Annotated in this window: 50 protein-coding genes, 4 tRNA genes and 2 rRNA genes (1 of these 56 running past the window's edge); 24 read left to right on the top strand and 32 right to left on the bottom strand. The window is 54.7% G+C overall.

Going from position 1 to position 57,671, the window contains the following annotated elements; all coding sequences use genetic code 11:
* The 11 genes from ACVLVH_RS16545 to nnr all read right to left on the bottom strand — a co-directional run.
* On the bottom strand, positions 1-1,241 hold the 5' portion of the coding sequence (locus tag ACVLVH_RS16545; RefSeq protein WP_192412263.1) for an adenylosuccinate synthase. Its footprint begins 58 nt before the window's first position; 1,241 of the gene's 1,299 nt are visible here — the first part of the coding sequence; its start codon is at positions 1,239-1,241; its stop codon lies off the left edge, out of view.
* A 180-nt stretch (positions 1,242-1,421) separates the two neighbouring features.
* Positions 1,422-1,619, bottom strand: coding sequence for a DUF2065 domain-containing protein (locus tag ACVLVH_RS16540; RefSeq protein WP_008103612.1), 198 nt, complete (start codon positions 1,617-1,619; stop codon positions 1,422-1,424).
* A 57-nt stretch (positions 1,620-1,676) separates the two neighbouring features.
* The gene (gene hflC, locus ACVLVH_RS16535) at positions 1,677-2,681 is read right to left on the bottom strand and encodes a protease modulator HflC (protein WP_101762865.1); all 1,005 of its coding nucleotides are present in this window, start codon (positions 2,679-2,681) and stop codon (positions 1,677-1,679) included.
* Positions 2,682-2,684: 3 nt separating this feature from the next.
* The gene (gene hflK, locus ACVLVH_RS16530; RefSeq protein ID WP_101762864.1) at positions 2,685-3,920 is read right to left on the bottom strand and encodes an FtsH protease activity modulator HflK; all 1,236 of its coding nucleotides are present in this window, start codon (positions 3,918-3,920) and stop codon (positions 2,685-2,687) included.
* A gap of 227 nt (positions 3,921-4,147) precedes the next feature.
* Positions 4,148-5,428 (bottom strand): ribosome rescue GTPase HflX, encoded by a 1,281-nt coding sequence (hflX, locus tag ACVLVH_RS16525; RefSeq protein WP_007892011.1) that lies wholly within the window; start codon positions 5,426-5,428, stop codon positions 4,148-4,150.
* An 80-nt stretch (positions 5,429-5,508) separates the two neighbouring features.
* Positions 5,509-5,826 carry an RNA chaperone Hfq gene (hfq, locus tag ACVLVH_RS16520; RefSeq protein WP_101762863.1) on the bottom strand — a complete coding sequence of 106 codons (318 nt, stop codon included), beginning with the start codon at positions 5,824-5,826 and terminating at the stop codon, positions 5,509-5,511.
* A gap of 110 nt (positions 5,827-5,936) precedes the next feature.
* Positions 5,937-6,878, bottom strand: a complete 942-nt coding sequence (gene miaA / locus ACVLVH_RS16515) for a tRNA (adenosine(37)-N6)-dimethylallyltransferase MiaA (protein WP_110867436.1) — start codon at positions 6,876-6,878, stop codon at positions 5,937-5,939.
* Positions 6,871-8,724, bottom strand: coding sequence for a DNA mismatch repair endonuclease MutL (mutL, locus tag ACVLVH_RS16510; RefSeq protein WP_498949776.1), 1,854 nt, complete (start codon positions 8,722-8,724; stop codon positions 6,871-6,873). Before mutL ends, miaA begins: the two co-directional genes overlap by 8 nt.
* Before the next feature lie 43 nt (positions 8,725-8,767).
* The gene (amiB, locus tag ACVLVH_RS16505) at positions 8,768-10,426 is read right to left on the bottom strand and encodes an N-acetylmuramoyl-L-alanine amidase AmiB (RefSeq protein WP_280172135.1); all 1,659 of its coding nucleotides are present in this window, start codon (positions 10,424-10,426) and stop codon (positions 8,768-8,770) included.
* Positions 10,423-10,899, bottom strand: coding sequence for a tRNA (adenosine(37)-N6)-threonylcarbamoyltransferase complex ATPase subunit type 1 TsaE (gene tsaE / locus ACVLVH_RS16500; protein WP_192236117.1), 477 nt, complete (start codon positions 10,897-10,899; stop codon positions 10,423-10,425). Before tsaE ends, amiB begins: the two co-directional genes overlap by 4 nt.
* A 3-nt stretch (positions 10,900-10,902) precedes the next feature.
* Positions 10,903-12,420 carry a bifunctional ADP-dependent NAD(P)H-hydrate dehydratase/NAD(P)H-hydrate epimerase gene (gene nnr / locus ACVLVH_RS16495; protein ID WP_498949773.1) on the bottom strand — a complete coding sequence of 506 codons (1,518 nt, stop codon included), beginning with the start codon at positions 12,418-12,420 and terminating at the stop codon, positions 10,903-10,905.
* On the opposite strand from nnr, the gene queG reads away from it, so the two are divergent.
* Entirely contained in the window at positions 12,419-13,558 is a 1,140-nt protein-coding gene (gene queG / locus ACVLVH_RS16490) for a tRNA epoxyqueuosine(34) reductase QueG (RefSeq protein ID WP_137386612.1), read from the top strand. The two genes, nnr and queG, sit on opposite strands and share 2 nt — an antisense overlap.
* Positions 13,559-13,993: 435 nt before the next feature.
* On the opposite strand, the gene ACVLVH_RS16485 is transcribed toward queG, so the two are convergent.
* The 4 genes from ACVLVH_RS16485 to orn form a co-directional block, all read right to left on the bottom strand.
* Positions 13,994-14,069: transfer RNA gene (locus ACVLVH_RS16485), tRNA-Gly, on the bottom strand.
* Between the two features lie 197 nt (positions 14,070-14,266).
* A tRNA-Gly gene (locus tag ACVLVH_RS16480) sits at positions 14,267-14,342 on the bottom strand.
* Between the two features lie 27 nt (positions 14,343-14,369).
* A tRNA-Gly gene (locus ACVLVH_RS16475) sits at positions 14,370-14,445 on the bottom strand.
* Positions 14,446-14,744: 299 nt separating this feature from the next.
* A complete protein-coding gene (orn, locus tag ACVLVH_RS16470; RefSeq protein WP_101762856.1) occupies positions 14,745-15,293 on the bottom strand; it encodes an oligoribonuclease in 549 nt (182 codons plus the stop codon).
* Positions 15,294-15,396: 103 nt separating this feature from the next.
* Here orn and rsgA point away from each other — a divergent pair, with 103 nt between their 5' ends.
* The 3 genes from rsgA (at position 15,397) to mscM (ending at position 20,781) form a co-directional block, all read left to right on the top strand.
* Positions 15,397-16,440 (top strand): small ribosomal subunit biogenesis GTPase RsgA, encoded by a 1,044-nt coding sequence (gene rsgA / locus ACVLVH_RS16465; RefSeq protein WP_101762855.1) that lies wholly within the window; start codon positions 15,397-15,399, stop codon positions 16,438-16,440.
* 93 nt (positions 16,441-16,533) lie between these two features.
* Positions 16,534-17,430: an archaetidylserine decarboxylase gene (asd, locus tag ACVLVH_RS16460; protein ID WP_101762854.1), complete on the top strand. Its 897-nt coding sequence runs from the start codon at positions 16,534-16,536 to the stop codon at positions 17,428-17,430.
* Positions 17,431-17,445: 15 nt separating this feature from the next.
* Positions 17,446-20,781 carry a miniconductance mechanosensitive channel MscM gene (gene mscM / locus ACVLVH_RS16455; protein ID WP_101762853.1) on the top strand — a complete coding sequence of 1,112 codons (3,336 nt, stop codon included), beginning with the start codon at positions 17,446-17,448 and terminating at the stop codon, positions 20,779-20,781.
* 52 nt (positions 20,782-20,833) lie between these two features.
* Here the strand turns inward: mscM and mdh are convergent, their stop codons facing one another.
* A complete protein-coding gene (gene mdh / locus ACVLVH_RS16450; protein WP_217549775.1) occupies positions 20,834-21,769 on the bottom strand; it encodes a malate dehydrogenase in 936 nt (311 codons plus the stop codon).
* A 424-nt stretch (positions 21,770-22,193) separates the two neighbouring features.
* On the opposite strand from mdh, the gene argR reads away from it, so the two are divergent.
* From argR to yhcN (ACVLVH_RS16430), 4 genes are all read left to right on the top strand, one after another.
* Positions 22,194-22,664: a transcriptional regulator ArgR gene (gene argR, locus ACVLVH_RS16445; protein ID WP_008101964.1), complete on the top strand. Its 471-nt coding sequence runs from the start codon at positions 22,194-22,196 to the stop codon at positions 22,662-22,664.
* Positions 22,665-23,153: 489 nt separating this feature from the next.
* Positions 23,154-23,417: a peroxide/acid stress response protein YhcN gene (yhcN, locus tag ACVLVH_RS16440; RefSeq protein WP_498949768.1), complete on the top strand. Its 264-nt coding sequence runs from the start codon at positions 23,154-23,156 to the stop codon at positions 23,415-23,417.
* A gap of 90 nt (positions 23,418-23,507) precedes the next feature.
* The gene (locus tag ACVLVH_RS16435) at positions 23,508-23,774 is read left to right on the top strand and encodes a YdgH/BhsA/McbA-like domain containing protein (RefSeq protein ID WP_007891990.1); all 267 of its coding nucleotides are present in this window, start codon (positions 23,508-23,510) and stop codon (positions 23,772-23,774) included.
* A 101-nt stretch (positions 23,775-23,875) separates the two neighbouring features.
* A complete protein-coding gene (gene yhcN / locus ACVLVH_RS16430) occupies positions 23,876-24,142 on the top strand; it encodes a peroxide/acid stress response protein YhcN (protein ID WP_008101968.1) in 267 nt (88 codons plus the stop codon).
* 50 nt (positions 24,143-24,192) lie between these two features.
* Here yhcN (ACVLVH_RS16430) and ACVLVH_RS16425 read toward each other — a convergent pair whose 3' ends face one another.
* The 5 genes from ACVLVH_RS16425 to aaeX form a co-directional block, all read right to left on the bottom strand.
* The gene (locus tag ACVLVH_RS16425; RefSeq protein ID WP_271461398.1) at positions 24,193-24,462 is read right to left on the bottom strand and encodes a barstar family protein; all 270 of its coding nucleotides are present in this window, start codon (positions 24,460-24,462) and stop codon (positions 24,193-24,195) included.
* A 25-nt stretch (positions 24,463-24,487) separates the two neighbouring features.
* Entirely contained in the window at positions 24,488-25,942 is a 1,455-nt protein-coding gene (locus tag ACVLVH_RS16420) for an NAD-dependent succinate-semialdehyde dehydrogenase (RefSeq protein WP_498949765.1), read from the bottom strand.
* 111 nt (positions 25,943-26,053) lie between these two features.
* A complete protein-coding gene (aaeB, locus tag ACVLVH_RS16415) occupies positions 26,054-28,006 on the bottom strand; it encodes a p-hydroxybenzoic acid efflux pump subunit AaeB (RefSeq protein WP_498949763.1) in 1,953 nt (650 codons plus the stop codon).
* 11 nt (positions 28,007-28,017) lie between these two features.
* Positions 28,018-28,947, bottom strand: a complete 930-nt coding sequence (gene aaeA / locus ACVLVH_RS16410; RefSeq protein WP_101762847.1) for a p-hydroxybenzoic acid efflux pump subunit AaeA — start codon at positions 28,945-28,947, stop codon at positions 28,018-28,020.
* Positions 28,948-28,957: 10 nt separating this feature from the next.
* Positions 28,958-29,161 carry a p-hydroxybenzoic acid efflux pump operon protein AaeX gene (gene aaeX / locus ACVLVH_RS16405; protein WP_021508145.1) on the bottom strand — a complete coding sequence of 68 codons (204 nt, stop codon included), beginning with the start codon at positions 29,159-29,161 and terminating at the stop codon, positions 28,958-28,960.
* Positions 29,162-29,419: 258 nt separating this feature from the next.
* On the opposite strand from aaeX, the gene aaeR reads away from it, so the two are divergent.
* On the top strand, positions 29,420-30,337 hold the full coding sequence (gene aaeR / locus ACVLVH_RS16400; RefSeq protein ID WP_101762846.1) for an HTH-type transcriptional activator AaeR: 918 nt from the start codon (positions 29,420-29,422) through the stop codon (positions 30,335-30,337).
* A 41-nt stretch (positions 30,338-30,378) separates the two neighbouring features.
* Here aaeR and tldD read toward each other — a convergent pair whose 3' ends face one another.
* The 8 genes from tldD to csrD all read right to left on the bottom strand — a co-directional run bounded on the left by tldD (position 30,379) and on the right by csrD (position 42,791).
* Positions 30,379-31,824 (bottom strand): metalloprotease TldD, encoded by a 1,446-nt coding sequence (gene tldD, locus ACVLVH_RS16395; RefSeq protein WP_110867445.1) that lies wholly within the window; start codon positions 31,822-31,824, stop codon positions 30,379-30,381.
* A gap of 64 nt (positions 31,825-31,888) precedes the next feature.
* Entirely contained in the window at positions 31,889-35,707 is a 3,819-nt protein-coding gene (yhdP, locus tag ACVLVH_RS16390) for an AsmA2 domain-containing protein YhdP (RefSeq protein ID WP_498949759.1), read from the bottom strand.
* Positions 35,708-35,753: 46 nt separating this feature from the next.
* Positions 35,754-37,223, bottom strand: a complete 1,470-nt coding sequence (gene rng, locus ACVLVH_RS16385) for a ribonuclease G (RefSeq protein WP_101762841.1) — start codon at positions 37,221-37,223, stop codon at positions 35,754-35,756.
* Entirely contained in the window at positions 37,213-37,806 is a 594-nt protein-coding gene (locus ACVLVH_RS16380) for a Maf family protein (protein WP_192412295.1), read from the bottom strand. Before ACVLVH_RS16380 ends, rng begins: the two co-directional genes overlap by 11 nt.
* A gap of 8 nt (positions 37,807-37,814) precedes the next feature.
* Positions 37,815-38,303 (bottom strand): rod shape-determining protein MreD, encoded by a 489-nt coding sequence (mreD, locus tag ACVLVH_RS16375; protein ID WP_101762839.1) that lies wholly within the window; start codon positions 38,301-38,303, stop codon positions 37,815-37,817.
* Complete coding sequence (mreC, locus tag ACVLVH_RS16370; RefSeq protein WP_008101989.1) at positions 38,300-39,334, bottom strand: rod shape-determining protein MreC; 1,035 nt, start codon at positions 39,332-39,334, stop codon at positions 38,300-38,302. Before mreC ends, mreD begins: the two co-directional genes overlap by 4 nt.
* A gap of 156 nt (positions 39,335-39,490) precedes the next feature.
* The gene (mreB, locus tag ACVLVH_RS16365) at positions 39,491-40,534 is read right to left on the bottom strand and encodes a rod shape-determining protein MreB (protein WP_007891976.1); all 1,044 of its coding nucleotides are present in this window, start codon (positions 40,532-40,534) and stop codon (positions 39,491-39,493) included.
* Positions 40,535-40,844: 310 nt separating this feature from the next.
* A complete protein-coding gene (gene csrD, locus ACVLVH_RS16360; protein ID WP_192412297.1) occupies positions 40,845-42,791 on the bottom strand; it encodes an RNase E specificity factor CsrD in 1,947 nt (648 codons plus the stop codon).
* A 324-nt stretch (positions 42,792-43,115) separates the two neighbouring features.
* On the opposite strand from csrD, the gene msrP reads away from it, so the two are divergent.
* From msrP to ACVLVH_RS16285, 15 genes are all read left to right on the top strand, one after another.
* Entirely contained in the window at positions 43,116-44,120 is a 1,005-nt protein-coding gene (msrP, locus tag ACVLVH_RS16355) for a protein-methionine-sulfoxide reductase catalytic subunit MsrP (RefSeq protein WP_101762837.1), read from the top strand.
* The gene (gene msrQ, locus ACVLVH_RS16350) at positions 44,121-44,723 is read left to right on the top strand and encodes a protein-methionine-sulfoxide reductase heme-binding subunit MsrQ (protein WP_192412299.1); all 603 of its coding nucleotides are present in this window, start codon (positions 44,121-44,123) and stop codon (positions 44,721-44,723) included.
* Between the two features lie 232 nt (positions 44,724-44,955).
* The gene (aroQ, locus tag ACVLVH_RS16345; RefSeq protein ID WP_192412301.1) at positions 44,956-45,408 is read left to right on the top strand and encodes a type II 3-dehydroquinate dehydratase; all 453 of its coding nucleotides are present in this window, start codon (positions 44,956-44,958) and stop codon (positions 45,406-45,408) included.
* 21 nt (positions 45,409-45,429) lie between these two features.
* Positions 45,430-45,900, top strand: a complete 471-nt coding sequence (gene accB, locus ACVLVH_RS16340; RefSeq protein ID WP_101762834.1) for an acetyl-CoA carboxylase biotin carboxyl carrier protein — start codon at positions 45,430-45,432, stop codon at positions 45,898-45,900.
* An 11-nt stretch (positions 45,901-45,911) separates the two neighbouring features.
* Positions 45,912-47,261, top strand: a complete 1,350-nt coding sequence (gene accC, locus ACVLVH_RS16335; RefSeq protein ID WP_008101999.1) for an acetyl-CoA carboxylase biotin carboxylase subunit — start codon at positions 45,912-45,914, stop codon at positions 47,259-47,261.
* Between the two features lie 72 nt (positions 47,262-47,333).
* The gene (locus ACVLVH_RS16330; protein ID WP_192412303.1) at positions 47,334-47,576 is read left to right on the top strand and encodes a YhdT family protein; all 243 of its coding nucleotides are present in this window, start codon (positions 47,334-47,336) and stop codon (positions 47,574-47,576) included.
* Positions 47,566-49,011: a sodium/pantothenate symporter gene (panF, locus tag ACVLVH_RS16325; protein ID WP_192412305.1), complete on the top strand. Its 1,446-nt coding sequence runs from the start codon at positions 47,566-47,568 to the stop codon at positions 49,009-49,011. The genes ACVLVH_RS16330 and panF overlap by 11 nt, the downstream gene beginning before the upstream one ends.
* An 11-nt stretch (positions 49,012-49,022) precedes the next feature.
* Entirely contained in the window at positions 49,023-49,904 is an 882-nt protein-coding gene (gene prmA, locus ACVLVH_RS16320; protein WP_110867451.1) for a 50S ribosomal protein L11 methyltransferase, read from the top strand.
* A 241-nt stretch (positions 49,905-50,145) separates the two neighbouring features.
* Positions 50,146-50,835, top strand: a complete 690-nt coding sequence (locus tag ACVLVH_RS16315; RefSeq protein WP_192236094.1) for a carbonic anhydrase — start codon at positions 50,146-50,148, stop codon at positions 50,833-50,835.
* A gap of 364 nt (positions 50,836-51,199) precedes the next feature.
* On the top strand, positions 51,200-52,165 hold the full coding sequence (dusB, locus tag ACVLVH_RS16310; protein ID WP_101762829.1) for a tRNA dihydrouridine synthase DusB: 966 nt from the start codon (positions 51,200-51,202) through the stop codon (positions 52,163-52,165).
* Positions 52,166-52,189: 24 nt separating this feature from the next.
* On the top strand, positions 52,190-52,486 hold the full coding sequence (fis, locus tag ACVLVH_RS16305; RefSeq protein WP_007891954.1) for a DNA-binding transcriptional regulator Fis: 297 nt from the start codon (positions 52,190-52,192) through the stop codon (positions 52,484-52,486).
* Between the two features lie 542 nt (positions 52,487-53,028).
* Positions 53,029-54,054 carry an amino acid ABC transporter substrate-binding protein gene (locus ACVLVH_RS16300; protein ID WP_101762828.1) on the top strand — a complete coding sequence of 342 codons (1,026 nt, stop codon included), beginning with the start codon at positions 53,029-53,031 and terminating at the stop codon, positions 54,052-54,054.
* A 66-nt stretch (positions 54,055-54,120) separates the two neighbouring features.
* The gene (locus ACVLVH_RS16295) at positions 54,121-55,299 is read left to right on the top strand and encodes an amino acid ABC transporter permease (RefSeq protein WP_101762827.1); all 1,179 of its coding nucleotides are present in this window, start codon (positions 54,121-54,123) and stop codon (positions 55,297-55,299) included.
* A 15-nt stretch (positions 55,300-55,314) separates the two neighbouring features.
* Positions 55,315-56,415 carry an amino acid ABC transporter permease gene (locus ACVLVH_RS16290; RefSeq protein WP_498949750.1) on the top strand — a complete coding sequence of 367 codons (1,101 nt, stop codon included), beginning with the start codon at positions 55,315-55,317 and terminating at the stop codon, positions 56,413-56,415.
* Positions 56,416-56,423: 8 nt separating this feature from the next.
* A complete protein-coding gene (locus tag ACVLVH_RS16285) occupies positions 56,424-57,185 on the top strand; it encodes an amino acid ABC transporter ATP-binding protein (protein WP_061720213.1) in 762 nt (253 codons plus the stop codon).
* A gap of 155 nt (positions 57,186-57,340) precedes the next feature.
* Here the strand turns inward: ACVLVH_RS16285 and rrf (ACVLVH_RS16280) are convergent.
* From rrf (ACVLVH_RS16280) to rrf (ACVLVH_RS16270), 3 genes are all read right to left on the bottom strand, one after another.
* A 5S ribosomal RNA gene (gene rrf, locus ACVLVH_RS16280) occupies positions 57,341-57,456 on the bottom strand.
* A gap of 36 nt (positions 57,457-57,492) precedes the next feature.
* Positions 57,493-57,568: transfer RNA gene (locus ACVLVH_RS16275), tRNA-Thr, on the bottom strand.
* Positions 57,569-57,583: 15 nt separating this feature from the next.
* Positions 57,584-57,671: ribosomal RNA gene (rrf, locus tag ACVLVH_RS16270) — 5S ribosomal RNA — on the bottom strand; the annotation flags it as partial.

Here is a 57,671-nt window from a genome sequence, read left to right as displayed (position 1 = left end):
ATAATATCAATCGGCACACCGGTCACTTCTTCTACACGTTTGATGTAGTCACGTGCAGCTTGCGGCAGACCTTCCAGCGTCTTAACGCCGAATGTGGTCTCGCTCCAGCCTGGCATGGTTTCGTAAATCGGCTCAATGCCTTCCCAGCCTTCAGCTGCCAGCGGCGTGGTGGTCATTTCGCGGCCATCTGGCATGCGATAAGCCACACAGATTTTCACTTCTTTCAGGCCATCCAGCACGTCCAGTTTGGTCATGCAGAAACCTGACAGGGAGTTGATCTGTACGGCACGGCGAACGGCAACCGCATCCAGCCAGCCGGTACGACGACGACGACCGGTGGTCGCGCCGAACTCGTTACCTTGAGCACACAGGAACTCGCCGGTTTCATCGAACAGTTCGGTCGGGAATGGACCGGCACCCACGCGCGTTGAGTAGGCTTTCACGATACCCAGCACGTAATCAACATAGCGTGGACCAATACCTGAACCCGTCGCTACGCCACCTGCGGTGGTGTTTGAGGAGGTCACGTATGGATAGGTACCGTGGTCGATATCCAGCAGCGTACCCTGCGCACCTTCAAACATGATCAGGTCGCCACGCTTGCGCGCGCCGTCCAGCAGATCAGACACATCAACCACCATGCTGGTAATGATATCGGCCACCGCCAGCGTATCACTCAGCACTTTTTCGTAGTCAACTGCGTCGGTTTTGTAATAGTTAACCAGCTGGAAGTTGTAGAAATCGACGATCTCTTTCAGCTTCACCGCAAAGGTTTCTTTGTTGAAGAGATCGCTCACGCGCAGACCGCGACGTGCCACTTTATCTTCATAGGCAGGACCGATACCGCGACCGGTGGTGCCGATAGCTTTAGCGCCACGCGCTTTTTCGCGCGCCACATCCATTGCTACGTGGTACTGCAGAATCAATGGGCAGGCTTCAGAGATCAACAGACGTTCACGTACCGGCACACCGCGCTCTTCCAGACCTTTCATCTCTTTCATCAGCGCTTCAGGCGACAGGACAACGCCGTTACCAATGATGCTGATAACGTTTTCACGCAGAATGCCAGATGGAATTAAGTGGAGGACGGTTTTTTCACCGTTGATGACAAGTGTGTGGCCTGCATTATGGCCACCTTGGTAACGCACGACGTAATTCGCGCGCTCTGTCAGAAGGTCTACGATCTTACCTTTACCTTCGTCACCCCATTGGGTGCCCAGTACGACGACGTTCTTACCCATTTTTTCAAAATCACCGATTGCTTAAAAATGGATTCTACCACCTGACTTTTACTCTTTCAGCACTTTTAGCATACGATTGCGCTGTTTTTTGCCTGAGTTTTGCTCAGCTCACAACATGTTGGGGGAACAGCGGCCAACAGACACAATTGAGTCGGGCGGCCTCACATAATTTCAGGCTGATTAACGCGCATGCATGCTGATCATGGCGTAAATCACCACGCCGGCCACCACTAAACCGCCACCAAAACGATGCAAGAGACGATCGGGCAACTGCGTCATCGCCAGAATCATCCGCCGCCACGCACGTGGCATAAACATCGGTCCAAGTCCTTCCAGCACCAAAACCAAAGCCAGCGCCATCCAGATGGTTGAGTTCATGATTTTTTCCCAAAAAAAAGGCCGACAACATTGTCGGCCTGGACTTTATATCAGTTCTTAACGCGTGGCGTTAGAGGGCGCTTTCATATAGCGGAAGAAATCGCTATCCGGGCTCAGCACCAGCACATCCTGATTGTCTGAGAAGCTATTCTCATAGGCGCGCAGGCTGCGGATAAAGGCATAGAAATCCGGATCCTGGCTGAAGGCATCAGCAAACAGTTTTGCCGCTTCACCATCACCTTCACCGCGCGAAATCAGCGCTTCACGCTGTGCTTCTGCCAGCGTGCGCGTAACCTGATAATCGGCCTGTGCACGCAGTTTCTCTGCCTCTTCCTGACCTTGTGAACGCTGACTACGCGCTACCGCTTCACGCTCGGCGCGCATACGGTTGTAGATCGCGTCAGACACTTCAGTCGGCAGGTTGATCTGTTTGATGCGCACGTCGACAACTTCAATACCTAACGCAGCCATGCTGTTCGGGTTTGGTGCCGGCTCACTGCTGTTGGTTTCACGTTCTACACGTGCTGCCGCACTCGCAATCGCATCATCCGCTGCTGGCGTCTGAACGTCATCATCATTGCCAGCGCTGCCGGTGTTCAGGGCATCACGCACGTCGGTGGTTAAACGGCCACGTGAATCGGTCACGATGTCTTTCACATCCAGACGACCCATTTCAGAACGCAGACGGTCACTGAACTTACGTTTCAGCAGCACTTCTGCCTGAGAAACGTCGCCACCACCGGTTGCCAGGTAGTAACGGCTGAAGTCACTGATGCGCCACTTGATATAAGAATCAACGATCAGGTCTTTTTTCTCTTTGGTAACAAAGCGGTCAGCCTGGTTATCCATGGTCTGAATGCGCGCATCCAGTGATTTCATGGTTTCGATAAACGGAATTTTGAAATGCAGACCCGGTGCGTACACCAGCGGTTTGTTTTCGTCATCACGCAGAACCTTACCAAAGCGCAGCACGATGCCGCGTTGGCCTTCCTGCACCACGAACAGTGACGCGTAAAGCACCACCAGCACTACAATAATTACGGCGATGATTGGCTTACGCATCGATTACTCCCTCCCCTGGCGCTGGGTATCGTTGCGCAGCGCATTGGCGCGACGCTGATCCATGATGCTGTCTGGACTGTAAGATGAAGAATCTCCACGGCTCGCATTACTATCGGACGACGAAGGAGACTTCATTAGATTCGTCATTTTCTGACCGCCCTGGCCAGATGCCTGACCACCGCGCATCAGTTGATCCAATGGCAGGACCGTCAAATTATTACCACGATCGCTGATCAATACCTTGCGGGTATGACTCAGCACACGTTCCATGGTTTCAATATAGAGACGCTCTTTCGTGATTTCTGGTGCAGCTTTATATTCAGGCAGCAAGCGAGCAAAACGCGCCACTTCACCCTGCGCTTCTAACACCGTACGTTCTTTGTAAGCACGACCCTCTTCGAGGATACGTTGCGCCTGACCATTAGCACGCGGCTGAACTTCGTTCGAATAAGCTTCAGCTTCACGAACATACTGTTCACGGTTTTCACGCGCGGCAATCGCATCATCAAACGCGGCTTTTACTTCTTCTGGTGGGCGTGCCGCCTGGAAGTTTACGTCCAGCAGGGTAATTCCCATGTTGTACGGACGGATGGTCTCGTCAAGCTCACGCTGAGTTTCGCTACGTACCACGGTACGACCTTCCGTCAGGATGCGGTCCATAGTTGAGCGACCAATCACGCCACGCAAGGCGCTGTCGGTGGCCTGACGCAGGCTGTCGTCGGCACTGGTCACGGCATACAGATAACGCTCAGGATCCGTCACGCGATACTGCACGTTCATCTCAACGCGCACTACGTTCTCATCCGACGTCAACATCACGCCAGACGCCGCCAGTTCACGTACGGCTTCTACGTTTACGGCGCGAACCTGATCGACGAAAGTCGGTTTCCAGTTGAGGCCTGGCTCAACCAGATGGCTAAATTTGCCAAAGCGCGTGACGACGCCACGTTCCGCTTCTTTGATGGTGTAGAAACCGCTAGCCGCCCAGATAACGACTGCCGCTACGGCAACAATGCCAACCACTTTGCCACCGCTACCGCCGCTGCGCTGGCCATTGTCATTCTGTTTGCCACCGCCCAGTCCGCCGAGTTTTTTACTCAACTTTCGGAAGATATCATCCAGATCAGGTGGTCCCTGATCGCGACCTCCTTTATTTCCCCCAGAGTTGCCGCCTTGATTATTGCTGCTTCCCCACGGGTCGCGGTCCTGTCCGTTATTTCCGGGCTGATTCCACGCCATGTTTCTACTCCATTTATTGTATTTACGTTTTTTACCCTTCATCTTTCGGATTGCAGCTTCGTTGGCTGCCTTCGTTCACCCCAGTCACTTACTGATGTAAGCTCCTGGGGATTCACTCAGTTGCCGCCTTGCTGGAATCCGAAATATTCGGGTAAATCCTGCACATACGGCCTGCAACGATAATGACGACAATCTAAAAGATATTGAGTAAAGGCGTTTGGGCAATTTCAAACAATATAACTGGCTAGCGACGGCTCTTGTTTACACAGACGACGCCAATCAACTATCGGCATACGCACGTGCAAACTCACACAGCCATCATCTTCATTCCATTCTTTTTCTATAGCATGCAACTGATAAAAACGACTGCGCAAACGGCCCGCTTCCGGCGGCAGACGTAAATCGTACTGCGCGATTTCACCGGCTAAACGCTCAGAGAGCGCCTGCCACAGCAACGGCAGACCCACGCCGCTCTGTGCAGATAACCACACACGAATCGGCTGGTTCTCTTCGTTGCGATCGATACGCGGCACAAAGTCCTCAAGCATATCGATTTTGTTCATGATCAACAGCGCCGGAATTTCGTCAGCTTCAATCTCTTCCAGAACTTCATTTACTGCATCAATGTTGTCATTCACACGCAAATCGGCGGCGTCAATCACATGCAGCAGCAATGTCGCCTGACGCGTTTCCTGCAGCGTGGCTTTAAACGCCGCGACTAAGTCGTGCGGCAAATGACGGATAAAACCAACGGTGTCTGCTAAAACCACTTCACCTACATCCGCCACATTCAAACGACGCAATGTCGGATCAAGTGTCGCGAACAGTTGATCCGCTACGTACACATCCGCAGAGGTAATCGCGTTGAACAGGGTGGATTTACCGGCGTTGGTGTAACCCACCAGCGAAACGGTTGGCACGTCAGCTTTGGCACGCGCTTGTCTGCCCTGATCGCGCTGTTTTTCGACGCGTTCAAGACGGGAGAGAATCTGACTGATACGGCCACGCAGCAAGCGTCGGTCCGTTTCCAGCTGAGTTTCACCCGGACCACGTAAACCGATACCGCCTTTCTGGCGTTCAAGGTGTGTCCATCCGCGAACCAAACGGGTTGCTAAATGGCGTAGTTGTGCCAGCTCGACCTGCAATTTACCCTCATGGGTGCGGGCGCGCTGGGCGAATATATCGAGAATTAAGCCGGTGCGATCGATTACGCGACATTCGCACAGCCGTTCAAGATTACGTTCCTGAGCAGGAGTTAAGGCATGATCGAATAAAACGACCGATGCTCCACTCGCTTTTACCGCATCGGCAATTTCAACTGCCTTTCCTTCACCGACAAAATATTTGGGATGTGGCGCTTTACGGCTGCCCGTAATGACTTGCAGCGCTTCAACGCCCGCAGAAGAGACAAGAGTTTCAAACTCCTGCAAATCTTCCAGCTCTTTGTCTTGGGAGAACCAGATGTGTACCAGTACGGCCTGCTCACCGGCATCATAACGGTCAAACAAGCTATAACCTCGCTAAAATAAAATAACCAGGACAGGAAAACGTGCTCGTTCTCCAGCCCTGGCTTTACGGCAGCGCAAAATTATTCTGCGTTATCGCCGTCTTGTTGTGGCTGCGACTGAGCGCTTTGATTGCTTCCGCTGTGATGATAGTTGCTGCTACCACCGCTGCCGCCCGCGTTATTGCTATGGTGCGACACTGGACGAGAAGGAACCACTGTAGAGATGGCGTGTTTATACACCATCTGGCTGACCGTGTTTTTTAACAGAATGACGAACTGATCAAAGGATTCAATTTGCCCTTGCAGCTTAATACCATTCACCAAATAGATCGAAACCGGTACACGTTCACGACGCAATGCGTTCAAAAACGGGTCTTGTAAAGATTGCCCCTTAGCCATTCTATCTTTTCCTTATATGCTTGTTGTTTGTTGCTTTAAGAACCGTGGTTCAGAAAAACTGCGTAAAAATTTGCGCACGATAACGGACCAATTGTACACAATCATCCCTGCTACGCACTAACTACCTTAAGCACCGCATTACGCGCTAACTCTGGCTCATCACTGTTTAACCAGTGTACTTCAGGCCAGCCACGTAACCAGGTCATCTGGCGTTTAGCGAGCTGCCGAGTGGCGCAAATTCCCCGATAAACCATTTCGTCGTAATCGATTTCACCCGACAAATAAGACCACATCTGGCGATAACCGACACAACGAATGGAAGGCATGTCCGTATGCAAATCACCTCGCGCAAACAGTGCACGAGCCTCCGCTTCAAATCCTGACGCTAGCATCTGGTCGTAACGCAACGCAATGCGTTGATGTATCAGTTCACGACTCGCAGGTGCGATAGCAAACTGGTACACGTCGTAGGGTAACGCTTCGCCGGAGGTTTTTGTCAGTTCCGTTAAAGTTTTACCCGAAATAAAAAAAACTTCCAGTGCTCGCGAAAGTCTCTGCGGATCATTCGGATGAATACGACTACCGGCGACCGGATCGATTTCACACAGCTGACGGTGCAAGGCTTCCCACCCTTTCTCCGCCGCCATTTGCTCTATTCGCTGACGCACCTCGGGATCGGCCGAGGGCAACGGCGACAATCCTTCAAGTAATGCCTTGAAGTAGAGCATGGTTCCACCAACAAGCAACGGAATCTTCCCCTTCCGGGTGATATCCGCCATTTCTGCCAACGCATCGCGACGAAATTCTGCGGCGGAATACGCTTCCGCCGGATCGCGAATGTCCAGCAAACGATGGGGCGCCAGTGCTAACTCTTCTGCCGACGGTTTCGCCGTGCCAATATCCATCCCGCGATAGATTAAGGCAGAGTCAACGCTAATAAGTTCCACCGGAAGTTGCTGACGCAGCGAAATCGCTAATGCCGTCTTACCGGAGGCGGTAGGCCCCATCAAAAAAATTGCCTTTGGCCGGCTAGCCTGGTTTAGTTCACTCATGCTTCAACGCGTTTAGCGCGCTCTCAATCTCAATGGTCTGCAACAGACCTGAAGGCGGCGACTTAAGCAGTTGCGGACAAAGCCTTTCCAGCTCTGCCAGCAGTGCAATCGCCTGCGAGTGATTCCAGTGAGCGTCTTCTGCATCATCTCGACGCGCCAGCCATTGGGCCAACGTGGATGCAGAAACCTCTTGCTGCCGGGCCAGGTAGCCTAACAGTTCTGGAATCAAGATTTGTAAATTTTGTGTTCGTAACGGTAAAGGCACCGCGCGCAGCGTCACGTGCTGCCCTTCTCGTTGTAAATCAATGCCCATCTGGCTCAGCAGCGCGGCATGAACGGCGATGGCAGCCAGCTCGGGCGCAGCAATTTTCAGGCGCACCGGGATCAGCAGCGGCTGCGGTTTTAAACCCTCTTCCCCTGGTTCAAGCTGGGCCTGTTTTAGCCAGCGCGCCGCCACGGCCAGCGATAACAATTGCAATGCGCTACCACGTTCCAGCAGCGCATAACGATCCTGCAAAACGCTTAACACGCGGCCAAAACTTTGCGCATGAGCGGCCAGCGGCGCTTCACGCTTTTCCGGCAAACGCACCGGAGCCACGGCAGGAACTGGCGCCGCGCGCGGCGTTTCTACCATCGGCGTTTTCATCAACTGCTTATAGGCATTACCTTCACGCGCACTGTAAACCGGCTCTTTATTCTGCCAATTCGCATTCGCGGCCGCAGAAGCCCCGCCGCTGCGTGGCGTGTTGCTGGGTTGTGCAAAGTGGTTCGCGCCTGCCGCCTGACGGTTTTCTGGCTGCCACTTCGGCGCAGGTTCTTCGGCGTGGGCGATGGGCAATTCCGGCGCGCGGCTGGCTTGCAGCGCACTCATCACGCCTTGCCAGATAAAATCATGTACCAGACGCGACTGATGAAAACGCACCTCGTGCTTAGCCGGATGGACGTTGACATCCACCTGATGCGGGTCGATCTCCAGATAGAGCACGTAAGCTGGCTGCTGATCGTCACCAAGCTGCGTTTGATAAGCCTGACGAATCGCGTGATTGATGAGCTTGTCGCGCATCATGCGTCCGTTGACGTAGCAATATTGCAGATCGGTAACCTGGCGCGAACCGTGAGGATCGGCGACCCAACCGCGCAGCGCTAAATCATCGTGCTGCCACTCAATGCGTAAAGCGTGCTGCATAAACGTGGTGCCGCAAATGGCCCCTAAACGCCGCTCCCGCTGCGCATCTTCACTGACCGCGCGATACTGACGCATTAACTTACCGTTGTGGCTAAGCGAAATAGCGACGTCAAAGCGTGCCAGCGCAATACGACGAATCACCTCATCGATATGGGTAAACTCGGTCTTTTCAGTGCGCATGAATTTGCGGCGAGCGGGCGTGTTATAGAACAGGTCGAGCACTTCCAGCGAGGTGCCCACCGGATGCGCAGCCGGTTTCACCGTCACATCCATGTCGCGCCCTTCCGCGTAGGCTTGCCAGGCTTCGCTTTGGTCGGCGGTGCGTGAAGTCAGCGTTAAACGAGAAACGGAACTGATACTGGCGAGCGCTTCGCCACGAAAGCCGAGGCTCATGATCGCCTCAAGGTCATCAAGCGAAGCAATTTTGCTGGTCGCATGCCGCGCCAATGCCATTGCAAGCTCGGCTTTGGCGATGCCGCAGCCGTTGTCGCGAATGCGGATGAGCTTCGCGCCACCTTTCTCAATATCGACGTCAATGCGCGTGGCGCCGGCATCAAGGCTGTTTTCCACCAGCTCTTTTACGACCGACGCCGGGCGCTCAACCACTTCGCCTGCGGCAATCTGGTTCGCCAACTGCGGCGGTAAAATCTGTATTGGCATGGTGGTGATCCTTCTGGCTGGTTGGCTCACGGGGAGCCAACAATCAGGATTGCGGAATTTTTAAGTTTTGCCCCAGCATCACATTGCTCGACTTCATATTATTCGCCTGCATGATGGCTTTTGAGCTCACGCCATAGTGCGCGGCAATCGCCGTGAGGGAATCACCGCGCACCACTTTATGCCGGGTTGGACGACTCGCCGCCACGCTGACGCTGGATTTCGCGGGCACCTTCAGGCGCTGTCCCACCCAAACCACATCGCGCTTCAGGCTATTCATCTCACGTAACGTCGCCATGCTCACGCCATATTTTGCCGCGATGCCCGACAGCGTTTCGCCACGCGTGACGGTATGACGCTGCGTTGCGCCGGTATATTGCACCGTACCGGTCGCCGGGTTGCTGGCGACGCTAACCGCTGGTGCGCTGTCCAGCGGCCGGTTTTCCTCCTTTGGGATCGATTGCAGCGGATGCGTAAGGAAATAATTGCGCAGGCCTTTATAAATCGACTGAGCAATCTTCTCCTGATACGCGCTGCTGCCAAGCAGCCGCTCCTCCGCGGCATTACTAATAAAGCCGGTTTCGACCAGTAAAGAGGGAATATCCGGGGAACGTAAAACGCCAAGGCTGGCATGTTCCGGCAGACGCTTATGCAGCGGCGTAATACCGCGCAACTGCTGCAGGACTTTGACGGCGACGTCATAACCTACACGCTGTGAATGACCAAACTGCAAATCCAGCACTGCCTGGCTAAGATAGGGATCGGCCTGGCTGTTCGCCAGCAGATCCCCTGCGCCGCCCAGCAGCTCAGATTGTTTCTCTTTCTGTTCCAGCCAGTTCGCCATTTCGTTATTGGCGCGGCGGTTAGACAGCACCCAAACCGATGCGCCGGTTGCCGAGTGATTTGGCGCGGCGTCGGCGTGAATGGATACCAGCAGGTTCGCGTTCTCTTTACGCGCCACTTCTGAGCGGCCCATTACCGAGATGAAATAGTCGCCGTTACGCGTCAGCACCGGTTTGAACATCGGATCCTGATCCATCAGCGCTTTCAACTTACGCGCAATTGAGATGGTGACATTTTTCTCGTGCAAACCGTGCTGGCCGGATGCGCCGGGATCCTGACCGCCGTGCCCGGCATCAATCGCCACAATTACCACATCGTTGCGACTAACCGAGTTGCCGGGACGCACGGTGGTATTGCTGCTGGTCACCGCTGTCACCTGATTGGCGTTGAACGGATTGCCCTGGCTGCTGCTGCTCGGCTGGCTTTCACGCGCGGTGGTAACAGGCGCGGCAGCGGCCGGGCGCTTCGCTGGCTGCGTCCCACGAATGGTGAACACCACGCGATAATTACTGCCATCGCGCTGCGTGCTGGCGCGCGTCTGCGCGGGCTGCGTCAGTTCGAATACCAAACGCAGGCTTTGCTTATCCTTCGGCTGGCTATGGCGAATGCGCTGCACAATATTTTCGCCGCTAAAATTGAGCGGCAATCCTTTAATCGCGCCGCTTTGACGAATATCCAGCACTACACGATTGGGATTGTGCAGCGGAAAAAAGCCATACACGGGCTGACCGTTAAAACTCAGAGTAACGGTGGCCTGGCTATCGCCATTCTCGACTTTGATATCTGATAACGTTGCAGACAACGCCGAGGCAGAAAACAGGCACAGCAAGCTCAGTACAATGATTTTCATCCGTGACATCATGCCGGATCCCTGCCTTGCTGGAATTGGGTTAACAGCGCTTCGCCCGTGGCGGAAATCGCGCTTATTTCGGCTTCACGCGCCGCATCCACGTAGCGCAACGTCAGCGCTAAATCGGGCTCAGGCAGCACGCCAGTACCCTGCTGCGGCCACTCCACCAGACAGAGCGCATCGCCGGTGAAATAGTCGCGGATGCCCATGAACTCTAGCTCTTCGGGATCGGCAAGACGATAAAGATCGAAATGGTACAGCGTGCGAGAGCCGAGCTCGTAGGGCTCGACCAGCGTATACGTTGGGCTTTTTACATTGCCTTGATGGCCGAGCGCCTGCAGAAAACCACGGCTAAAGGTGGTCTTACCGGCACCCAAATCGCCATAAAGATAGATCACCAGCGCGCTGTTGCAGACGCGCGCCAATTGCGCACCCAGATTCAGGGTTGCCGCCTCATCGGGCAAAGGGATAACACAGGTCTTCATGCTTTATTGTTGGATCATCTCTGGATTAACAAACTGCCACAGCAGCTCGAACAAATCAGTAGCTAACATGCCGCGAGTACCGCGCTGACGCGCGACGGCATCGGCTGTTGCCCCATGCGCGACACAGCCTGCGCAGGCTGCATCAAGTAATGTCAGTTTCTGGCCGAGCAGAGCGGCAATAATCCCGCTCAGCACATCGCCCATGCCGCCAGACGCCATGCCCGCGTTGCCCACATCGGCAATGGCGATGTCACCCGCCGCGCTGGCAATCACCGTGCCCGCGCCTTTCAGAACCACCACGCCGCCGTAGCGTTTCGCCAAGGCGCGCGCAGCGTGTAAGCGGTCACTCTCAATCTCGCTAGTTTTCACCCCCAGCAAGCGCGCAGCTTCGCCGGGATGCGGCGTAATGATGCGATTCTGACGGTTATCCTGCTTGATTGCCAGCAGGTTAAGCGCATCCGCATCCCAAAGCATCGGCTTTTCACTGGCCGCGATCTTTTTCAGTGCCTTCTGAGCCCAATCGCGCTGGCCGAGCCCCGGCCCAACGGCGATCACATCCGCCCACTCCAGCGCCTGATCCAGCCGTTCATCGCTCAGCGCGTCAACCATTAACTCCGGTCGCGCGGTGAGAATCGGGCCAATATTACCTTCATGTGTCAGCACGCGCACAAGTCCGGCGCCGGTTCGCAGGGCGGCTTCACCGGTCATGCGAATCGCGCCCGCCGTGCCGCTGTCGCCGCCGACCACCAATAGCCGCCCCTGATCACCTTTATGAGAGGTAGCGCGACGTGGTTTCAGCCAGCGCGTTAAATCCCCGGCGTCATAGCGTGAAATCGGTGCCTGCTCAGCGGCAAGATATGCCGACAAGCCCAACTCATGGTTGTGCAGAACGCCAACGTAATCGCGCGCCTTGCCGGTCAGTTGGCCGGGTTTCAGCGTAATCATGCTCAACGTGTGATCGGCGATGACCGTTTTGCCCGGCGCCGTGCCATTAGCCGCCAGCAAACCAGAGGGAATATCGATCGCCAGCACCGGTGCGGCATGCGCGTTGATGAGTGCGATCAGGCGATCGTAGGGATCGGCGGGCGCGCGAGTCAGGCCGGTGCCGAGCAGCGCATCGACAATCACCTCAACCTGCTCCGGCCAGGGCGCATCCGCCGCGTGAATCACACCGCCCGCCGCCAGCCATGCGTCTTGCGCCTGCTGCGCCTCTTCTGGCAGAGCTTTACTGCCCGCACACGCCAGCAGCGTCACGTTCAATCCTGCTGCCTGCGCCAGTCGCGCCACCACATAACCATCGCCGCCATTGTTGCCGTGCCCGCACAGGATCAACCAATGCTGCGCCTGCGGCCACAGCTGGCGGCCTAATTCATAGCTGGCTTGGCCCGCACGTTGCATCAGCTCAAACAGCGTTAAGCCCAGGCTATCGGCGGCATCGCGTTCCAGTTGCGCCATCGCCTGCGCAGGCCAGACAGAGTGTGTTAAACTGCGCGCGTTTGCTTCAATTGCCTGGTTTCTCATGTCATATCCTCTCGATCTTCAACAGCTCGCTGAACAAATTAAACAGTGGGGACGCGACCTCGGCTTCCAACAGGTCGGTATTTGCGATACCGATCTGAGCGCCGAAGAGCCCAAACTGCAGGCGTGGCTGGATAAGCAATATCACGGCGAGATGGATTGGATGGCGCGCCACGGCATGATGCGTGCGCGGCCGCATGAGCTGCTGCCTGGCACGCTGCGCGTGATTAGCGTACGCATGAATTACCTTCCAGCTAAAGCCGCCTTTGCCAGCACCTTAAAAAATCCGCAGTTGGGCTATGTAAGCCGCTATGCGCTGGGCCGCGACTATCACAAAGTATTGCGCAATCGACTGAAAAAGCTCGGAGAAATGATTCAGGCGCACTGTGGCGAACGCAATTTTCGTCCGTTCGTCGATTCCGCGCCAATTCTGGAACGCCCGATTGCCGCTAAAGCCGGTTTAGGCTGGACCGGCAAACATTCGCTGATCCTCAACCGCGAAGCGGGTTCGTGGTTCTTCCTCGGCGAACTGCTGATTGATCTGCCGTTACCGGTCGATCAGCCCCAGGAAGAGCAGTGTGGACGCTGTGTCGCCTGTATCACTATCTGCCCCACTTCCGCCATCGTCGAACCTTACGTGGTCGATGCGCGTCGCTGCATCTCCTATCTCACCATCGAGTTGGAAGGCGCAATTCCTGAAGAGTTCCGTCCGCTGATTGGTAATCGAATTTATGGCTGTGACGATTGCCAGCTGATCTGCCCGTGGAATCGTTACGGCCAGTTAACCGATGAAGATGATTTCTCGCCGCGCGCGGTGCTGCATGCGCCGCCGCTCACCGATCTGTTCAAATGGGATGAAGCCAAATTTCTGCGTATCACCGAAGGTTCAGCGATTCGGCGTATTGGGCATTTGCGCTGGTTGCGAAATATTGCGGTGGCATTGGGCAATGCGCCCTGGGCAGAAGAAAATATGGCGGCATTAGCATTGCGCAGCGGCGAACATCCCCTGCTTGATGAGCATATTGAATGGGCGATTGCACAGCAGTTGCAGAAACGCGCGGCGCAAGCGGTAGAAGTGCAGCCAGCGAAGAAACAGCGGCTGGTGCGCGCGGTCGAAAAAGGCCTGCAACGTGATGCGTGATTGAGCAGTCGCACAGGATAAAACGCTTTTCCACATGCTGTGAATAAAATTATCCCACTGAATCGTGACGGAGATCGTAATTTCGTCTTAAGGGCAAGATCACAGTCTGAAATAGTTATAACCATTTACAAATCAATCAATTAAGCGATTATTGTAAATATTCACGTCGTATTTAGCGCGCAGGGGTTTGTCCAGAGCTTGTGGATAACTCTGTTCAAAACAGTTTTAAACAACGGGGAAAACGCCGTCAGAAGCTTGCAGGCGCATTGTGGATAACCTGTAAGATAACTGCATCAGACAACAAGCATTATCACTGCTAGCGAGGCGTGCAAAATTTCCAGAAAAAAACGGTGTCGCATGCGATCAAAAAAGATCTGCAGCAGTTTTAATTCTGATTGCGCCTAAGGGCAAATAACATTAGTGAATATGAAAATCTGGAGCGGGAAACGAGACTCGAACTCGCGACCCCGACCTTGGCAAGGTCGTGCTCTACCAACTGAGCTATTCCCGCATAATCTTCGTATTTTAGTCTGCTACTGCGTTGGGTGCCTTCACTCACCCAGGTCACTTACTCATGTAAGCTCCCAGGGATTCGTTCAGTTTCCGCCTTGTTGCAAACTAAAATACTCGATTCTGACTCTTCGTATTTTTGTCACAACAATCACGCTAACGACTAAATCCGTGATTTGGATGGTTTACTACAAACTCTGGAGCGGGAAACGAGACTCGAACTCGCGACCCCGACCTTGGCAAGGTCGTGCTCTACCAACTGAGCTATTCCCGCATTAGAGGTTTACTACTCAACGAAGTTTGGAGCGGGAAACGAGACTCGAACTCGCGACCCCGACCTTGGCAAGGTCGTGCTCTACCAACTGAGCTATTCCCGCATAATCTTCGTATTTGTGTTGGTTACTGCGTTGGCTGCCTTCACTCAATCAGGTCACTTACTGAAGTAAGCTCCCAGATATTCGCTCAGTTGCCGCCTTGTACCCAACTCAACTACTCGATTCTGAACTTCGCCGTACTACTTTACTTCTCCGTTCCGCATGAAATTCTTCACCGGTACGGGGTGCGCATTATACGAGAAATCCTTTCAGTCGCAAGAGTCTAAAAGCAAAATTTTGCGCTTTCCGCGCGTTCGCTGCTTTTATCGACAACCTGATGATTTCCTGCGCACCCGCGGCGGTTAAAGCTGCAGGAAGTGCTCGCGATAGTACGCCAGCTCGGCGACGGACTCGCGAATATCATCCAGTGCCTGATGGCTACCGGACTTTTTAAAACCTGGCAAGATATCTGGTTTCCAGCGGCGCGCCAGCTCTTTCAGCGTGCTGACATCAAGATAGCGATAGTGGAAATAGGCTTCCAGTTCAGGCATGTACTTAAACAGGAAGCGACGATCCTGACCAATACTGTTGCCGCAAATCGGCGAGGTGTTCGCCGGCACCCACTGTTTCAGGAACTCGATGGTGGCCAGTTCCGCCGCACGGTCATCGTGCTCGCTGGCTTTGACGCGCGCCACCAATCCGCTATTGGTGTGCGTGCGCACGTTCCAGTCATCCATCAACGCCAACTGATCGTCAGATTGATGCACCGCGAACACCGGGCCTTCTGCCAGGATGTTAAGGTTGGCATCGGTCACGATGGTAGCGATCTCAATAATGCGATCGCGTTCCGGATCCAATCCGGTCATTTCGAGGTCGATCCAAATCAGGTTGTTTTCATTTCCAGCTGTCATGCGTTTCCCGCCTGTTGCCAAAGTCGTCATTAAACTCATTTCAGGTGTATCATAGACGTTTTGCCCAGCAGGGCGAAACCTGGCGAAAGCCGTGAGAGGATGCGTGAGTAAAAACAAACTGTCGAAAGGTCAACAACGTCGCGTAAGCGCCAACCATCAGCGTCGTCTGCAGCAACGGAGCGATAAGCCGGAGCCGGATGATAGTCTGTTTGGAGAAGCGGCTGATGGCGTGGTGATCAGCCGTTTCGGCATGCACGCAGACGTGGAAGATAGCGAAGGCGTTGTGCATCGCTGTAACATCCGCCGCACCATTCGCTCGCTGGTCACTGGCGATCGCGTTTTATGGCGCGCTGCCATTGGCGGCGGCAAAGGGATCGTCGAAGCGGTACACGAACGTAAGACGGTGCTAACGCGCCCAGACTTCTATGACGGCGTGAAACCGATCGCCGCCAACATCGATCAGATCATTATCGTTTCGGCGATCCTGCCAGAGCTGTCACTCAACATCATCGATCGTTACCTGGTCGCCAGCGAAACTCTTGGCGTGGAACCGCTGCTGGTGCTCAACAAAACCGACCTTTTAGATGCCGAAGGCCGCGCGTTTGTTGATGAGCAGATGGAGATCTATCGCAACATTGGTTATCGCGTCTTGATGGTTTCCAGCCACGCCAAAGATGGCCTGGTTGAACTGGAAAGCGCCTTAACCGGCCGCGTCAGCATCTTTGCCGGCCAATCTGGCGTGGGTAAATCGAGCCTGCTGAATAACCTGCTTGGCCTGGAGGTAGCGGCTGAAATTCTGACCAACGATGTGTCGAACGTTTCTGGATTAGGTCAGCACACCACCACCGCGTCACGCCTTTACCACTTCCCGGCGGGCGGCGATGTGATCGATTCACCGGGCGTGCGTGAGTTTGGTTTATGGCATCTGGAGCCGGAACAAGTGACGCGCGGCTTTGTCGAATTCCGTGAATTCCTTGGCGGTTGCCGTTTCCGCGACTGTAAGCACGATACCGATCCTGGCTGTGCCATTCGCGAAGCGGTAGAAGAGGGCAAGATTGATATCTCCCGCTTCGATAACTACCACCGAATTCTGGAAAGTATGGCGCAGGTAAAGACGCGTAAAAACTTTTCCTCCGACGCAGATTAAGCAGTACAACGGCACATTCGCCAACGCGCTGGGGCGCTGCTACAATCCGCCCCCTTTTTTGTTAACGACACGTAATTAAGCCAGGAGGCAACGGTGTTTGATCGTTTTAAACTCGGCCTGAATCATATTTTGCCTAAAAAAGGCCTCACCGAACTCGCCGGTTGGGGTGCCAGCCGCCGTGGTGGCTGGCTCACTAAAGCGGTCATCGACCTATTTGTCTGGTACTACAAAGTGGATATGGCGGAAGCCAGCAAGCCACATACCGGCAGCTACCGCACCTTCAATGATTTCTTCGTGCGTCCGTTAAAAGAGGGCGCGCGTCCGATCGATACCGATGCCTCTTTACTGGCGCTGCCCGCCGATGGCGCGATCAGCCAGCTGGGCCGCATTGCCGGCGATCAGATCTTCCAGGCCAAAGGCCACACTTACAGCCTGCAGGCGCTGCTTGCCGGTAACGACGATCTGGCGGATCAGTTTCATGACGGCGAGTTTGTTACCACTTATCTCGCCCCGCGCGATTATCACCGCGTGCATATGCCGTGTAACGGCATCCTGCGCGAAATGATCTATGTGCCGGGCGATCTCTACTCCGTCAACCCGCTGACCGCACGTAACATCCCGAATCTGTTTGCGCGTAACGAGCGCGTGATCTGCGTATTCGATACCGATCATGGCCCGATGGTGCAGATCCTTGTCGGTGCCACCATTGTGGGTAGCATCGAAACCGTGTGGGCGGGCACCATTACGCCACCGCGCGAAGGTGTGATTAAACGCTGGCGCTATCCGTCTGCCGATCATGATGGTGCGGTGGTGCTGTTGAAAGGCCAGGAAATGGGTCGCTTCAAGTTGGGTTCAACGGTGATCAACCTGTTCGCGCCAAATCGCGTGAAGCTGGCAGAAAGCCTTGAAGCCGAAAGCAAAACCCGCCTCGGTCAGCCGCTGGCCATCGCCCTGCCTCAGCCTGGCGACAGCGTCTCACTTAGCAAATAACCCGGAATCTCTCCCGTGCGTGTTTTCCTCTCCTTGCTGCTGAGCCTTGTGCTCAGCAGTTCTGTATTTGCAGCCACCGTTCCGCAATCCAGCCAGCTAAAGCAGGAACTGGATGCGGCTAAATCGGCGAAAACCTCACCCGCGCAAACCGAGCAGGTGCAGGCGCTCGAATCGGCGATCAATTTCCTCAACGAGCGCGATGAGTCGCTGGAGCGCGCGAAGCAGTATCAGCAGGTGATTGATGATTTCCCGCGGCTGGCGCGCGAATTACGTCAGCAGATCGCCACGCTGACGGACAGCAGCAAGGCGGTGCGCAGCAATATGAGCAGCGCCGAGCTGGATCAGGAGCTGTTGCAGGTTAGCAGCCAGCTGCTGGAGGAAGGCCGTCAGGCGCAGCAGGAGCAGGATCGCGCGCGCGAGATCAGCGATTCACTGTCGCAGCTGCCGCAGCAGCAAACCGATGCACGCCGGGCGATGACCGAAAGCGATCGTCGCGCGCAGAGCGCTTCGACGGCGACTACGCCGCTGGCGCAGGCGCAGATTTACGCGCGTCAGGCGGAAAACGCCGCCAACAAAGCGCGCGTGGACGAGTTAGAGCTGGCGCAGCTTTCGGCGAATAACCGTCAGGAACTGGCGCGTATGCGCGCTGAGGTGCATCAGCGCAAAGCGACTCAACTGGATAACTATCTGCAGGCGCTGCGCAATCAGCTCAACAATCAGCGCCAGCGCGAAGCTGAACTGGCGCTTGAGCGCACCGAGCAGCTGGCGGAAAACAGCGGCGATCTGCCGAGTTCGATCAGCGATCAGTTCCGCGTTAACCGCGAACTCTCCGCAGACCTTAATCAACAAGCGCAGCGCATGGATTTAGTCGCTTCGCAGCAGCGTCTGGCCACCAATCAGACCTTGCAGGTGCGTCAGGCGCTGAGCACGTTGCGTGAGCAGTCGCAATGGCTGGGGGCGTCCAATCTGTTGGGCGAAGCCTTGCGTGCGCAGGTTGCCCGTCTGCCGGAGATGCCGAAATCTCAGCAGATCGACAGCGAAATGGGCCAGCTGCGGGTGCAGCGTCTGCATTATGAGGATCTGCTGGAGCGCCAGCAGGAACTGCGCAAAGCCAAACAGGATGACGGCACGCCGTTCAGCAGCGATCAGGTACGCATCCTCGAAGCGCAACTTAAAACCCAGCGCGAACTGCTGAACTCACTGATTTCCGGTTGCGATACGCTGATTCTGGAAATCACCAAGCTCAAAGTTTCCAATACACAGTTGCAGGATGCCTTAGCCGAAGTTAAAGATGCGACGCATCGCTATCTGTTCTGGACCGCTGACGTTAATACCATCGGCCTGAATTTCCCGGTGGAGATGGCGCAGGATCTCAAGCGTCTGTTGTCGCTGGATACCGCCGGCCAGCTCGGCAAAGCGCTGGCGATGATGTTTACCAATCGCGAAACCGTGTTACCGATTATTGGTGCGATTCTGCTGGTTGGCTTCAGCATCAGCTCACGTCGTCACTACAACGCCTTTATGGAGCGCTCCGCCAGCCGCGTCGGTAAAGTGACGCAGGACCGCTTCAGCCTGACGCTGCGCACGGTATTTTGGTCGATTCTGGTGGCGGTGCCGCTGCCGGTATTGTGGGCCGCGCTCGGTTACGGTTTACAGCATGCCTGGCCTTATCCATTCGCCGTGGCGATTGGCGATGGCATCACCGCCACGCTGCCGCTGCTGTGGGCCTTTATGATCAGCGCCGCGTTTGCACGTCCCGATGGCTTGTTTGTGGTGCATTTCCGTTGGCCGCAAGCGCGCGTGGCGCGTGCCATGCGCTATTACTCGCTGTCGGTGGGGCTGATTGTGCCGCTGATCATGCTGCTGATCGCCTTTGCCAATCTCGACGATCCGCAATTCTCCGGCACGCTGGGACGCGTGTGCTTCATCCTGATTTGTGGCGCGCTGAGTATCGTTACCGTTAGCCTGAAACGCGCCGGTATTCCGCTCTATCTGGATAAAGAGGGCAACGGCGATAACTTCGTAAACCGCATTTTGTGGAACCTGATGATTGCCCTGCCGCTGGTGGCTGCCCTCGCCTCCTGCATCGGTTATCTCGCCACCGCGCAGGCGCTGCTGGCGCGTCTGGAAACCTCGGTGGGCATCTGGTTCTTCCTGCTGGTGGTGTATCACATCATCCGCCGCTGGATGCTGATTCAGCGCCGCCGCATCGCCTTTGACCGTGCACGTCAGCGTCGTGCCGATATGCTGGCCAACCGCGCGCGCAGCGAAGAAGAGAAAGAGCAATCAACGCCAGCGAATGCCGACACCATCGAAATCGATGAGCCAAGCATTGATCTTGATGAGATCAGCGCACAGTCGCTGCGTCTGGTGCGTTCAATCCTGACGCTGATTGCGCTGGTTTCGGTGATTGTGCTGTGGTCAGAAATCCACTCGGCGTTTAGCTTCCTTGATAACATTCCGCTGTGGAATGCCAGCACCACCATTCAGGGTGTGGACAGCGTGCAGGCGATTACGCTGGGTGCGGTGTTGATTGCGATTCTGGTGCTGATCATCACCACGCAGCTGGTGCGTAACATGCCCGCGTTGCTGGAACTGGCGCTGTTGCAGCATCTCAGTTTGGCGCCGGGCACCGGCTACGCCATTACCACTTTGACCAAGTATGCTTTGATGCTGATTGGCGGCTTGATTGGCTTCTCAATGATGGGCATTGAGTGGTCGAAGCTGCAGTGGCTGGTTGCTGCGTTGGGTCTGGGTTTGGGCTTCGGGATGCAGGAGATTTTCGCTAACTTTATCTCCGGCCTGATTATCCTGTTTGAGAAACCGATCCGTATTGGCGATACCGTGACCATTCGCGACCTGACGGGCAGCATCACGCGCATCAACACGCGTGCCACCACCATCACCGATTGGGACCGCAAAGAGATCATCGTGCCGAACAAGGCTTTCATTACTGAGCAGTTCGTGAACTGGTCGCTGTCGGATTCAGTGACGCGTGTGGTGTTGACGATTCCAGCGCCCGCCAGAGTCAACAGTGATGAAGTGACCAACATTCTTAAGCAAGCGGCCGATCGCTGCACCTACGTGCTCGATATGCCGGCGCCGGATGTGTTCCTGGTCGATCTGCAGCAAGGTATTCAGCTGTTTGAACTGCGCGTGCATGCGGCGGAGATGGGGCATCGCATGCCGCTGCGCCATGAACTGCATCAGCTGATTCTGCGCGGCTTTGAGGAGCACGGCATTGAGATGCCGTTCCCACCATTCCAGGTACGCATGGAGACGTTAGGAAAGCAAAACCCCGCGACTAACGGTGCGCCCGCCAATAAAACCTTCAAATCTGGCGGATTATAAAAACAAAACGCCCGGCAGATGCCGGGCGTTTTTTATTGCCGCTTAGCGTTCATCACTTCACAAACTCTTCGCCCTGCGAGATATCTTTCTTCAGCGTTTCCAGCATGCCGTTTAGCGCCTGCTGTTCAAAGGCACTCAGCGTGCCCAGCGGACGGCGTTCAACGATGCCGTTTTTGCCCAGCAGCAGCGGCTGCGAGAAGAAGCGGGCATATTCGCCATCGCCTTCCACATACGCGCACTCCACCACGTTGGCTTCGCCTTGCAGGGCACGAATCAATGACAGGCCAAAACGGGCCGCCGCCTGTCCCATCGACAGCGTCGCCGATCCGCCACCGGCTTTGGCTTCCACCACTTCGGTGCCCGCGTTCTGAATACGTTTGGTGAGATCCGCCACTTCCTGCTCGCTGAAGCTCACGCCTTCCACCTGCGACAGCAGCGGCAGAATCGTTACGCCGGAATGCCCGCCCACCACCGGCACTTCAATCTCGTTAGGCTGCTTGCCTTTTAGCGCCGCGACAAAGGTATTGGCACGGATGATATCGAGGGTGGAAACGCCAAACAGGCGATTCTTGTCATACACGCCGGCTTTTTTTAGCACTTCGGCCGCAATCGCCACCGTCGTATTCACCGGATTGGTGATGACGCCAATCAGCGCTTTTGGCGCGGTACTGGCAACCTGCTCGATCAGGTTACGCACGATACCGGCGTTGACGTTAAACAGGTCGGCGCGATCCATGCCCGGCTTACGTGCCACACCCGCGGAGATCAGCACCACATCAGCACCATGCAGCGCAGGCGTAGCATCTTCACCGCTAAACCCTTCCACGGTGACTGCCGTTGGGATATGACTGAGATCGACCGCCACACCGGGCGTTACCGGGGCGATATCGTAAAGTGAGAGAGCTGAGCCTGCGGGTAATTGCGTTTTGAGCAGCAGTGCGAGCGCCTGGCCAATACCACCAGCGGCACCGAGAACGGCAACTTTCATCCTGAACTCCTTATTAAGGTGGGGCAGAGATATGCCGAAAATCCATCAGGTTACGAGTTTAATCAACTTCTCAGGCGATAGCGACTAAACCTGTCGCGCACTAAACACTACGCCGCAATCGGCTCCCGAGACATCTCCACTTCAGAAGTCGCCTGAATGATTCATTCGCAGCCAGAAGACAATGGACGGCAATGATCATCGATATTGTTGTTACCACTTCAATAATATAACAACTTTGCAACCTTCGCTTTGCGCGTCCACCCGCGATTTTGGTGCAACATCATATTCTGTTATGATGCCCGCCCCGCAGGTCATTACCGCGATTCTCTTACCAGACTTATTGCATAAAAATTCATCTAAATGCATAATAATTTATCTGCCGTGGGCCTGTTGCCCTCTGCAACCCCTTTTTAATTGGTAGCTTATGCGAAACCCATCGAAACAAGACGACTTGATTAAGGCGTTTAAAGCCTTATTAAAGGAAGAGAAATTCAGCTCCCAGGGCGAAATCGTGCAGGCGCTGCAGGAAGACGGCTTCGAGAATATTAATCAGTCCAAAGTTTCTCGCATGCTGACCAAGTTTGGCGCGGTGCGCACGCGCAACGCCAAGATGGAGATGGTTTACTGCCTGCCTGCTGAACTCGGCGTGCCCACCACCACCAGCCCGCTGAAGAATCTGGTGCTGGATATCGATTACAACGATGCGTTAGTGGTGATTCACACCAGTCCGGGCGCTGCGCAGCTGATAGCGCGCCTGCTGGATTCGCTGGGCAAAGCGGAAGGCATTCTCGGCACCATTGCCGGTGATGACACCATCTTTATTACCCCCGCGCGCACCTTCTCGGTAAAACAGCTGTACGACGCGATTCTGGTTTTATTCGAACAAGAGCTATAAAACCCTGCTGCATACCGGCAGTTCCTCTGCCGGTTATCTTGCCCTTTGCGCTTCATTCGTAACCATTCTGTTACAAATTCCTTTGTAAATAATAAGTTATCCATATGCCTGGCGGTTCTTTTCAGCCGCTATCATTGGTACGACCTTTATGCCTTTTTAACCTTATGCGCTATTTTACGCTGCTTTACACATTGTGCTCAGTGTCTTTCCCTTCTCTATCTGTATCAGCCAGCGAGATCAACCACGATCTTTCGCACTAAAAGATAATTTGATGTAGATCATTGTTTTTATGGTGAAATAACCACCTCTGGTTAAGATCCAGGCGTTTTTTATAACTTCAGGTTCTAAAAAAGTGCCATAAGGATAAAGAATTACAACCAAACATTATTAGCTCGGTATTAATTTCATGGGTGATTAGATCTATACTTGTTTTCGTGATGCAAATCACACGAAAGAAAAAGATAAAAATAGACGACGAGGAAAAATATCATGAACGTTAAAACTACTATCGCGACTTTAAGTATTCTCTCTGCCCTGTCATTTGGTGCTTTTGCAGCAGATTCTATTAATGCCGAAAAGGCTGCGAATCTGCAACCCGCGGGTACCATCAGCGTCAGCGGCGTGGGCGGCTCTCCAATGGATATCCGTCAGCAGTTAAACGATAAAGCCGACCAGCAAGGTGCGAAAGCCTATCGCGTGGTTGAGGCGAATACCGGTGACAGCTACCACGCAACCGCTGAGCTGTACAAATAAGTTATTGACTTAAAAAGCAATGTGAACGGCGACCCTTTTGAGACGCTCTTGCCTCTCAGGTTGCCGGCCCCCATTTCAGGAGAGTGAATCATGAAAACCAAATTAGCTATCGCAGTACTGGGCCTGGCTTCTGTTCTTTCTTTTGGCGCGAGTGCCGCTAGCCTTGTTTCAAACCAACAAGCTGAACAGCTGCAATCTCTGAACCAAACCATCAGCGTGAGCGGTGTTGACGGCGACCAAACCAACGTGCGTCAGGAACTGTCACAGAAAGCCGATGCGCAGGGTGCCAGCCATTACCGCATCATCGAAAGCAACCGTGGCGATACCTTCCACGTGACTGCTGAACTGTACAAATAATCACTAATTGAACGTCCAGTGCCTTGATGGCGCCAGGCAATAGATCGACGACCCGCCACCCCTTTTCTGCCGCAGGTTGTTGATTAAACGAGGAGAAAATTATGAAAATCAAAACAACCATTGCAACTGCTACCCTGCTTTCCCTGTTCGCCTTTGGTGCTTCTGCAGCACAACTGGTCACCGAACAACAGGCGCAGAATCTGCAACCTACCGGCAGCACTATCTCAATCAGCGGAACCGGCGGTTCGCCAATGGACTATCGTGCCGAGCTTTCTCAGAAAGCGGATGAGCAAGGTGCCAGCGCTTACAAAGTGATTGAAGCGAAAACCGGCGACAGCTACCACGTGACAGCTGAGCTGTATAAGTAATTCCTCGTCAATTAAGACGAACCCTTTGGCCCCGCTCGCCGGGGCCCTTTTTACTTTATATTGAAGCGGAGCTGGCCTTCCAGCTCCTCTTCTGCTTCATCAAATAGCAGGATTAATGCGCCATACCGGCGTTTCTGCCCTTTCCCCAGATTTACAAATTCAATCTCCAGCGGCAACGGCAGTTGCTCACCGACAATCGCACCCCAAAGATCGTCAAGATCGTTGATGGCGAGATCGGCTAACGCAAAACGATCGCTAAACTGTCGATAAAAATGGGCTTGATCGACAATCTCGTCGAAATCGAAACGCTCGGTTCTCATCATGACGCCCTCTTGGTTGTTGCGGCTAGCTGAGTCCGCCGAGGTGCAACGCTTTAACTTCCAGATACTCTTCCATCCCCAACACCGATCCTTCGCGTCCCAGTCCAGACTCTTTCACGCCGCCAAACGGTGCCAGCTCAGTGGATACCGCGCATTCGTTAATGCCGATCATGCCCGCTTCCAGCGCCGCTGAGACGCGGAATACCCGGTGCAAATTCTGCGTGTAGAAGTAAGCCGCCAGGCCAAATTCGGTATTATTGGCACGCGCAATCACCTCGGCTTCATCGTCAAAGCGGAAGCAAGCCGCAACCGGACCAAACGTCTCTTCCTGCGCCAGCTTCATCTCTTCATGCGCTTCGCCAATCACCGTTGGTTGCCAGAAGTTGCCGCCAAGAGGATGACGTTCGCCGCCGACCAGCAATTTGCCGCCTTTACTCAATGCATCTTTGACGTGCTCTTCCACTTTCTCCAGCGCGGACGGCTCAATCAGCGGGCCAACGATCACGCCTTCTTCCACGCCATTTCCGACTTTTAGTTTGCCCACCGCATCGGCCAGTTGATTAACGAAGCGATCGTAGACCGCGTTATGCACATAGAAGCGGTTGACGCTGACGCACACCTGCCCGGCGTTGCGGAATTTGTTGGCAATCGCGCCCTGCACCGCCGCATCAATATCGGCATCATCAAACACGATGTAAGGCGCGTTGCCGCCTAACTCCATCGAGACTTTTTTCATGGTCTCAGCCGCATTACGCATCAGCGTTTTGCCCACCGCGGTGGAACCGGTAAAGGAGATTTTGCGCACCGCCTTGCTGGCCATAATCGCGTCGCTGATGGCATGCGTATCGCCCGCCACCGCATTGAGTACGCCATCAGGCACACCGGCTTTCTGCGCCAGCGCCAGCAACGCGAAGGCGCTCAGCGGTGTGTTGTTAGCGGGTTTGATTATGCCGGTACAGCCCGCGGCCAATGCGGGGCCAAGTTTGCGCGTCAGCATCGCCATCGGGAAATTCCACGGCGTGATCGCCGCGACCACACCAATTGGTTCGCGCGTCGCCAGAATGCGCGAACCCGGTTTAGCCGGCGGGATGATTTCACCGTTGGCGCGTTTCGCCTGCTCGGCAAACCACTGAATAAAGCTGGCGGCGTATTCCACTTCATCTTCGGCTTCTTTAAGCGGTTTACCCTGCTCGGCCGTCATCAACTGGCCGAGCCAGCTTTTGTTCTCGATGATCAGCTGATACCAGCGATAGAGGATTTCGGCACGCGCCTTGGCGGTTTTATCGCGCCAGGCGGGAAACGCACGCTGCGCGGCGGCAATCGCCTGTTCGGTTTCTTGCTGGCCGGCTTTCGCCACATTAGCGATAACTTCGCCGGTGGCAGGATTGGTCACCTCAAAGGTGGCGCTGGCGTTATGCCACTGACCATCAGCGAAATAGCCGGTCTTGAAAAATTCGTGTTGTTGCAGGGAAGTGGACATCGGTTTTCTCCTGTCAGTTTGCGTCCTGTCAGGAAAGTATAGATGCCAATATCAGAGGTTTTTGTGTCAGCGTGGGATCTAAAAGGCCGCTGCAGGTTGCAGCGGCCAGTTTCAGATTTGTATTAAGGTGTTCTGATACTTATCCAGCATCAGCGCCAGCCGTTTCACCGGCTCGGTAACGTTATCAGGCGCAGCATAGTGCTGCAGCTTCTCCTGATACACATCCAGCTCCTTCAGCAGCCGCTCGAAGTAATAGCGCCGCTTATCATCGCTGGTCGCGGAGATAATGCGGTCGGCGGTGTAGCGCAGCTGGCGGTGATAGGCCGATAACTCCGCATTCACCGGCACTTCGGCATTACGCAGGCGTTGATGGCCGATAATCAGGGTCAGCGCGATACGGTATTTATCGATATCGCCGGGGAACAGGTTGAGCAGCAAAAACAGTTGCTGATACAGCGCCGGCAAGTGGTTTTCACGGCGACGCGCCTGATTAGTGGTCAGCGCAGCAACTGCGGCATACATAAAGCGATTTAGCAGTTTACGTCCGGTACGCTCCTTGGATTTATCGCGAATCAGCAGAATCACCATCATCGCTACAAAGCAGCCAATCACCTGGCCCAACACGTTATCGAGGAATACGTTGAACTCGAACTTCATCGGGTTATCCAGCACCAGCACGTTGATGGTACCAATCAACGCCCCCAGCGTACCCAACTGACGACGCTGCACGAAGATGCCGCCGATAAAACCCAGCGCGCCGATGGCGATACACAACAGCAGCGCACTTTGCTGGGTCGCGGGCAGAATAAAGATGAAGTAGAGCGCGCCGAGCGGCACCGCAACCGTCATGCCGTAAAGGAAGTCTTTCGCCATCATCAGCGGATTCGGCATACGCATCGCCAGCGCGGTAATCACCGCCAGCATCACCATGCAGCCGCTGCCTGATGTCCAGCCGGTATACAGCCAGAACAGCGATCCCAGCGCGGTGGCGACGAAGGTACGTATACCGTTGATCATCGCGTGATGGGTTTCCGCAGAGCGCGCCTGAATCACTACCTCGCGCTGCAGAATGCTCTCTTCCAGCGGGGTGATGCGGCTATTACTTTTAATGCCGTTAATCAGCAGCAGATATTCAGTGGCCGCGCCGACCCAACTCGCCAGCGTCACCGGCACGGTTTTGCTGCTCACGCCAATCAGGCGACGCATCACCTTCATGCGCTTATGCACATCGTTGACGCTGTTGACCTCTTTTTCGATCAGCAAACGATATTGCGGTGGAATGTATTCCGGACGCGAGTTTTGAATCAGGAAAGTTTCGGCGGCCTGCGTGATCAGCGTCAGCGATAAGGTGTTGAGCATTTGCAGGCGGCGGCTGGAGTTTTTCCAGCGTGAAGATTCCATCATCAGCTGGCCGCGCATGCCGTTGAGTGCCGTGGTGCGACGCACTAACGCGCTCCAGGCTTTGTCCACTTCCTCTTTGTCTTCATGCGCGACGCACAGCTGCAGCAATTTGTAGTGCGCCACCAGCAGCGCATCCACTTCCTGCTCAATCACTTTTTTGATCGAACGCGGCGAGAACAGCATGTCGGCGAGGATAGCACACAGAATACCGATGACGATTTCACTGCAGCGCTCAACCGCGTACTGCGGAGCCAGCGTTAAGCCGCCGCTGGCATCCGCCGTCACCACGATGATCAGCGCAGTGTAACCGGCAAGGCCCAACGCATAGGAGTTCTCGACTTTGATCAGCGAAGAGAGCCACACGCACATGCCGGCCCACATACAGCACAGCAGCAGCATCACCACCGGCGCGCGCACCGTGGCAATCATGATGGTGAGCGCGGCGATACAGCCAATAAAAGTACCGATGATGCGCAGAATGCCGCGATAGCGCAGCGCGCCAGAATAGGGATCGCCCCCCGCAGCAAAGGCGGTACCACCGGCCACGATGCCGGCGGTCATCACCGCCCAACGCGGCGTTTCCAGATTGAAGTGAAAGCCAATCATCAACGCCGCAACCAGCGCGAAGGTGAGCTTCACCGGGAAACGCAAAAACTCAATCATATCGCCCTCGCTTAACCAAACTCACGCAGGCGATTGAACAACTGTGCCAGCGGCGAGACTTTGGTTTCGCGATCCTGCGCACCGGTAATCACCACCGTCGCCGTGGTCCCCGCCGGGAAGCGGTTGCCCGGTTGCTCGTCGAGACGAATACGCACCGGCACACGCTGCGCCAGACGCACCCACTCCAGATTCGAGTCGATGGTCGCCATGCCTTTGCTGTCGCTGGTGCTGCTGCTGTTGGTTACGCCCGCCGCGATGCTGTCAACGGTGCCACGCAGTACCGCGTTGCTCCCCAACGGGGTAATTTGTGCGCGGAAGCCCGGACGCACGCCATCCAGCTTGGTCTCTTCCATATAGGCCAGCACATAGAAGGAGTGCTGTTGCACCAGCGCCACGGCTACCGAGCCGCGCGTGATAAATTCGCCCTGATAGACATTGAGGTTGGTGACCCAGCCGTCAGATGGCGCTTTGATAGTGGTGCGATCGAGGTCAATCACCGCCAGGTCGCGCGTGGCCACAGACTTCGCCAGCTGATGCTCGCTGGTTTGCAGATCGTTATTGGATTGCTCAATCGCTTCACGCGACATGGCGCTGGTCCCCAACTGATTGCGGCGACTGGCTTCACGGCGTTTTTCACTCACCAAAGCCTGGTAATACTCGACATCCGCCTGGGCTTCGTCCAGCGCTTTTTGGTAGCGCGGACGATCAACCACAAACAGCGTGTCGCCTTTTTTCACCAGCTGGTTGTCGTGCACCGGCACGTCAGTGATGATGCCGGTGACGTCAGGCGAGATCGCCACCACATCGGCAGAGAATTTGGCATCACGCGTCCACGGTGATTCGGTGTAGAACACCCAGGCGCGGAAGATGATCACGATGGCGATGACAACCAGCAGGAGTGTAATCGCGTATCGCGCGATTTTTCTTATTAGCGCTTTCACTTAAAAAACCTCAGACGAATAAACGGGATACAAGGTAAAACACGCAGCAATATAGCGCAGTGTTAAACAGTGCCGGATGCCAAACTAGATCGTAGATCCCGCTAGGCGTTAGCACGCGTTTCACCAGCCAGAACAGCGCCAGTGAAACCAGTAGTTCAATGAAGATGGGCGGAAAACTCAGCCCGAATACGACAAATACCGGAAGCACACTCATTTCGGATCCTTAGTTCGACCTTGCCGGATTGCACCGATACCTGCCCACGTGCCGTGTAGCACGTTGGGTTTACGATCAGGGGATGACGGATAAACTGATGGCAACATTCAGGCCGCGTTGAGCTAATCATAGCGTATCATCGGGCTAACACAGCCGTGTTCAGGTGCAGTGAAGAGACCCAGCGCGCGTATAGTAACGCGCTTGACTATACGTTTTCTACATATTGTGAGCTAAATCACTTTTTAGCCAGAGTAAACAATGGATCGACTTAAAAGCATGTCCATTTTCGCCAAAGTGGTTGAATTAGGTTCATTTACCGCCGCGGCGCGCCAGCTACAGCTTAGCGTTTCGTCTATCAGCCAGATTGTCGCCAAACTGGAAGATGAGTTACAGGTTAAATTGCTTAATCGCAGCACGCGCAGCATTGGCCTGACTGAGGCCGGAAAGATCTATTTTCAGGGCTGTCGCCGCATGCTGGCGGAGGCGTCGCAGGTACACGAGCAGCTGTACGCCTTTAACAACACGCCGATCGGTATTCTACGGATCGGCTGCTCATCGACGATGGCGCAGAATGTGTTATCAGCGATGACCAGCGAAATGTTACGCGAATATCCGGGTTTGGGCGTCAATCTGGTGACGGGCATTCCTGCCCCCGATTTGATCGCCAACGGGTTGGATTTGGTGGTGCGCGTGGGCGCGCTGCAGGATTCGAACTTGTTCTCGCGTCGGCTGGGTGCAATGCCGATGGTGGTGTGCGCGGCGAAGAGCTATCTGGCGCAGCATGGCACGCCGGAAAAACCCAGCGAGATCGATAATTTTTCGTGGCTGGAATATAGCGTGCGGCCGGATAACACTTTTGAACTGGTTGCGCCGGAAGGATTGGTTACCCGCCTTACGCCACAGGGCCGTTTCGTCACCAACGATTCGCAGACGCTGATCCGCTGGCTGAAAGCAGGTTGCGGTATCGCCTATGTGCCGTTGATGTGGGTGATTGATGAGATCAATGCGGGGGAGATCGATATTCTGTTCCCGCAATATCACTCGGAGCCGCGCCCGGTCTATGCGCTCTATACTGAGAAAGACAAGCTGCCGCTGAAAGTGCAGGTGTGCATTGATTATCTGACCGAGTATTTCAGGCAGGTAGCGCAGCAGTATCAGCAGCATCGGAAAGGTTGAGGGCAGATGTTCAGGTCGCTATACATGGCGACCTGACAACGTTAGGCGGTACCACCTACGGTGATTTTATCCAGCTTCAGCGTTGGCTGCCCCACGCCAACCGGCACGCTTTGTCCCTCTTTACCGCATACGCCGACGCCTTTATCCAGCGCCAGATCGTTGCCGACCATCGAGATCTGCTGCATCGCTTCGATGCCGGAGCCAATCAGCGTGGCGCCTTTTACGGGCGTCGTTACTTTGCCGTTCTCGATCAGATAAGCTTCTGAGGTGGAGAACACGAACTTGCCGGACGTGATATCAACCTGGCCGCCGCCGAAGTTTGGCGCGTAAATGCCGTACTCCACGCTTTCAATGATATCTTGCGGCGTCGATTTGCCTGCCAGCATGTAAGTATTGGTCATGCGCGGCATTGGCAGGTGCGCGTAAGATTCACGGCGACCATTGCCAGTTGGGTTGACGCCCATCAGGCGCGCATTCAGCTTGTCCTGCATGTAGCCTTTCAGCACGCCATTTTCGATCAGCATGTTGTACTGGCCCGGCACGCCTTCATCATCGACCGCCAGCGAACCGCGCAGACCTTCAATGGTGCCATCGTCAACCACGGTACACAGCTCTGAAGCCACCAGCTGGCCCATTTTGCCGCTGAATACCGATGTCGCACGACGGTTGAAGTCACCTTCCAGACCATGTCCAACTGCTTCGTGCAGCAGCACACCCGGCCAACCTGCGCCCAGCACCACCGGCAACATGCCAGCGGGTGCCGCCACGGCGGAGAGATTGACCAGCGCCATGCGCACCGCTTCGCGCGCCCAGGCATCGGCACGCACATCACCGCTCTCATCGGCAAGGAAGAATTCATAACCGGTACGCGCGCCGCCGCCGCTTGAGCCACGTTCGCGTTTACCCTGATCTTCCACTTGCACGCTGATGGAAAGACGCACCAGCGGACGAATATCTGCGGCCAGCGTGCCGTCAGTTGCGGCGACCAGCACCTGTTCGTAGACGCCACTCAGGCTGGCATTCACTTCCTGCACACGTGGATCGGCAGCACGCGCCACTTTGTCAACACGGTGCAGCAGGGCAATTTTGTCTTCGCGCGTCAGGCTATCCAGCGGATTAACGGGCGCATACAGCGAACGGTTCAGCACCGCCGATAAGGTATGCGCTTTGCCGTTGCCTTGTTCACGCACGATGCTGCGCGCCGCTTCAGACGACTGACGCAGTGCATTCAGGGAAATCTGGTCAGCGTAGGCGAAACCGGTTTTCTCGCCGCTCACGGCGCGGACGCCCACGCCCTGATCGATATGGTAAGAACCATCTTTAATAATTTTGTCTTCCAGCACCCAGGATTCGTGGAAACTGGACTGGAAATAGAGATCGGCATAATCCAGACGACGTTCTGAAAGCTGCCCTAACAGGGAATAAAGGTCCTGCTGATTAATGCTGTTCGCAGTTAGCAACTGCTCACTTACCAGATTCAGAGTCATCGTTTCTCACTCATTATGTGCTCGGATAGTCATAGCCTGCGGCAATTACCCGACGGCGTCAAATTCACTTCTTCTCGTCTTCACGCGGTTTGCGCAGTACTTCATTGATTTCCGGCTTATCCAGCGGTCCGCTAATGTGGTAGCGCAACAGTGAAATCTTATTCCACAGCGGTCCCAGCACTTTGCTGGCAGCGAAGACCGCAGCACCGACCACCGGATTGATGACGAATGCAGTGGCAACGCCGACCGACGCGGAGATTTCCGGGGCGACCACCGCTTCCATGTCGATCTGACGCTTCACCAAATCGATGTTGCCCTTCATGGCGATATCCGCTTCCAGGCCATCCACCAGCAGGTTATCGGTACGCATCACACCGTTTTCAATCCACGCGGTGCCGTTGATCGAATCGAAATAGAAACCGTCACTAAAGGTGTCGCTGAAATCGAAGCGCATCTTGCGTAGCAAGGCATCAAAGCTAAACAGACGCAGCAACTGCCCGGCGCGGCCGGTGTTCACATCGGCGATCTGGCCTTTACCAAAGTGGGTTTTCAGCGTACCGCTTAGCGTCTCTTCCGATGGCTGCCACGGCGCAGAACGCCAGTGCAGATCGTAATCGAGTTTAAACGGTGCATCGCGCAGCGGCGTATTCATGCCAAACCAGTTAGCCGCGTCATTTATGTTGTCGCCGCTCAGGCTGCCCTTCAGCGAAGTGCGCTGATCGCCGGGTTTATTCACCCATTCACCCGTCACGTTCAATTTTGAGCTGCCAGAATCAATCGAGGCGTTAGTAAGTGCTAACGTATCGCCTTGCGGCTGTAGCTTCGCCTGCATATGGCCAAACTTCTGTCCGCGAATCCAGCACTCATCACAGTTGAGCTGCAACGCTGGCCAGCTGCTGAAGTTGATGTTGCTGCTGTTGCCGCCAAACGGCGATGATTTTCCATCGCTTTTCTCAGCCCATTCAGGATTGTAGTAAAGATAGCTCAGGTTGATCTGCCATGGAGAGCGCTGCGCCGTCTGCAAACTGCCACGTGCTTCACGGCTCTCCAGCTGCAAGTGGGTATTGCCGGCTGGCCCCTGCGTAACGGTAGCGTTAACGTCGTGCCATTGCTGACCACCAAGCGTCAGCGCCGGTGTGCGCAGAATAAAGTCGCCCGGCAGCGCCGCGCCGCCCACTTCCGGCTCGCCCTGAGCGTTACGCGCACTGCCCGCGCCAGCCATCATCCCCATCCAGGCTTCGCCATTCAGCGGCGGGAGATTCAGCTCCATGCCGCGCTTCTCGGGCAGCTTCGGTGTGCTTTTCGCATCATTCAGCCAGATCCCGCGATCAACGCGCAGCTGCGGCTCCAGAATCCAGCGGCTATTGAAACGATGGCGCTCGCGCACGCTGCCGCTCAAGGTAAAGCCTTTCAGATCGCCATCCGCGTTGATGGTAATCGGCATCGCTTCACCAGCCGCTTTATCCAGCGGTGCTGGTAAGTGACTGCTTACTGCTTTGCCCTCGCCTTGCAGTGCCACTTTGTAGGTTGCGCCGCCTTTATGCGGCAGCGTGATATCCACATTGCCCTGCCACGGTAAAGAACCGTTTAACTGACGCGTGATGGCATCCGGCAGCACCTTGAGTTTACCTGGCTGCCAATCGCCCAGCAGTTTGACGTTCACGCCAAAATCATTGGGATTCTCTTTCGTGCTGAAACTCACGCCGGTTGGCTGTCCGAACCAGTTGGCCTGCAGCTCTTCACTCTCCAGATTGCCGTTATTGTAACGGAAGCGGCCGGTGAGATTGTTCAGCGTGGTATTTAACGGCTTGATATGCAGGCTGTTGTTGTTCAGCACCACATTGCCGCTGGCGTGCACCTGCTCGCCATCCAGTGGAATATCAAGATTCAACGTGCCGCGCACATTGCCGCCAATCTGTAGCTCCTGCAGCGCCGCGCCGAGCGTCGGTTTCAGCGGTGTTTGCTCGAAATAGTCAGCGATTTTTTTGCCTTCGCCGCTGATATCGCCATCGATGATCAACTTCTCTTTCAGGTAATCCGGGATCACCGCGCTGACATTGCGCGCATCAACCTCGCCGAGCCTGGTTTTATCGGCTTTCATCCACAAACCGTTGTTGAGGAAGTCGAGATTGATGTCGAGGTTTTCCAGCGCAGGCCAGCCGGGCTGGAACTGGAAGGTGGCATTGCGCAGCGGAACCCAAACCTCAAACATGCCGTCATTGTGTTTAAACGGGAACAGCGAGGGATCGCCAGCAAACAGCAGCGTGGCGTTATCCACCTGCCCGCCTTTAATCGCGTCACTGAGATAGTGGGTAAGATCGTGACCCATCAGCTGCTGCGGGAAATAACGCCACGCATCGCCAGCATCGGTAACGCGAATTCCGGCGAGAATATCGAGGCGCGGCGCGCTACCCAAATTCTGCTGGTAGCGGAAATCGCCGCGTGCCCACAGCGAACGGGCCTGCACATCCAGCTGATGTCCATCCAGCGTTAAGCCGTTAGCATCGCGTAGCCAGTTGAGCTGGCCAGTGATCTGTTTAATCTGCAGCGGAGCCTGAAACATATCGCCGTACGGTACTTCCGCCTGGCCCATCGCCACATCCAGCAAGCCGTTGTTTAAGCTGCCGCTGGCGCTCCCGCTGAGATTGCTGATACCCGGCAGTAATTCCCACTGTTGCCAGGCGAGATCGCGCCATTTCACCTGCAAACGCGTTTGCTCAGGCTGCTGCAGCGGGATATCCAGCGCCAGCGCATCAATGTGGCCGCGTGGCTGTAGCGCACGCCAGTTATCCAGCAAGGTTGGGGAAAGCGGTGCAAACAGCGGAACGACGGGCGCCAGACGTTCTAAATCCAGCTGCGTGGCACGCACGCGCATCTCCGGCGCACTGTTGGCGCCGAGCATCTGCTTATCTTCTGGCTTCCACAGCAGGGAAAAATGTCCTGGCGCCCATGCGATGCCATCCGTTCTCAAGCGGGTTTGCGGTACCGAAAGGCTCCAACCATTCTGGTAGCGCGACAAGTGCGCGGTTAAGCCATCAACCTCTAATTGATGATCGCCCTGCTCGCCGCGCCAGCGCGCGCCACCTTTGCTCAACAGCAAATCACCAGCGTAGAGATCGCCATCGCGCAAATTTGCCCACGCGGCCAGACTGAAGCGCGCGCTCTCAAGGCTGGTGTTATCACGCAGCCACGGACCAATCCACGGTCGCACATCCACATCATCGGCCTGCATCCAGATGCGGCCATCGCTGAGTAAACCGTTGCTGTCGTTGAGATCAAGTCGCACCTGCACCACGCCATGCTGACCGGTAAAACTGGAGAGGCTCACTTCGCCCTCGGCGCGGTGACGGGTATTTTCGTTCAGCCAGGTAAGGCGCGGAATCGCTAGTTCAGCATGCTGGCCGGACGGCGTCAGAAAACGGATGCTGCTGTCGCGCAGATCGAAGTGATCGAACTGACGCAAAAACAGATCGTTGATTTGCGCCGGTTTGAAGCTGTTCTTCTGTTCGTCACTGGTGAACAGCGGATGATTGGTTTCGAGATGCAGCTGCCAGAAGGTGAGATCGCGGAATTGCCAGCGCCAGTGCAGCAGCGATTGCCACACATTGAGCGCCAGATTGACGCGGCCGATGGTCAGTTGCCCATCTTCCTGCATCGCGACGTTGAGATTGCGCATCTGCAGCGTCGGGCCAAAATTCTCCCATTTGCCCTGCAGTTCGCTGGCCGTCACCGTGACGCCGCTGACGCGTGAGATCGTCTGCAGAATATCGCTGCGATAACTGTTGAGGTGCGGCATCACGAGGCGCAACCCGCTGACCAGCAGCGCCACAATTACGATGATTGCGGCGAGCAGCAGTAACAAAATCCTCGGCAACCGCCTCACACACCTCTCCTTGCTGTCCGTTGGCTTGCGGAACTCAACCTCAAAATCACATCATGACGACATCAAACTGCTCTTGGGTATAGAGCGGTTCAACATGAACTTTGACCTGTTTACCGACGAAGATCTCCACTTCCGCCAGCGCGTGTGACTCTTCGCCCTTCAGCGCGTCGCCCACCGCCGGGGAAACGTACACCAGGAAACGGTCGGAATCGTAGGCGTGATGCACGCGCACAATTTCACGCATGATCTCATAGCAGACGGTTTCCACCGTTTTCAAGGTGCCGCGCCCTTTACACACCGGGCAATCGGCGCACAGCACATGTTCAATACTTTCACGCGTGCGTTTACGCGTCATCTCCACCAAACCGAGCGCCGAGAAACCATTGATGCCGGTTTTCACCCGATCTTTGCTCAGCGCGCTCTCCAGCGAATGCAGCACGCGGCGGCGATGCTCGTCGTTACTCATGTCGATGAAATCGATAATGATGATGCCGCCGAGGTTGCGCAGTCGCAGCTGACGCGCGATCGCTTGCGTCGCTTCAATGTTGGTGTTGAAGATGGTCTCGTCGAGATTGCGGTGTCCGACAAACGCACCGGTGTTGATATCCACCGTGGTCATGGCTTCGGTTTGATCGATAATCAGATAGCCGCCGGATTTTAGCTCGACCTTACGCTCCAGCGAACGCTGGATTTCGTTCTCAACGTCGAACAGATCAAAAATCGGCTGTTTGCCGCTGTAAAGCTCCAGCTTGCTGGCCATTTCCGGAATATATTCGCTGGTAAATTCCACCAACAAATCGCAGGTCAAACGTGAGTCCACGCGAATGCGATCCAGCGCGGCACCGGCGAAATCTCGCAGTACGCGCTGCGCTAACGCCAGCTCACCGTAGAGCAGGCAGCGCGTCTGATTACGCTTTTTACGCTCGCTGACTTTGGTCCACAAACGTTTCAGGAAAGCGGCATCCTGCGACAACTCTTCCGAACCAATGCCTTCCGCAGCGGTACGAATAATAAAGCCGCCGAGATCGTCACAGTGCGCAGCAACCACCGTTTTCAGTCGTTCGCGCTCGGCTTCGCTCTCAATACGCTGCGAGACGCCGACGTGTGACGCGCCAGGCATAAACACCAGATAGCGCGAGGGCAAAGTAATGTCGGTGGTGAGGCGCGCGCCTTTAGTGCCCAGCGGATCTTTCACCACCTGCACCATCAGATCCTGGCCGGGACGCACCAGCTCGCCAATGTCGCGCACCACAAAATTTTTCTTCTCATCACCCGCCACGCATTCGGTGTGCGGCATGATGTCGGAAGCGTGCAGAAAGGCGGCTTTTTCCATGCCGATATCGACAAAGGCCGCCTGCATGCCAGGTAAGACGCGACTGACGCGTCCTTTATAGATGTTGCCCACGATGCCACGTCGTGCTTCACGCTCAATGTGGATTTCCTGCAGAATGCCGCCATCAATGTAGGCAACACGGGTTTCTGAAGGTGTCACATTTACCAGCAGTTCAGCCGTCATCTTGTCCCCTTAACGCCCGCAGTGACTGAAAACGACTCAGCAGCTCACCGGTCTCAACCAGCGGCAATCCCACCACGGCGTGATAACTTCCATTAATCTTGCGGACAAAATTGCCGCCAAGGCCCTGAATTCCGTACGCGCCGGCTTTATCCATCGGCTCGCCACTGGCAATATAGTGCGAAATTTCCTCCGCCGTCATCGTGCGGAAGGTCACGTCCGTGGTCACCAGACAATCCAGCTCACGCTGCGTATCGGCCAGCGCCACCGCGGTCATCACCTGATGAGTTTGTCCCGACAGCTTGCTCAGCATCGCGGCGGCGTGCGCGGCATCCTGCGGTTTTTCCAGAACTTCACCGTTCAGCACCACGATGGTATCAGCACCCAGCACCGGCAGATCCTGCGGTGCCACCGCAACGCCCGCGCGCGCCTTATCTGACGCCAGACGACGCACGTAAGCGTCAGCCGCTTCTTCAGGCTGACGCTGCTCTTCTACGTGGGTAATCAGGCGTTCAAATTGCAGACCAAGCTGCGTTAACAGCTCACGTCGACGCGGTGAACCGGATGCGAGGTACAGGCTTATCATAGTATTCCTTACTGAACAGCGAATTGACGGCGAATCTTTCTCATCAATAAGAATAGCCAGGGCCACAGGACGCCGTCGACCACGCTACTCCAGAAGATTTCCGGGCGGAAAGAGACGTTGATCACCAGGAATTCTGCCCAGAAAACAATCACATCCACCGCAAGGGACAGCACCATAACCATTAATGCCTGCTGCCACAACGCTAAGTTTCGGAATAACTGAAATTTAAAGGCCACCAGATACGCGATGATGCTAAAGGCTAATGCGCGCACGCCCAGCGTTGAACCCGCCACCAGATCCATAATGGCACCAAGACAAAAACCGGTGCCAACATTCACCCGATGCGGCAGCGCCAGCACCCAATAAATGAGGATCAGCAATAGCCATGATGGCCGGAACATATAGATCTGTTCCGGCCACGGCATGATTTGCAGGATGAGGGCAATCAGAAAGGACAGCCAGATAACCCATCGGCCCTGGCTGCGATATCGACTCAAGGCTGGCCTCCGCGTGTGTTCGCAGAATTCCCTTGCGAACGACTGCTGTTAGCGGGTTGCGGTGGCCCCATTTGCTGCGACGACTGCAAAGTATCCGGTGCCGGTGGGCCCATTTCGCCTGCTGGCGGCAGCACCTGCGGCATCATCTGCATTAAACGTTCGTTGGCCACGCGATGCACTTCGTCCGGTGCCATCGGTGCGACGCCGTTGCGATCCGCGCCCCACAGCAGCAGCAGATAGCGCAATCGCTGCAAGCCAGCGGCTGGACGCGCCTGAATCACCGTGTAAGCGCGCTGCGTATCGACTTTCACCGAAGAGACCACGCCAACCGGATAACCTTCCGGGAAGCGGCCGCCCAGGCCAGACGTGACTAACACATCGCCCACGCGAATATCGGTGTTGCCCGGTAGATGCTCCAGCTGCAGATCTTCGCTGCAGCCATTACCGGCGGCTATAACACGAATATCATTACGCAGCACCTGAATCGGCAACGCATGCGACGCGTCGCAAATCAGCAGTACGCGACTGGTCACCTGACCGACCGCGACCACCTGACCGACTACACCTTTATCACTGATCACCGGCTGGCCTTCGTAAACGCCGTTTACGCTGCCTTTGTCGATAACCACCTGATCGGTATAAGGATCGGTGCCGGTGGAGATCACCTGCGTTACCATCTTGTGCTCATCCTGGCGCAGCGGCGAGCCAAGCAGTTCGCGCAGACGCGCGTTTTCCTGCTTATATTGCCCCAGCATCAGCAAGTCACTGTTTTTCAGGAAGAGCTCACGGCGCAGTGCTTTATTTTCCAGTTCCAATTGCTGACGTGACGCCAGGGTTTCGGAAACGCCATCAAGAAGTTGTCTTGGCCCGTTGGCCAAAAAATAAAATGGACTGACCGATGTGTCCAGGTAGTTGCGGATCTGGGAAAAGGAGCTCACGCGGCTATCGGCGATAATAATCGCGATAGCCACAATGACTGCCAGAAAGAGGCGCAACTGCAGGGAAGGTCCCCTGCTAAAAATCGGCTTCATAAATTCTGCGTGTTCCTCGACATCAGGGAAGAAGCGTTAGCCTAAATCACCAACGCCTCAGGGCTGGACGCATTTCGCCGTCGTGCGTTGCAGCAGCAGCGTCAGCATAGGCGCTATTCCCTGCGCAATTTGACCAGGGCCTCAGCCGTTGAGGAATTACTCCTCGCTGAACAAATCGCCGCCATGCATGTCGATCATTTCCAACGCTTTACCACCGCCGCGTGCTACGCAGGTCAGCGGATCTTCTGCCACGACTACCGGAATACCGGTCTCTTCCATCAGCAGGCGATCGAGGTTACGCAGCAATGCGCCACCTCCGGTCAGCACCATACCGCGCTCGGAGATGTCAGAGGCCAGCTCTGGCGGGCACTGTTCCAGTGCAACCATCACCGCGCTCACTATGCCGGTCAGCGGTTCCTGCAGCGCTTCAAGAATCTCGTTCGAGTTCAGGGTAAAGCCACGTGGCACACCTTCTGCCAGGTTACGGCCGCGAACTTCAATCTCGTGTACTTCATCGCCCGGATAAGCAGAACCGATACCATGCTTGATACGCTCTGCAGTCGCTTCACCAATCAGTGAACCGTAGTTGCGGCGAACATAATTAATGATAGCTTCATCGAAGCGGTCACCACCAATACGCACAGAAGAGGAGTAAACCACGCCGTTCAGCGAGATCACTGCTACTTCAGTGGTACCACCACCGATATCCACCACCATAGAACCGGTTGCTTCAGAAACCGGCAGACCTGCACCAATCGCCGCCGCCATTGGCTCTTCAATCAGGAACACTTCGCGTGCGCCTGCACCCTGTGCAGATTCACGGATGGCGCGACGCTCAACCTGGGTCGCACCCACCGGTACGCAGACCAGCACACGCGGGCTTGGACGCATAAAGCTATTGCTATGCACTTGCTTAATGAAGTGCTGCAGCATTTTTTCGGTAACGAAGAAGTCGGCGATCACGCCATCTTTCATAGGACGGATAGCAGCGATGTTGCCCGGCGTACGGCCCAGCATCTGCTTAGCGTCATGACCGACAGCCGCTACGCTCTTTGGGGAGCCGGCACGATCCTGACGAATGGCAACCACAGAAGGCTCGTTTAACACGATGCCTTGTCCTTTCACGTAAATCAGGGTATTCGCGGTACCCAGGTCAATGGACAAGTCATTGGAAAACATGCCACGAAATTTTTTAAACATACTAAGGGATAATCCTGCAAGCTGGGGGCGGAAAATAAAATCCGCCTACTTTACCAACCACGCGAAGCCGCTACAAGGCGCAAAAACGTTCGGCTTCGGTGAAAAAATACGCTGAATACTTTTTTGGCCTGATCGTAGGGTCTTTTGCCGCAGTTAAATGGCGTTAACTCGCCGTTTTAACCTAAATTGCCCCGGCGCTAGCCGGCGAATTTCGACATAAAATCTAACATTTCCAGCCGCCAGCATCGCGCGCTCCGGCACTAATAAGCGATAAAAACAGCCATCAGCCTGCACTTCGCGCGCTGAAGGTCTAAATTCGATAACGTTGCGAGTGTTTCTTTACATTACTGTTGACCGGCAACGAAGGCGCAAAGAAATCGCCCTGCCCGCCCGAAACACCTAATCCCGACAGCGTTTGCCACTCCGCGCGTGTTCGCACACCCGCGGCGAAAACTTGAGTTGGCGATGACTTACACACTTCCAGCAAGCTCTGCACAAACAGCTGGTTCTCGGTGCGTCGTTCAATATTGCGTACCAAACCCGGCGCAAGTTTAATCACTTCTATCGGGAATTGTTTGATATAAGCGCTGCTCACCACCGTCAAACCAGCCTGATCCACCGCAATGCGACAGCCAAATGCGGTTAACATGTGAAAAACCGGCACTAAACGGCTGATGTGTTGACAAACGTCGGCCTCAGCAAGTTCAAATAAAAAACGTTTTCTTTGCGATTTGCTGCACTGCAGCAGCAGTTTTTGCAGCCAGCGCTGAAAAGGCCGCTGCAACAGCGAATCAATATTCACGGGAAGTGCCAGAGTTTCGTCCGGCCACACTTCCGAAAGCGCCGCGATGCGCGTCACCAGTTGACGATCCCAGCTGTCAGTCATACCCAGCTGCAATACCAGCGGCATAAACTCAGCCGACACCACTTCTTTGTCGCCATCAAACACACGCGTCAGTAATTCACGATGATGGACTTTTCCATCCAGCAACACCGCCGGCTTTTGGTACAGTCGCGGACCACCACGATTGAGCGTGTTCTCCAGCAAGGTCCGCCAGCGCACACTGCCGCGCCCCATATCCAGCGTATTGCCTTCGCCAACCGACCAGCTATTACCGCCCTGCAATGCCGCACGCCGCGTAGCCATCTCCACATTTTCCATCACCTGCGACACGCTCTGACCGCTGCGCCACGCGCTGATGCCGATGTGGATCAAATCATCACGATCGACCATGCGCATCGGCGGCAGTGAATCGACGGCATTAATCAGTTGATCGGCAATGCTGTTGGCTTCTTTTAAAGTGCGATGCGGCAGCAAGACGGCGAAATCACTGCGGAAATATCGCGCCAGCAGCGCGCCCGGATAGCGCAGCACAAAGGTCGACAGCATATTAATCAAATCAAACAGATACTCTTCCACCAGCGTTGGGCCGAGGGTTTCGTGCAGCATATCGAGGTCCGGCAGACGCACCATCATCACCACGCCGTGCGTGCCGACATCTTCCTGATCTTCCAGCAACGTCGCCAATTGGTTATCAAAGAACAAACGATTGTTCAGGCCGGTACGCGGATCTTGCGCCGCAAAGGTGCGAATTAAGGTATCGATGCGTAAACGCTGCTCGCCCGCTTCCTGCAGATCGCCCAGCAGCGCATCGATGGCGCGACTGGCTTTCGGCGGCCATTCCGCCGCATGGTCACCCTGCGAATGACGTTCACCGGTCAGAATGCGATCGGCGCGCGCTTCTAACTGTTCCATATCCTGCCAGCGCCGCTTGAGCCAGCGATTGGTCATGACCAGCAGCACGCACATGATCGCGACGACCGTAAACAGGACCACCAGCGTATAAGTGCCGGTAAAGGAGCGAAACAGGGTTTTGGCCGGATCCAGCACCACCACGCGCAGTTCGAGGCCCGGCGAATGCGTCAGGGGCAAATCGAACTGCACAAAGCGATTAGGCTCATCTTCTAACATCGGATTTTCATGGCGGGCTAAACTGAACACTAACATATCGCCGTTCAGCAGTTGCACCTGTTCGGCATTGACCACCGGCATCATGCGCGTTAGCCACTGCGTGATTTCCTGCGGCGATTGTGAAGCCAATGCTTTATCTACTTCAGTCGCCAGCGTTTGCATCCGCGTTTCCACGCGCTGCTGCGATAGCCAGATAAAACTAAAAGCGCAGCCCACCAGCATCAATATCATCGCCAGTAAACTTAATAAGGTAATAAACGCAGAAAATTTAGTTGTTAATCGCATCCCTGTGCCTGCATCACTGCGGTTATGAACGGTGTTAATCCGTCGGCGCCACGCTTACCCCTGGCGCAAACCTGAGCAAAATAGCACAAATCAAGGTGTGATTCAGCGCCAGACTGGCATCAAAATCGCACATAACACAGCATGATAAGCGCTACGGCGCGAGTATAGCGTTAAACCGTGATGGCCTGACTTTGCTATGGGCTTTTTCGTCCTATTCTCAAAGAGGGCGATGCGCCAGGAAATTTCACATTTTTCCCCGCAAGTTCGCGCCCGACACTGAAGTTGAGCATGCTGGTCATAATTTACTATTCACAGGAGAGCGTCATGAACCTGAAGCACTTGCTCACAGAAGCCGACGTCACGCCAGAAAGCGTCTTTAATATGCGCCGCCGTCAGGTGCTGAAAGCGTTGGGATTAGGCGCAGCAGCAGCCAGTTTACCCGGCACCGCGCAAGCCGATGTGCTGAGCTGGTTTAAAGGCAATGATCGCCCGCCCGCGCCCGCTGGCCGTGATTTAGATTTTACTAAACCGGCTGAATGGCAGGCCGATTTGCCGCTCACGCCGTTTGATAAGGTGTCAGGTTATAACAACTTCTATGAATTTGGCCTTGATAAAGCCGATCCTGCTGCCAACGCTGGCACGCTGAAAACCGATCCGTGGAAGCTGCGTATCGAAGGCGAAGTTGCCAAACCGATCACGCTGGATATGGATGACATCTTCAAGCGTTTTGCCATGGAGCAGCGCATCTACCGCATGCGCTGTGTCGAAGCCTGGTCGATGGTGATTCCGTGGGTCGGTTTTGAACTCAACAAGCTGCTCAAACTGGCTGAACCCACCAGCAATGCGCGCTTTGTGGCGTTTGAAACGCTGTACGCACCCGACCAAATGCCGGGTCAGAAAGATCGCTTTATCGGCGGCGGGCTGGATTATCCCTATGTGGAAGGCTTGCGTCTTGATGAAGCGATGCATCCGCTGACGCTGCTGAGTACCGGCGTGTATGGCAAAGCGCTGCCTCCGCAGAATGGCGCACCGATTCGCCTGACGGTGCCGTGGAAATATGGCTTCAAAGGGATTAAATCGATTGTGAAGATTACGCTGACGCACGATCGCCCGCCAACGACCTGGAGCCAGATCGCCGCCAATGAGTATGGTTTTTACGCCAATGTGAACCCGCATGTGAATCATCCGCGCTGGTCGCAGGCAACCGAGCGCTTTATCGGCGCGGGCGGCATTCTGAAGGTTGATCGCCAACCTACGCTGCTGTTCAACGGCTACGCGAAAGAGGTGGCGTCACTGTATCGCGGCCTGGATTTACGGGAGAACTATTGAGTGCGCCTCTCTTTACGTCACATCACTGCGTTGAAAGCCGTGCTGCATCTGGCGGCTTTTCTGCCGTTTGTGTATCTGTTTATGGCAGCGAGTCAGGGCTGGCTGAGCGCTGATCCGGCCAAAGATATCCAGCATTTTACTGGCAGAATGGCGCTTAAGTTGCTGCTCGCCACGCTGCTGGTCAGCCCGCTGACACGCTACCTGAAACAGCCGCTGCTGATTCGCACTCGCCGCCTGCTCGGCGTGTGGTGTTTCGCCTGGGCCAGTTTGCACCTTACCAGCTACTACCTGCTGGAACTTGGCTACGATCATCTGCGTTTACTCGGCAGCGAGCTGGTTTCGCGTCCTTATTTGTTACTGGGGATGATCAGCTGGATTATTCTCTTCGCCCTCGCCATCACCTCATTCCAGCGCATGCAGCGCAAACTGGGTCGTCGCTGGCAAACGCTGCATAACGGCGTCTATCTGGTCGCGATCCTCGTGCCGATACACTATATCTGGTCAGTGAAAGTGCTCTCCCCGCAGCCGGTGATCTACACCGTGCTGGCCATTGCGCTGTTAGCGTGGCGTTACAATAAGTTGCGTAAACTTCTCCCCAGATAATCCCCGCACGGTTGTGTTCCTCCCGCGAGATCTGTTAAAAAGTGTGGCCTTCGGGCCGCATTCGATCAACTTCGCAGATAAGACCAGTATTTTGCTGCGAATGTCGACGAAACGGATATAATGCCCGGCTTTATTGCAAGCGAAGTCTGGTTTTTCATCCGCAAGGGTGACAAACGCAAGATGTCGCGGTATTTTACGCGATGCCTTACTGATTGCAGGAGATAGCAGCAAGATGGCGCACAAATTTCACATACTGCTTTTGAACGGTCCCAACCTGAATCTATTGGGAACGCGCGAGCCTGATCAGTATGGTCACACTACGCTGGCGCAAATCGTCGGCGATCTGACGCAACAGGCCGATCAGCACCATGTGAAATTGAGTCATTTGCAATCGAACGCAGAGTTTCAGTTGATTGACCGTATTCACGAAGCCCGCGGCAACGTGGACTACATCATCATCAATCCTGCTGCGTTCACGCATACCAGCGTTGCACTGCGTGATGCCCTGTTGGCGGTTAGCATTCCTTTTATTGAGGTGCATCTCTCGAACGTGCATGCACGCGAACCGTTCCGACATCACTCCTATCTTTCCGATGTATCTGCCGGCGTCATCTGTGGACTTGGCGCTGATGGATACGCGTGGGCTTTACAAACGGCAGTAAAACGCCTGTCACATTCCAATTAAACAGAGTACGGAACCACACTCATGGATATTCGTAAAATTAAGAAACTGATCGAACTGGTTGAAGAGTCTGGCATCTCCGAGCTGGAAATCTCCGAGGGCGAAGAGTCCGTTCGTATCAGCCGTTCACCTGCAAATGCCGGCTACCCAATGATGCAGCAGGCTTATGCTGCGCCAATGATGCAGCAGCAGCCTGCGTTGTCTACCGCGGTGGCGCCTGCCGCACCGGTTGCAGCAGAAGCCGCTAAACCAGAAATCAGTGGCCACATCGTGCGTTCACCAATGGTCGGCACTTTCTATCGCACGCCAAGCCCAGATGCGAAAGCTTTCGTTGAAGTTGGCCAGAAAGTGAATGCCGGCGATACCCTGTGCATCGTTGAAGCGATGAAAATGATGAACCAGATCGAAGCCGACAAATCCGGCGTTGTGAAGGCGATTCTGGTCGAAAGCGGCCAACCGGTTGAATTTGACGAGCCGCTGGTCATCATCGAATAACGAGGCGAAGCATGCTGGATAAAATTGTCATTGCTAACCGTGGTGAGATCGCGCTGCGCATTCTGCGTGCCTGCAAAGAGCTGGGCATTAAGACTGTTGCCGTGCACTCCACCGCGGACCGTGACCTGAAGCACGTGCTGCTGGCAGACGAGACCGTCTGCATCGGCCCGCCACCTTCAGTCAAAAGCTACCTGAACATCCCGGCACTGATCTCCGCCGCTGAAATTACCGGCGCGGTCGCGATCCACCCGGGTTACGGCTTCCTCTCTGAGAACGCCGATTTCGCCGAGCAGGTTGAGCGTTCAGGCTTTATCTTCATTGGTCCGAAAGCCGACACCATTCGCCTGATGGGCGACAAAGTGTCTGCCATCACCGCCATGAAGAAAGCGGGCGTGCCCACCGTGCCAGGTTCTGATGGCTCGCTGACCGACGACATGGAAAAAAACCGTGCCTTCGCTAAGCGCATCGGTTATCCGGTGATCATCAAAGCCTCCGGCGGCGGCGGCGGTCGCGGTATGCGCGTAGTGCGCAGCGACAAGGATCTTGAGCAATCCATCAACATGACGAAAGCGGAAGCCAAAGCGGCTTTCAACAACGACATGGTGTACATGGAGAAGTACCTCGAGAATCCACGCCACATTGAGATTCAGGTGCTGGCCGACGGCCAGGGTAACGCTATCTATCTGGCGGAACGTGACTGCTCAATGCAGCGTCGTCACCAGAAAGTCGTCGAAGAAGCGCCAGCGCCAGGCATCACGCCGGAACTGCGTCGCTACATCGGTGAGCGCTGCTCTAAAGCCTGTATCGATATCGGCTATCGCGGTGCAGGTACCTTCGAGTTCTTGTACGAAAACGGTGAGTTCTACTTCATCGAGATGAACACCCGTATTCAGGTGGAGCATCCGGTGACTGAGATGATCACCGGCGTCGATCTGATCAAAGAGCAGCTGCGTATTGCTGCTGGTCAGCCGCTATCGATCAAACAGGAAGACGTGGTGATTCGCGGTCATGCGGTTGAATGCCGTATCAACGCCGAAGATCCAAACACCTTCCTGCCAAGCCCAGGCAAGATCACCCGTTTCCACGCGCCGGGCGGCTTTGGTGTACGTTGGGAATCGCATATCTATGCCGGTTACAGCGTGCCACCCTACTACGATTCCATGATTGGTAAGCTGATTACCTACGGTGAAAACCGTGACGTGGCAATTTCGCGCATGAAGAATGCGCTGGCGGAACTGATCATCGACGGCATCAAGACCAACATTGAGCTGCAGATGAAAATCATGTCCGACGAAAACTTCCAGCAGGGTGGCACCAACATCCACTATCTGGAGAAAAAACTCGGCCTGCAAGAGAAGTAATTGCAGCGCAGAGCAAAGCAGAGGCCGGTTAACTCCGGCCTTTTTCATTTTTGTCGCCTTTGAGGTTACATAATGGATTGGCGTTTTTTACAAGCGAACAAAGAGGCGCGCTGGTCACTTTATCTGACGCTGGCCTACCTTGCCGTTTGGGGACTTTCTGCCTGGCTGGGCGGCAATGAGATCGGCGTCTTTGGCTTACCAAGGTGGTTCGAGCTTTCGTGTCTGTTCGCCCCGCTGCTATTTATTGTGTTGTGCTGGCTGATGGTGCGCGTGCTGTTCCGCGACATGTCGCTGGAGGATAACGATGGACTCTGAAATCATTCTTCCGCTGTTGGCCTATCTGGTGCTGATCGCCGCGCTGTCGGTGTTTGCCATGCGCAAGCAGCGTCAGGGCAACTTCCTGAGCGAATACTTCCTCGGCAGCCGTTCGATGGGCGGCTTTGTGCTGGCCATGACCATCACCACCACATATATCAGCGCCAGCTCGTTCATTGGCGGCCCCGGCGCAGCCTATAAATATGGCCTTGGCTGGGTGCTGCTGGCGATGATTCAGGTGCCTGCCGTCTGGCTTTCGCTTGGCGTGTTAGGCAAGAAATTCGCCATTCTGGCGCGTCGCTACAACGCCGTGACGCTCAACGACATGTTGTATGGCCGCTACGGCAGCACGCTGCTGATTTGGCTCTCCAGCATCAGTTTGTTGGTGGCGTTTATCGGCGCAATGACCGTGCAGTTCATCGGCGGTGCGCGCCTGCTGGAAACAGCGGCCGGCATTCCTTATGACACCGGCCTGCTGATCTTCGGCGGCACCATCGCGATCTACACCGCTTTCGGTGGCTTCCGCGCCAGCGTGCTGAACGATGCGATGCAAGGTTTGGTAATGCTGATCGGCACCTTCCTGCTGCTTTTTGCAGTGATTCACCACGCTGGCGGATTAGCCTCCGCAGTGACCAAACTGCATGATATCGATCCGCAGCTGACCTCACCGGAAGGCGTGGGCAACGTCATCAACCCAACCTTCCTCAGCTCGTTTGCCGTGCTGGTGTGTTTCGGGGTGATTGGTCTGCCCCACACCGCGGTGCGCTGTATTTCGTATAAAGACAGCAAAGCCATGCATCGTGGCATTGTACTCGGCACCATTGTAGTGGTGATCCTGATGCTTGGTATGCATCTGGCCGGCGCGCTGGGGCGCGTAATTTTGCCCGATCTCACCATTCCCGATCGCGTGATTCCTACGCTGATGATTACCGTGTTACCGCCCATGGCGGCGGGCGTATTTCTTGCAGCGCCGATGGCGGCCATTATGTCGACCATTAACGCGCAGCTGCTGCAATCCTCCGCTACGCTGATCAAAGATCTTTACCTGCGTATTGCTCCGCAGCACAGTGAAAATGAAGCGCGCCTGCGCATGCTGTCAGGCACCATCACTTTCGTGCTCGGTGTGCTGCTATTGCTGGCAGCGTGGAATCCGCCCGATATGATTATCTGGCTGAATCTGCTGGCATTTGGTGGCCTTGAAGCGGTATTTCTGTGGCCGCTGGTGCTGGGTTTGTACTGGGAGCGCGCCAACTCCACCGGTGCGATCAGCGGCATGCTGGTCGGCGCGGGATGCTATACGCTGCTTGCCAGCCTGAATATTGAGTGGTGGGGCTTCCACCCGATCGTTCCGTCATTGACCTTAAGCCTGCTGGCCTTCCTGGTGGGCAATCTGTTTGGCCGCACGCCTGCAACGCATGCTGCGGCACTGGAATAAAGAGAAACGCTATGCCTTGGATTCAAATCAAAATTAACAGCACCGGCGAAAACGCCGAAACCCTGAGCGATGCGCTGATGGAGGTTGGCGCGGTGTCGGTCACTTTCCAGGACACGCACGACAATCCAGTGTACGAGCCGCTGCCGGGCGAAACGCTGCTGTGGGGCGATACCGATGTCATCGGCCTGTTCGACGCTGAAACCGAGATGAGCGATGTGGTGGCCGAGTTAAGCCAGCATCCGCTGCTGGGATCCGCGTTTCGCCATAAGATCGAGCAGATCGAAGATAAAGACTGGGAGCGCGAATGGATGGATAACTTCCACCCGATGCGTTTCGGTGAGCGTCTGTGGATCTGCCCAAGCTGGCGCGATGTGCCGGATCCAAATGCCGTCAATGTGATGCTGGATCCGGGCCTCGCCTTTGGTACCGGCACGCATCCAACCACATCGATGTGTTTGACCTGGCTTGATGGCCTGGATCTGCAGGGCAAAACAGTGATCGACTTTGGCTGTGGCTCCGGCATTCTCGCTATCGCTGCACTGAAATTGGGCGCGGCACAGGCGATCGGCATTGATATCGATCCGCAGGCGATTCAGGCCAGCCGTGATAACGCCGAGCGTAATGGCGTCTCTGAGCGTCTGGCGCTCTATCTGCCCCACCAGCAGCCGGAAAACTTGCAGGCTGACGTGGTGGTCGCCAACATCCTCGCGGGTCCGCTGCGTGAGCTGGCACCGCTGATTAGCGTGCTGCCGAAAGCCGGCGGTCATCTTGGATTGTCCGGCGTGTTAGCGAGCCAGGCTGAAAGCGTGTGCGAAGCCTACGCCGAGCGTTTTGAGCTCGACGCGGTTGCAGAGAAAGAAGAGTGGTGCCGCATCACCGGCGTACGCCGCTAACCTGCCCGCTTGCCAGTCGGGCTAACTGACTGGCAAGCCGTACTATTTTTCTGAGACCCGTCTCAAAGCGCCAGCCCTTCTCAACCCTTGCCGTTTCTTTACATTTCAGTCATTACAATCCTGCTCCAGGCGATAGCGCTATCCCTGCTGGCAATGCCTTTGATGGCATTTCACTTCGATAAATCGCTGAAAGTAATGGATGATGAAAAAGAAACTTTGTTTATTCGCTCTGCTGACAAGCATGGCATCGTATGCGCACGCACACAGCTCAAACTGGTCTTATGAAGCGCCGGATGAATGGGGCAATCTGCACGCCGATTATCACACCTGTAAAAGCGGTGTGAACCAGTCGCCTGTCGATATCCGCAAGGTGGTGAATGGACAATTGCCGCCGCTAACGTTGAGCTATCAAGCTAAACAAAAATCCATCATCAATAACGGTCACACCATCCAGATCAACGTCAAAGATGGCGATGCGCTGGCGCTGGATGGCGAAGCTTATACGCTGCGTCAGTTCCACTTCCATACGCCGAGCGAAAATCTGATTGATGGCAAACGCTTTCCGCTGGCCGCGCATTTCGTCCATGCCAGCGAAGAGGGACATCTGGCGGTGGTTGGCGTGATGTTTGAAGCCGGGGCAGAAAACCCTGCGCTGGCGGAGATCCTGCGTGAGCTGCCACCTGAAGTTAACAAAGAGGCGGCGCTGCAACAGCCACTCAATCTCAGCGCTTTGATTCCGGGTCAAAAGAACTACTATCGCTTTAGCGGTTCGTTGACGACACCACCTTGTACTGAAGGTGTGCGCTGGTTAGTGATGAAGCAAACTGTTTCGGCATCAACTGAACAGCTTAAAACGTTCGCCAAACGGTTAGGTGAGCACGGCAACAGTCGCCCAGTTCAGCCGCTGAATGGTCGCGTGGTTATTGAATAGTAGCCTGATGTCTGAGGTTATATCTGTCACTCCTCCACGACGTAGGTTTTTGGGGAGTGACGCTAACCCTACGTGACTAAGTAGTTCAATTAATAATCATAATGGCGTCATTTCTTTCGCTAATTACTGGAAGAAGCGGTTTTTATGTTGTGATTTCGGTCATGTTTTGAGAAAAATTTTTGTACACAATTTCAGCATATTTTTTTAATCTCATGAATTATAAAGATTAATAACTCATCCCTTACTGGATAACGCTATTTCCGTGCTCTGTGAGAGCGAATTGTTCAAAGTTTGGCCTTTCATCTTCTTTAAAAAATGCGTAATATACGCCGCCTTGCGAACAGTTAGGGTCACTTCTTTTTTCATGCGCATTGGACAACATCAGCTACGTAATCGACTCATTGCTGCGCCTATGGCCGGAGTATCCGATAAGCCATTTCGCACCCTGTGTTACGAGAACGGCGCCGGAATGACTGTCTCCGAGATGCTGTCGTCGAACCCGGAAGTTTGGGCCAGTGACAAATCCCGTTTGCGCATGGTGCATAGTGACGAGCCTGGTATCCGCGCCGTGCAAATTGCCGGTTGCGATCCTGATGAGATGGCTGCTGCCGCGCGCATTAATGTGGCGTCTGGCGCGCAGATTATCGATATCAACATGGGCTGCCCGGCCAAAAAAGTGAATCGTAAGATGGCAGGTTCAGCGCTGCTGCAACATCCGCAACTGGTGGAGTCGATTCTCACCGCGGTGGTTAATGCAGTGGATGTACCGGTTACGCTGAAAATTCGTACCGGCTGGGACAAAGAAAATCGTAATTGTGTAGAGATTGCCCAATTGGCTGAACGCTGTGGCATTCAGGCTCTCACCATTCATGGCCGCACGCGCGCCTGTTTGTTTGAGGGATTTGCTGAATACGACAGCATTCGGACAGTTAAGCAGAGCGTTTCCATTCCGATTATTGCGAATGGCGACATTACTGACCCGCATAAAGCCAGAGCGGTGCTCGACTATACCGGAGCCGATGCTCTTATGGTTGGCCGTGCCGCTCAGGGAAGACCGTGGATCTTCCGGGAAATCCAGCATTATCTGGACACAGGGGAGCTGCTGGCACCGAAGCCGCTGGCTGAAGTGAAGCAAATGCTGATTGGACATATACGGGAGCTGCACGACTTTTACGGTCAGCGCAAAGGATACCGTATTGCCCGAAAACACGTTTCCTGGTATTTGCAGGAAAGTGCTCCTGATGACCAGTTTCGGCGCACATTCAACGCCATAGAGGATGCCAGCGAACAGCTGGAGGCGTTGGAGGCATACTTCGAAAATCTTGCGTAAACGAAATAAAGAGCTGAAAGAACTATGTTCGAACAACGCGTAAATTCTGACGTACTCACCGTTTCTACCGTTAACTCTCAGGATCAGGTGACCCAAAAGCCACTGCGTGATTCGGTTAAACAGTCACTGAAGAACTATTTTGCTCAACTGAACGGTCAGGATGTGAGTGATCTGTATGAGCTGGTATTGGCAGAAGTCGAGCAGCCTCTGTTGGACATGGTGATGCAGTACACCCGTGGCAACCAGACCCGTGCAGCTCTGATGATGGGTATCAACCGCGGTACCCTGCGTAAGAAGCTGAAAAAATACGGCATGAACTAATCTGTTCGTTGCTGCGATAACGCCAGCCTTGCGGCTGGCGTTTTTGTTTCTGCTGCCGGTAATTTCCTGAGGTTAAAAACGCATGAAACAATTGGCGCGATAATGGTAACGATAGTTGCAATTGCAGCAGTGATATCCTATCCCTCTTAGCAACGCATTTCCCCTCACTTTATTACGCGCTCACTTATCCTTTCATCACCCTTCAGCCCGCTTTCTCTGTGATCCTCAACCGCTTCGGCCGTAAGCGTGCAAACTCATACATCCACTCCTGAGCGTTAGCTCACACTGCTTCCATATAGTGAAACTTTTTGCACTATTTGTGATCGTGTCGTCTCGTCATGCTGCCTTTTGGTGCGCCATATTAGCCAGAATCTTCTGAGTGCTTCAGTTTATTAAAAGATCTTTCCAGAGAATTCAGGATTCTGCAAACCTGGCATCAGGTTTGCAGAGTTGTGGATGGCTAACCACCACAGACAGAAAACAGCGCACATTAAAGTGCGCGCAAACATAACAACACACGATATCGCCACACAGGATGCTTTATGAAAAAGATGATGCTTTCCACTCTGGTCGCTGCAGCCTCGCTGTTAGCCGTTGCTCAACAGGCGCACGCTGGCACCACGCTGGATGCCATTAAGAAGAAAGGTTTTATACAGTGCGGCATCAGTGACGGCCTGCCTGGGTTCTCTTATGCTGACTCTAACGGCAAATTCACCGGTATTGACGTGGATGTATGCCGTGCAGCCGCTGCCGCAGTATTTGGCGACGCAACTAAAGTGAAATACACCCCGCTGACCGCGAAAGAACGCTTCACCGCGCTGCAGTCTGGCGAAGTAGACATCTTATCTCGTAACACCACATGGACCTCATCACGCGATGGCGGCATGGGCTTCCTGTTTGCAGGCGTGAACTATTACGACGGTATCGGCTTCCTGACGCACCAGAAAGCCGGTCTGAAAAGTGCTAAAGAGTTGGATGGCGCCACCGTGTGTATTCAGGCCGGTACTGATACCGAGCTGAACGTGGCTGACTACTTCAAAACCCATAAAATGCAGTACACCCCCGTGACCTTCGACCGCTCTGACGAATCCGCTAAAGCGCTCGACAGCGGCCGTTGCGACACCCTCGCGTCTGACCAATCTCAGCTGTATGCGCTGCGTATCAAACTTGGCAAGCCAGACGAGTTCATTGTACTGCCAGAAGTGATCTCGAAAGAGCCGCTGGGGCCCGTGGTACGTCGCGGTGATGACGATTGGTTCACCATTGTCAAATGGTCGCTGTATGCCATGCTGAACGCGGAAGAGATGGGTATCAGCTCTAAAAATGTCGATGACATGGTAGCGAAACCGACTACGCCGGATATGGCACATCTGCTGGGCGCGGAAGGTGACTTCGGTAAAGACCTGAAGCTCGATAACAAGTGGGCTTACAACATCATCAAACAAGTGGGTAACTATCAGGAAGTGTTCGACCGTAACGTCGGTAAAGACAGCGCACTGAAAATTAAGCGCGGCCAGAATGCGCTGTGGAATGCGGGCGGCATCCAGTACGCTCCGCCAGTTCGTTAATTCCATTCTGCCAGTCGGGCACCGCATCCTGCGGTGCCCACGCGTAATCTTCACTGAGGTTTTAACATGTCGCAACGCCCAACCGTAAAAAGGGATTTTTCGTTCGGTAATCCTACGGTTCGCGCCTGGCTTTACCAGATCGTCGCGATTGTTGCCGTGCTTGCTGTGGTGGGATATTTAATCCACAACACCGTAATCAATCTGGCCAATCGTGGCATCACTTCCGGATTCGGGTTTCTGGATCGCAGTGCCGGCTTCGGCATTGTCCAGCACCTGATCGATTACACCGAAGGCGACACCTACGCGCGCGTGTTTATGGTGGGGTTGACCAACACCCTGCTGGTTTCCGCGCTCTGTATTGTTTTCGCTTCGATCCTTGGCTTTGCCGTGGGCCTGGCTCGCTTGTCTGAGAACTGGCTGCTGCGCAAGCTTTCAACCATTTATATCGAGACCTTCCGTAATATCCCGCCGCTGCTGCAGATCTTTTTCTGGTACTTCGCGGTACTGCGTAACCTGCCCGGCCCACGTCAGGCACTCAACGCTTTTGATTTGGCATTCGTCAGCAATCGCGGTTTGTATATTCCGTGGCCCGAGTACGCACCTGGCACATGGCCATTCCTGATCGCGCTGGCGTTAGCGGTGCTGGGTTGCGTGGCGCTGTTCCGCTACAACCGTAAGCATCAGTTAAAAACCGGCCAACTGCGTCGCACCTGGCCGGCTGCGGTTGGGTTGCTGATTCTGCTGCCGCTGATTGCTCATACCTTGTTTGGCGTTGCCATGCATTGGGATGTGCCGGAACTGCGTGGATTTAACTTCCGTGGCGGTTTCGTGATGATCCCTGAGCTCGCCGCGTTGACTCTCGCGCTGTCGGTTTATACCTCATCGTTCATCGCCGAAGTGATTCGTTCCGGTATTCAGTCGGTGCCACACGGTCAAAGCGAAGCCGCACGTTCGCTCGGTTTACCTAATCCAGTGACCATGCGACAGGTGATCATTCCGCAGGCAATGCGTGTGATTATCCCGCCACTCACCAGCCAGTACCTCAACATCGTGAAAAACTCATCGCTGGCGGCCGCTATCGGCTATCCAGATATGGTTTCGCTGTTTGCCGGTACCGTGCTGAACCAAACCGGTCAGGCGATAGAAACCATCGCGATTACCATGGCGGTTTACCTGATTATCAGCCTGATCATTTCACTGCTGATGAACCTCTACAATCGCAAAATTGCGCTGGTTGAGCGTTAAGAGAACGGGATCATTATGTCTGTTACTACACATGAAACACCGCCGATTCCGACCAATCCACTTAGCAAGGCTTGCCTCTGGGCACGCAAAAATCTGTTCTCCAGCTGGCTGAATACATTGCTGACGTTGTTCAGCATCTGGCTTATCTGGAACGTGATTCCTCCGGCACTGAACTGGCTGGTATTTCAGGCTAACTGGATTGGTGAGACGCGCGCAGACTGTACCAAAGAAGGCGCATGTTGGGTGTTTATCCATGCACGCTTTGGCCAGTTTATGTATGGACTCTATCCGCATGAACTGCGCTGGCGCATCAACCTGTCGCTGGTCATCGGCTTGCTCTCGATTATTCCGATGTTCATCAAATCAATGCCGCGTCGCGGTCGCTACATCGCTTGTTGGGCGGTGGTCTATCCGATTGTGGTTTGGTTCCTGATGTACGGTGGTTATTTCGGTTTAGAGCGCGTAGAGACTCGCCAGTGGGGCGGCCTGACATTAACGCTGATCATCGCTTCAGTGGGGATTGCCGGCGCGCTGCCGTTGGGGATTTTACTGGCGCTGGGACGCCGCTCTGAAATGCCGGTGGTGCGTACACTTTCGATCATCTTCATTGAGTTCTGGCGTGGTGTACCGCTGATCACCGTGCTGTTTATGTCGTCGGTGATGCTGCCGCTGTTTATGGCGGAAGGTACTACCATCGACAAACTGGTGCGTGCGTTGGTTGGCGTGATTTTGTTCCAGTCTGCGTATGTCGCGGAAGTGGTGCGCGGCGGTTTGCAGGCGCTACCAAAAGGCCAATATGAAGCCGCTGAATCTCTGTCGCTGGGCTACTGGAAAACCCAGATGCTGGTGATTTTACCGCAGGCGCTCAAGATGACCATTCCCGGCCTGGTGAATACCATCATTGCGCTGTTTAAAGATACCAGCCTGGTGATCATCATCGGCTTATTCGATCTCTTCAGTAGCGTGCAGCAAGCCACCGTTGACCCAACCTGGTTGGGTATGTCGACGGAAGGCTATGTATTTGCTGCCATGGTTTACTGGATTTTCTGTTTTAGCATGTCGCGCTATAGCCAGTATCTGGAGAAGCGTTTTCACACCGGGCGTGCATCGCACTGAGGCTTAACATGACACAAACTATGACTAATGCGGCTGATGCCATGATGATTACACTCGAAAACGTTAACAAATGGTACGGTCAGTTCCATGTATTGAAAGACATCAATTTAAAAGTAAAACCACGCGAACGTATCGTACTGTGCGGACCGTCCGGTTCGGGTAAATCGACCACTATTCGTTGTATCAATCACCTCGAAGAACATCAGCAAGGACGCATCGTGGTGGATGGCATCCATCTCAATCACGATGTGCGTAATATTGAACGAGTTAGAACCGAAGTCGGCATGGTTTTCCAGCACTTTAATCTTTTCCCGCATCTTACCGTTTTGCAAAACTGTACGCTGGCACCGATTTGGGTACGCAAAATGCCAAAGAAAGAAGCAGAAGAGCTGGCCATGCATTACCTTCAGCGTGTACGCATTGCTGAGCATGCGCATAAATTTCCTGGCCAGCTTTCAGGTGGTCAGCAACAGCGTGTGGCGATCGCCCGTTCACTCTGTATGAAGCCGAAAATTATGCTGTTTGATGAGCCAACCTCCGCGCTCGATCCAGAGATGGTTAAAGAAGTACTCGATACGATGATTGGCCTGGCAGAAGATGGCATGACCATGCTGTGCGTTACCCATGAGATGGGATTTGCGCGTACGGTGGCGGATCGTGTGATCTTCATGGATCGGGGTGAAATTGTGGAAGAAGCCCCACCTCAGGAGTTCTTTGCCAATCCGAAATCAGAACGTACACGTGCGTTTCTGTCACAGGTTATTCATTGATATCCAGTGAGTTAGATTAAGAAACGCCTCTGCTGAAAAGCAGGGGCTTTTTTATAACTGCAATTTGAATTGGATTAGGTTTGTGAGCGGCAGCGGAAGGTTTCCAATGCATACAAAAAAGCCCTGAACTTTCGTTCAGGGCTTCTGTGTTTGATGCCTGGCAGTTCCCTACTCTCGCATGGGGAGACCCCACACTACCATCGGCGCTACGGCGTTTCACTTCTGAGTTCGGCATGGGGTCAGGTGGGACCACCGCGCTAAAGCCGCCAGGCAAATTCTGTAATTTACCGAACTCACGCTTTAAAACTGGTGCTGATACCCAGAGTCGAACTGGGGACCTCACCCTTACCAAGGGTGCGCTCTACCAACTGAGCCATATCAGCACACTTTAATTTGATGCCTGGCAGTTCCCTACTCTCGCATGGGGAGGCCCCACACTACCATCGGCGCTACGGCGTTTCACTTCTGAGTTCGGCATGGGGTCAG

This window comes from Kluyvera sp. 1366 (assembly GCF_054823405.1).
This window is presented reverse-complemented; position numbering and strand designations above follow the sequence as displayed.

What these genes read in the sequence shown, in the direction of transcription:
- amiB (WP_280172135.1), bottom strand. Translation starts at nt 10,426, where the DNA reads ATGATGTCACGGATGAAAATCATTGTACTGAGCTTGCTGTGCCTGTTT.
- ACVLVH_RS16420 (WP_498949765.1), bottom strand. Translation starts at nt 25,942, where the DNA reads ATGTCCACTTCCCTGCAACAACACGAATTTTTCAAGACCGGCTATTTC.
- ACVLVH_RS16380 (WP_192412295.1), bottom strand. Translation starts at nt 37,806, where the DNA reads ATGATAAGCCTGTACCTCGCATCCGGTTCACCGCGTCGACGTGAGCTG.
- ACVLVH_RS16425 (WP_271461398.1), bottom strand. Translation starts at nt 24,462, where the DNA reads ATGAGAACCGAGCGTTTCGATTTCGACGAGATTGTCGATCAAGCCCAT.
- fis (WP_007891954.1), top strand. Translation starts at nt 52,190, where the DNA reads ATGTTCGAACAACGCGTAAATTCTGACGTACTCACCGTTTCTACCGTT.
- miaA (WP_110867436.1), bottom strand. Translation starts at nt 6,878, where the DNA reads ATGAGTGAACTAAACCAGGCTAGCCGGCCAAAGGCAATTTTTTTGATG.
- aaeR (WP_101762846.1), top strand. Translation starts at nt 29,420, where the DNA reads ATGGATCGACTTAAAAGCATGTCCATTTTCGCCAAAGTGGTTGAATTA.
- nnr (WP_498949773.1), bottom strand. Translation starts at nt 12,420, where the DNA reads ATGAGAAACCAGGCAATTGAAGCAAACGCGCGCAGTTTAACACACTCT.
- prmA (WP_110867451.1), top strand. Translation starts at nt 49,023, where the DNA reads ATGCCTTGGATTCAAATCAAAATTAACAGCACCGGCGAAAACGCCGAA.
- orn (WP_101762856.1), bottom strand. Translation starts at nt 15,293, where the DNA reads ATGACAGCTGGAAATGAAAACAACCTGATTTGGATCGACCTCGAAATG.
- hflK (WP_101762864.1), bottom strand. Translation starts at nt 3,920, where the DNA reads ATGGCGTGGAATCAGCCCGGAAATAACGGACAGGACCGCGACCCGTGG.
- yhcN (WP_008101968.1), top strand. Translation starts at nt 23,876, where the DNA reads ATGAAAATCAAAACAACCATTGCAACTGCTACCCTGCTTTCCCTGTTC.
- msrP (WP_101762837.1), top strand. Translation starts at nt 43,116, where the DNA reads ATGAACCTGAAGCACTTGCTCACAGAAGCCGACGTCACGCCAGAAAGC.
- mutL (WP_498949776.1), bottom strand. Translation starts at nt 8,724, where the DNA reads ATGCCAATACAGATTTTACCGCCGCAGTTGGCGAACCAGATTGCCGCA.
- ACVLVH_RS16295 (WP_101762827.1), top strand. Translation starts at nt 54,121, where the DNA reads ATGTCGCAACGCCCAACCGTAAAAAGGGATTTTTCGTTCGGTAATCCT.
- tsaE (WP_192236117.1), bottom strand. Translation starts at nt 10,899, where the DNA reads ATGAAGACCTGTGTTATCCCTTTGCCCGATGAGGCGGCAACCCTGAAT.
- tldD (WP_110867445.1), bottom strand. Translation starts at nt 31,824, where the DNA reads ATGACTCTGAATCTGGTAAGTGAGCAGTTGCTAACTGCGAACAGCATT.
- panF (WP_192412305.1), top strand. Translation starts at nt 47,566, where the DNA reads ATGGACTCTGAAATCATTCTTCCGCTGTTGGCCTATCTGGTGCTGATC.
- rng (WP_101762841.1), bottom strand. Translation starts at nt 37,223, where the DNA reads ATGACGGCTGAACTGCTGGTAAATGTGACACCTTCAGAAACCCGTGTT.
- mreC (WP_008101989.1), bottom strand. Translation starts at nt 39,334, where the DNA reads ATGAAGCCGATTTTTAGCAGGGGACCTTCCCTGCAGTTGCGCCTCTTT.
- aaeX (WP_021508145.1), bottom strand. Translation starts at nt 29,161, where the DNA reads ATGAGTGTGCTTCCGGTATTTGTCGTATTCGGGCTGAGTTTTCCGCCC.
- mdh (WP_217549775.1), bottom strand. Translation starts at nt 21,769, where the DNA reads ATGAAAGTTGCCGTTCTCGGTGCCGCTGGTGGTATTGGCCAGGCGCTC.
- accC (WP_008101999.1), top strand. Translation starts at nt 45,912, where the DNA reads ATGCTGGATAAAATTGTCATTGCTAACCGTGGTGAGATCGCGCTGCGC.
- ACVLVH_RS16315 (WP_192236094.1), top strand. Translation starts at nt 50,146, where the DNA reads ATGGCATCGTATGCGCACGCACACAGCTCAAACTGGTCTTATGAAGCG.
- ACVLVH_RS16330 (WP_192412303.1), top strand. Translation starts at nt 47,334, where the DNA reads ATGGATTGGCGTTTTTTACAAGCGAACAAAGAGGCGCGCTGGTCACTT.
- ACVLVH_RS16290 (WP_498949750.1), top strand. Translation starts at nt 55,315, where the DNA reads ATGTCTGTTACTACACATGAAACACCGCCGATTCCGACCAATCCACTT.
- mreB (WP_007891976.1), bottom strand. Translation starts at nt 40,534, where the DNA reads ATGTTTAAAAAATTTCGTGGCATGTTTTCCAATGACTTGTCCATTGAC.
- aroQ (WP_192412301.1), top strand. Translation starts at nt 44,956, where the DNA reads ATGGCGCACAAATTTCACATACTGCTTTTGAACGGTCCCAACCTGAAT.
- hfq (WP_101762863.1), bottom strand. Translation starts at nt 5,826, where the DNA reads ATGGCTAAGGGGCAATCTTTACAAGACCCGTTTTTGAACGCATTGCGT.
- ACVLVH_RS16285 (WP_061720213.1), top strand. Translation starts at nt 56,424, where the DNA reads ATGACACAAACTATGACTAATGCGGCTGATGCCATGATGATTACACTC.
- aaeB (WP_498949763.1), bottom strand. Translation starts at nt 28,006, where the DNA reads ATGATTGAGTTTTTGCGTTTCCCGGTGAAGCTCACCTTCGCGCTGGTT.
- yhcN (WP_498949768.1), top strand. Translation starts at nt 23,154, where the DNA reads ATGAACGTTAAAACTACTATCGCGACTTTAAGTATTCTCTCTGCCCTG.
- hflC (WP_101762865.1), bottom strand. Translation starts at nt 2,681, where the DNA reads ATGCGTAAGCCAATCATCGCCGTAATTATTGTAGTGCTGGTGGTGCTT.
- ACVLVH_RS16540 (WP_008103612.1), bottom strand. Translation starts at nt 1,619, where the DNA reads ATGAACTCAACCATCTGGATGGCGCTGGCTTTGGTTTTGGTGCTGGAA.
- ACVLVH_RS16300 (WP_101762828.1), top strand. Translation starts at nt 53,029, where the DNA reads ATGAAAAAGATGATGCTTTCCACTCTGGTCGCTGCAGCCTCGCTGTTA.
- dusB (WP_101762829.1), top strand. Translation starts at nt 51,200, where the DNA reads ATGCGCATTGGACAACATCAGCTACGTAATCGACTCATTGCTGCGCCT.
- ACVLVH_RS16435 (WP_007891990.1), top strand. Translation starts at nt 23,508, where the DNA reads ATGAAAACCAAATTAGCTATCGCAGTACTGGGCCTGGCTTCTGTTCTT.
- accB (WP_101762834.1), top strand. Translation starts at nt 45,430, where the DNA reads ATGGATATTCGTAAAATTAAGAAACTGATCGAACTGGTTGAAGAGTCT.
- csrD (WP_192412297.1), bottom strand. Translation starts at nt 42,791, where the DNA reads ATGCGATTAACAACTAAATTTTCTGCGTTTATTACCTTATTAAGTTTA.
- queG (WP_137386612.1), top strand. Translation starts at nt 12,419, where the DNA reads ATGTCATATCCTCTCGATCTTCAACAGCTCGCTGAACAAATTAAACAG.
- argR (WP_008101964.1), top strand. Translation starts at nt 22,194, where the DNA reads ATGCGAAACCCATCGAAACAAGACGACTTGATTAAGGCGTTTAAAGCC.